Genomic DNA, 46,681 nt, shown 5'->3' on the forward strand with positions numbered 1-46,681 from the left:
AAAAGTTTAAGCACATCGTTGTTTAATTTACAAGGTACAATTTTCCTTTGCCTTCAGTAGGAAATTGCACCGCGTGTCGAAAATCTTCGTGATTTTCGACCAAGGTACTCAAATGCGTCAGCATTTGACCACTAAAGGTTTTGGATTCTGTTAAATCGAAGCAGTCTTAACTGCTCATCAACAGCTTATTTAGTATACCTCTCCCGATACGCTTTGTCAACACATTTTTTCATTTTTCCCAAAAGTTTTTGCGTATAGCTTGCTCTCCCCTTGTCCATACTGAGTCCCGAGGTGAATTTCCATGAAGTATTTCTGCAATCTTACAGCACTGCTGGCCATTGATCAAACGGCTAACGCCTGTTTTTGCGCACTTTCTCCGGAAATCCGGCAGCGCATTCTTCCGCACAGCGCACAGCTGCATACGCGCGAAGAACTGCTGCTCTGCGCCTTCCGTCTGCTGCAGCAATAGTAAAATCCCGAAGCCTATCGCCTCGGGATTTCTTCTTATTTCGCCGCCAGCAAGCACGCATACCGCAGTTTAAGGCGCATTTTCCAGCTTTTCTTCACATTTCTTCCCCAAAGTCGCTGCACGAACAGATCGAGCGCACGCTCCTCGAACGGCTCAAGCGCGATGCCGCCGTATATGGTTTTCTCAAGCAGACCGTTCACACGCTCGTACTCTCCGGGCTTAACCGACGGCAGCGTGTCCGCAAGCGCCTTATCGGTCGCTGCGGTCTCCCAGCCGAGCGCCGCGTCAATTCCCCAGAGGGAAATCAGCTTGAACATCAGCTTCTGCGACTGCCGCACACGCTCCTCGATCGACATTCTGCGCCGTCTGCGTTCCGCATGCCACAGCAGGAACGCGCGCGTCAGCTCCATCGCGCACAGCAGCAGCGTGAACAGCACAATAACTATACCGACAATACCGAATCCAACCGCAGCCATGTTTTTTACCACAGTTAGCGGCTTGGACTGCTCGGAACCACCGGTGCCGGACGGCTCGACCACCCGATCCGCACCTGACCGATCTTCGTCGATAGCCGCAGTTTTGCGCACCGTATCCGGCAGGCTGACCATCTGCTGCAGCGCAACCGCGTCAAAATAATAGCCCGGTGTCGCATCAACCGGCAGCCAGCCGATACCGTCAAAGAGGCATAAATCACTGCATTGCCCTTCCGCGAGTCTGTCAGGAAATATGCAATCGGGTCCGCATTATCCGGTGCGGCTTCGGCAGTCTCGCTGTAGCGCACCTGCGCTTTCAGCACCTCACGGATGCGGCTGAGCGCACTGTAAACGCCGTCATTTTCATCATCATAATCCTGCCAGAACAGATGGTTCAGCACAGGCAGCAAATCATCGTCCGCTGCAGTATATGCATCATACACAAAGCTGCGATAGACGGATTCCGCCTGCGCATAGGCTGTCTGCTCCTCAGTCTGCGGGCTGCTGACCCAGCTCTCCGCGACCATGAGCTCCGACGGCCGCGTACCCGAAACCTCGGTCACCGTATAATTGCGGATGCCGAACAGACCGCGCCCCTTGAGCAGCGCGTCCCTGCGTTCGCGCACGTCACCGTCCGTTACCTTTTCCATCGAAGCCGGTGCATACACCGCGTCGCGCGAAGCGTTCTTCACCGACACCTCGACCGTGTTGGTCTCCGGTGCATCGCCGGTCAGCCGATAGTATGCCGCCGACTGTGTAAACGGGTCAAAGCCCTGTGTCTGCAGCCAGTCCAGCATGCCGATGTTTTCTCCGCCGTAGACGGCATCCGGCAGCGGTTTCCATGTGCCGTTTTCATATTTTCCGCCGGTAAATCCGCGCAGATAGACCGACTTTTCCTGTTCCGTGTGTACATTCAGCATGGTTTCGCTATTTTCGTGCAGAAGGTTCGCCTGAGAAAGCTCGCCCTGCGGCAGCGTATCCCTGCCGTAGCGCAGATCGTGCACTGTCTGCTTGATATTCTGCCGCAGACGATCGACCGACGGCATTTCCGTGCCGGACAGTCCCACCGCACAGGCACACAGCACTGCCGATATGCCAAGGCACCATGCAACCGCTCTGCGGGTGATCGCGCGGCTGCCGCTCGTCATGTGCAGACCCAGCTGCCCCGCTGTCAGCAGCACAAGCGCCAACGGATAGAATCCCTCGCCGAACAGCGAAAGCAGCAGCCAGAATACGCCGATGAACGCCGCGAGCCGGCTGCTCTGTCGGCTGACCGCATACCACGACAGCAGCCCGATGAGCACCGCCGCCAACAGCGCAAACGTGAACGTCATCGGTACGGTTTCGCCTTCCCGCCCGCCGGATTTAACGCGCACAGAGGTGCGCAGCAGCCGCGCATCCCTGCGGGTGAGCAGCGCCATCAGCGCCGCCAATACCACCAGAACGATGAGCGTCGCCAGCAGAAACGGCTTGCTGAACAGGAGCAGCAGCACGAGCAGCGCCGCATACAGCAGCGCGAACGCCAGCCGGTTTTTCCACATAGCGCCTCACTCCTCTGTGTGCGCGGGCTTGATCTTCGCCATGATCTCCTCCAGCACCTGCTTTGCGGCAACGCCCTCCACGCGCGCCTGCGGGCGCAGCGCCAGACGGTGTGCACATACATCAACGAACACGTTCTGCACATCCTCGGGCACAACGTAGTTGCGCTCACGCAAAATCGCGCCTGCGCGCGCCATCCTGACCAGTGCGGACACGCCGCGCGGAGAGATGCCCAGCTCCACCAGCGGATGGCTGCGGGTCTGCTCGCACAGACGGATGGCATACGCCAGCACGCCGTCGGTCATGCGTACCGAGGTCAGGTAGTTCTGCACCTCAAGCAGATTCTGCGCGTTAGTCACCGCGCGGATCTCCTCCAGCGGATTGCTGTACCGCTGTGCGTTGATGATCTTCATCTGGTTTTCAAGGGTCGGGTAGCCGATGGACAGGCTGACCATGAAACGGTCGATCTGGCTCTGCGGCAGCGGCTGCGTACCGGCAGAACCCAGCGGGTTCTGGGTCGCAATGCAGATAAACGGCGCGGGCAGCGCGTGCGTTTCGCCGTCCACCGTGATGGTGTGCTCCTCCATGACCTCAAGCAGCGCGGACTGCGTTTTCGGTGAGGTACGGTTGATCTCGTCGGCCAGCAGCAGCTGACAGTTCGCCGCGCCCTCGCGGTACTCGAACCTGCCTGTCTCGCGGCTGTACATCGTAAAGCCGGTGATGTCGGACGGCAGCGTATCCGGCGTAAACTGAACGCGCTTGTTGCTCAGTCCCAGCGCACGGGAAAACGCCACAGCGAGCGTGGTCTTGCCCACACCGGGACAGTCCTCCAGCAGCACATGGCCTCCGGCATAAATGGTCATCAGGATCTTCTCGACAATATCTTTTCTGCCGATGAACGCCTTATTGACCTCGGCAATGATCTGCTTGGATTGTTCAACAATCATTCTGTTTCTCCTTCATCTTCTGCGGAAGTGCTGTTATCTTCTGTGGAAGTGCTGTCCGACGGTTCGGGCGGAATGACGATCTCGTGCCTGCCGTCCGGCATCGGCAGAACCGTCGCATCGTCCGCCGAGGTGTCGGCAGAGCCGGTGTCCTTGCCGGTGCTGTCACCGGCCGGCTCGTTTGCCGCATCGTCGTCGATGGTCGGCGGTTCGCTGGTATTGCCGTTTGAGGTGTCAGTGTCAGTGTCCGTGCCGGGATTCGGCTCCGGGACCGGCGTCAGGTCATCATCCTCCTCCGGATTCCTGTTCTGATCATCCGGCTCAACCATTTCCGGCTCCTGCTTTTTCGGCGCAAGCTCAAAGCTGAGCTTGTCCACTTCCGGATAGTGAGTATCTACAGTGGTGCCCTCTTCAAATTCCGATGCGCCCGGAATCCACTCACGATGCCACAGCATTCTGCGGATACGATTCTCGACCGGCAGCAGGATTTCCTCCATTTTGGCATAGATTTCCTCCTCGGCTGCATCCGGCATGCCTGCAGCGACAGCTGCATACATTTCCGCATAGTTTTCATATCCCGCCATCGGATAGATCCATTTTTCAATGAAACGGAGATAAGCCTCCTCATCTCCCCAGGCAAGAATGTAGATTTTGATCCTGCTTTCATCAATACCGAAGGAATATCCCTCACCCGGTGTAAAATTCAGCAGCTCCGGCGGATTGCCATCCATGAAGGTCATGGTCAGCGTATCGCTCTCCACCCCTCGGAACGCATCCTGCTCAATGCCGGCCAGACCGCTTTCCAGGACGAGATATTCCAGGTTTTTGGTATTGGAGAAGGCTCCCTCACCGATATAATCCAAACACCAGCCATCCAGCAGTCCCAGTGTTTCACTATCCAGATCAATCGTGGTCTTGTCGGACGGCGCACCGATCAGCGTAATATAATCTCCCCGTACACGATACGGATAGAACTCCGAGGGTTCCTCTACCTTCGTTTCTGCGCCAAGCATGGTGCGGATATCGTTCTCCACATCCACGAGTTTCTGTTTAACTGCCGCATCGGTTTCTGCATACAGATCCTCCCATGTTCCATTGAACATCAGGTCCATCATGGTGTTGTCCCACAGATTCATGTAGCCGGTCGCATTCGGTGTGTCCATGCTGCCGAGCAGCGAATAGCGCCATTTCTTTACATAAGACGGTGCAATATCGTCTCCGGTCTCCCAGTCGGATCTGATGTGAACCCGCTGCAGCGTATCCTGCCACGTCCATTCATAGTTAAAGGTAAACGCGGAGGATGCACTGAATGTCAAAAGCTGCGGCACATTGCCGAAATCAGCAATCGTGATATCCTCCAGCGCACTGCATGCACTGAACAGACCGGTGTATATGCTGCTGTTATTTTCAAAGCCCCGTGTAATGGAAACACCGGTCAGGCTCTTGCAATCCACGAACGAGTTCATATCCAGACGCTGTATATAGCCGTTCAGCTCCAGCTTCGTGATATTTGTGCTCTGGAATGCCGCCTCACCGACCTCGCTGACGGCTGTAACGACCTCACCCTCCAGACCGGAATCGGCAAACACATAAGCATCAATATACTGCAGGTCCGGCAGTTTATCCCAGTTGATGGTAAACGAGTCCTCGGCGCCGTAAAACGCCTTATCGAACAGCTCTACCGTCTCCTCCGGCAAGGCAAGCTCCCCTTCGGTGTGCCTGCCGGCACGCAGACCGAGCCAGTCCTTGCCATCGCTCGCGCCGTACAGCATTTTCGTGCTGCCGATATCTACAACATCGTAGCGCTGCACACCGGATTCCTCAACGAAATACGTCCAGTCCTCACCGTAGCCGATTCCCCCGGTCGGGGAATACATCACCGTTGCCTGTGCTCCCGTGCTGACCGCATACTCGCCCATATTGATGGACGGCGCGTTGGACGCGATAAAGTTCAGCGAGGTACAGTTATCAAACGCCGCATTGCCGACAGACGCCTCTCCGTTCGCATCAATCATGATGCCCTCCAGATTGGAGCAGCCGTAAAACGCCTGTGCACCGATATTTGTCAGCGTTCCCGGCAGAATCGCCCACTGCAGCTTCTGACTGCCTGCAAACGCACCGTCCGCCAGTGTGGTCACCGACAGCGTATTGCCGTCCGCATCCTGAATCGTGCCGTCAAACTCGGTCTTAGCCGGGTCACCGGCCATCAGCACAACCTCCGCGCTGCGCTCGTCTGTGTAGTAGGTCTCGCCCCGGCTGTTGGTCTGCAGGACGATTGCGCGGACATCCGTAATGCCTGCCGCGTCAAGCTGCGCCTGCACGTTCTCTGCCTGCGCCTTCCCGCCGCACAGGATGGTATCCACATTGCTGCTTCGGAAACTGTTCGGGTCGATTGCAATCCCGTCTTCGCCCTCGGGCAGAATGATAGTTTCAACCTTTTCCGCGTCCGCAAATGCGTTCGGACCGATGGCGCCGACGCCGCTCGGCAGAGTATAATATCTGGTCTGTGCCCGCACATGGGTGAGCGTTTTGTTCCCCTCGGCGTCCTTCTCCAGATAAGCACCATCGTGTGATTCCCAACTGCCGTCCGAGGATGCAACGTTCACACGCATGCCTTCCAGCGCAGTTTCGTTACTGCGCACGAAAGCATGAAATACGTCCGGCTCCACAATAATAACGCCGCTGTCCATACCGCCAAAGTCGATTTTCGGCAGGTCGCAGGCAGCTTTCGCCTGCAGGACCAGTCTGGTCACCTGTGTTGCGTTCGGCAGCGTCACCTTCTCTACATTTTTCGGAACGGTCAGCTCGGTCATATCATACGGAATGCCGAGGTATGCACTGCCGTCCGCATTGGTAAGAATACCGTCCGCGGTTGCGGCATACGCTGTGCTGCCCGCATCCACAATATAGCCCTTCTTGACCTTGATGCCCTTTACGGCTGTCTGTGTGCCTTCCGTCTGTTCGCTGTAGCTTTTCGTGTTGACATACCGCACCGTATCCGGAATTTTGATGTAATCAACCTCATGCAGGGTGTTTTCCGTGCCCATATCCACCGCCTGCACATACTTCGGTACCTCGAGCACACTGCCGGGATCGCCCTCATAGCCGGTAAGTGTCTGCATGTAGATGAATTTCTGGGTGATCGAAAACTGCGGTGCGCTGACCGGCAGATCCGGTTCGGTCTCGTCCCAAGAATCCGCTGCAGGACCGTCTGCGGCATCGCCCTGCGAACGGGTTACCGCGCCGGTATCCATGTCATACCAACGGATTTTGACCTGCACTATATAGTTATCCTCCAACGGGACCATATCCGCAGGCTCGATAACACGACGGCCCGCCGCCGGATGATACATCCACGGAATCAGCTTGCCGTCCTCCAGCCAGCCGGGGAACAACGCGGACAGACGTTCCTCGCCCAGCAGATCTCTCTGATAGCTGTACAGGTCGATCACCTTGCTCTCATCATCCGGATCAAAGCTGGTATCCTTATATGGATTGAGCAGGATATCACTGCTGAACTGACCGTTTTTATCGCTTTCCGTCAGCCTGCGGTTGAGGATGAAGATACGGTTTCGCTCCAGCGTATAGGTAACATCCGAGTAGTCCTTCCACGCACTTCCTGCACTGAAGCGGTAAGACGCACTGATTTTGATCTCGGTCGCATCGCTCGGAATCTCATCCAGAGTCTTATCATATTCTCCGGTTGCCTCATTAAAGAAGCTGAAGAAGGTATCGCCGATCCAGATACCGTTGATACGGACGAACACGCCGAAATGCAAATCGCTGTTGTCTGCACCCTTCAGGTTGCTCCAGTAGTAAATGTTGCCGTTGTGGTCATTTACATAGGTTTCCAATGCATTGTAGATCTTGCGGGCAGTGATGTTTTTCTGACCGGCGTACAGCGCAGACGGGTCTGCCTCTCCCGAACTATTCTGCGGCTGCCGAATAACAACCTCCTTTACGGTGTTGTCATTCACATTCCCTTCATAATACGGCTTACTGATCGGATCGTGCTCGCCGAAGATGCCTACGCTGGTCTTTCCGGAATCCGGCTCCCGCATGGTATCCGCAATGGAGCCGCCCTGTCCTGATGGCGGGGCAGCCGTGCCGCCGCCATTCGTATTGTCCGAATTGCCGCCGCCCGGCTTGCTCGGCTTATTATTGCCCGGCGCGGACGGCTCTCCCGGGGTATTCGGCGTATCAGGCTTTGCCGGATTTGCCGCGCCGCTATTGCCGCCCGGATTTTCTCCTGTGCCGGCGCCGCCGTTTCCGGGCACAACGGCAGTCGTGCCGCCCGGTCTGCCGCCGATGATGACATCCGCGCTGCCGCGGTCATTCGTCACGTTATATACGATATCGCCGGAGCTGCTCGCCGCCACGCTCGTATCTGCCGTGCCGCCGGCAACCGAGAGCGGGTCGGAGAAATTCTCCTGTATGCGCTCGCGCTGGAACATGAAATCCGCACTGCTGTCGTTCTGCGGGCCGCTGGTATCGTCCGCGCCGCTGTCCTGCTCCCAAAGCTCGCTGTCGTCCTTTTCTGCCGTGCTGTCGCTGCCCTTTACGTCCTGATCGTCATCAAAATGCACCTGATTGGCATTGAAGCCGCGCTCCGTGTCCGAGGGGTGAAAATGATTGCCCGAGCGGTACGACGAAACGCCCAGAACCGTGCCCGTTGTCAGCGCTGCGGCGGCTGCCGCACCGAGTACGGTTTTGGTCAGTATTGCCCGCGACAGCAGAATCTTATCCAGCTTTCCCATCAGTTCCTCCTTTCTCTTCTCTGTAGAAATTTGCCGATATTACGCTGCAGTGCCTGAAAATCGACCGGTTTTGCGTAATGACCGTTCATGCCGCTCTCGATGGACAAGCGCTCGTCCTCGACAAACGCATCTGCCGACAGCGCAAAAATCAGGATGCTCTTCGCATCCGGACGCTCCATCGCACGAATGGTGCGGGCCGCCGTGCGGCCGTCCATCACCGGCATCTGCACGTCCATCAGAATAAAATCGTAGTAGTTTTCCGGATGATCTGCGAACATATCCACCGCGATCTGTCCGTTTTCGGCCTTCTCGATCTCGGCGCCCATCTCCTGCAGCACCTCGACCATGATCATCGCGTTGATCTCGTTGTCCTCGACAAGCAGGATGCGTCTGCCGCGGAACGCATCCGCGTTCTCCTCCGTGGATGCGCGAGACGGCTCTGCCGCCGGTTCCGCAGGCTTTTCAGCAACCGGCAGATGCAGATACACCGAGAAATCCGAGCCTCTGCCCGGCTGGCTCTCCACCACTATCTCGCCGCCCATCAGCTTGACAAGCTGGTCGGTGATGGCCATGCCGAGACCGGTGCCGCCGTATTTCCGAGAGGTCCCCACGGTCTCCTGCTCGAACGGACGGAAAATACGGCTGATAAACGCCGGCTGCATACCAATGCCGGTATCGTGTACGCGGATCATCATATCCGCCACGCCGTTCCGCAGCATCATCTGCCGGAAGGTGACGATAATTTCACCCTCGCTCGTAAATTTGACCGCATTGGACAGAAAATTGATGATAATCTGGCTGATGCGCAGCTCATCGCCAAGGACGTAATCCACGGCCACACCGTCAAAGTTGACCTCGTAGCGGATGCCGCGGCTGTCGAGGTTTTTCGCAAACATATCGTACAGGCGGTCACCCAGCTCCCGCAGGCTGAACACCTTATTTTCCAGTTCGACCTTGCCCGCCTCTATACGCGACATATCCAGAATGTCGTTGATGAGCGCGAGCATGTGATCGGACAGCTCATCCACCTTGGTCAGATACTGCATCGCCGGTGCATTCGCCTCGAGGTGGTTCTCCGCGAGCGTCAGCATACCGATTATGCCGTTCATTGGGGTACGGATCTCGTGTGACATGCGCGACAGGAAGGTCGTCTTGGACCGGCTCTCCTCCTCGATCTTGGCAAGGCGCTCCTCGTACTGTTCCATCCGACCGCACAGCCCGGTCGTGCGGCTGAAGCAGAACAGATCATATCCATCGTCCTCACCGCGGGTCACATTCAGCTGCACCCACTCGCCGTTCTTTGTCCGAAGTACGGTCTCAAACGGCTGTGCTCCGTCCCACGCACGGTATTTCTTCCAGACAGAAACGCCGTTCTGCCCGTCCTCCAGCACGTCCACAAGCAGCATAACATCCTGCCGGAGCTGCTCGAACGTCACACCGAGCAGGCTCTGCATATCGCCTGCCGCACAGATCGGCAGCAGGTCGTGCTGACGCATGATAAGGCATACGTCATTGCTCTGTCGATCCATGTTGTATAGCAGAATCTCATCTGCCCGCCGGAGTGCGCTCCGTTTTTTATCCGCACACTGCCCGCGGTTCCGCAGCGCCGCACACAGCAGCGCAACTGCCAGCAGTGCCTCAACGCAGCCGATCACCACCAGTGGAAAGTGCTCACCCAGCATTTCCAGCCAATCCGTTATGTGCATTCCTTCACCTGTCAAATTCCATTTTTACTCTTTTCTATATTTTTCATCCAGTCGATACCTACATATCCATTTATACATAACAGCTCCTATATCTGTCGATTTACAACATTTTCCCCCAATGCAACCGCTCTCTCCGACAAATTTCTCCTCAAAAAAGCACAAAAAGGATACAGAACAGTACCGTTCTGTATCCTCTTGTGTCAATTCGGTTTTAAGCTGAATTACAGCTTTGCCAGCTCGGATGCGATCAGCTTGTTGATGATCTGCGGGTTGCCCTGACCCTTGGAAGCCTTCATGCACTGGCCTACGAGGAAGCCGGTAACATTCTTGCCTGCCTTGAAGTCGGCAACGGCCTTTTCGTTCTTGGCGATAACGTCCTGTACGATGGCGAGGATAGCACCCTCGTCGGATACCTGCTTGAGACCCATGCGGTCAACGATGGCCTCAACGGTCTCGTCGGTCTCGAACATGCTCGGCAGAACCTTCTTGCCGGCGTTGCCGGAGATGGTGCCCGCCTCGATCAGCTTGACCAGAGCAACCAGCTTGTCTGCGGTCATCTTGGTCTCGCGGAGGCTTACGCCCTTGTCGTTCAGGTACTTGGAGATATCGGACAGTATCCAGTTTGCGGCAGCCTTGGGCTTAACCTGCTTTGCAGCAGCGTCGAGCAGCTCGGCCTTCTCAAAGCTGTCGGACAGCAGACGCGCCTCCATGGCGGTCATGCCGTACTCGTTGAGGTAACGCTCGTAACGGGTGATCGGCAGCTCCGGAACCTCGCTCTCGATCTGGTGCAGCCACTCGTCGGAGATCTCGACGGCGATGAGGTCCGGGTCCGGGAAGTAACGGTAATCCTGCGCGTCTTCCTTGGTACGCATTACCGTGTTCTTCAGCTTAACGTCGTCCCAGCGGCGGGTCTCCTGCTGGATTTCGCCGCCGTTCTCTACAACCTCAATCTGGCGTGCAATTTCGTAATCAATCGCACGGACCGCACCGGAGAAGGTGTTGATGTTCTTCATCTCGACACGGGTGCCCAGCTCGGTGGAGCCTTCCGGACGGATGGAAACGTTTACGTCGCAGCGGATGGAGCCTTCCTCCATCTTGCAGTCGCAGATGTCAAGGTAAGACAGCGTGGTCTTGATCATTTCAAGGAATTCCTTCGCCTCGGCAGAGGAATGCAGGTCGGGACGGGTTACCATCTCAATCAGCGGTACGCCGCAGCGATTGAAGTCAACGATGGTGCCGTCGATCTCGTCATGCAGCAGCTTGCCCGCATCCTCCTCGAAGTGGATGCGCTCGAGACGGCAGGAGTGCTTCACGCCGTCCACATAGAAGAATACCTCGCCGTTCTCGCAGATCGGCACATCAAACTGGGAAATCTGATATGCCTTCGGCAGATCGGGGTAAAAATAGTTCTTACGGTCAGCCTTGCACAGCTGATTGATGGTGCAGCCGGTAGCCTTGCCCATCTTGGCGGCGTAGTGTACAACCTGCTTGTTGAGTACCGGCAGTGCGCCCGGCATACCGGTGCAGACCGGGCAGGTGTGGGTGTTGATCGGTGCGCCGAAGCCAGTGGAGCACGAGCAGTAAATCTTGCTCTTGGTGGACAGCTCCGCATGCACTTCCAGACCGATGACAGCTTCGTATTTCATGTTTGTCTTCCTCCCTTACAGTGCAGCGATGATGTTCTTGAGACCGGACGCCTGCTCAAAAGCCAGACCGGCGTTCAGCAGCGTCTGCTCGCCGAAGCGCGGACCGATGAGCTGCATGCCGACCGGCATGTGGTTCTCATCAAAACCGCACGGCTGAACCAGACCCGGCAGACCGGCGATATTGACGGAAACCGTGCAGATATCGCCTGCGTACATCTCGAGCGGATTGGTGGTCTTGGAGCCGATCTCGTAAGCCGTGGTCGGCGCAACCGGCGTCAGGATGACGTCGCACTTCTCAAATGCGTTTGCAAACTCCTCGCGGATCTTGCGCTGTGCGGCACGAGCCTTCTTATAGTATGCATCGTAGTAGCCGGAGGACAGAACGTAGGTGCCCAGCATGATGCGGCGCTGAACCTCGGCGCCGAAGCCCTCGGAACGGCTCTTGGTGTACAGCTCGATGATGTCATCGCCTGCATTCGGGGTGCGGTAGCCGTACTTTACGCCGTCGAAACGGGCAAGGTTGGAGGAAGCCTCTGCGGAAGAGAGGATGTAGTAGATCGGCAGTGCATACTCAACGAGCGGCAGAGAGATCTCGAATACCTCTGCGCCGAGTGCCTTGTATGCCTCTGCAGCCGCCATAACGTTCTTGCGGACAGCATCCGAAATACCCTCGCCGAAATACTCCTTCGGCAGACCGATCTTGAGACCCTTGACGTCAGCGTTCAGGTTAGCGCGCAGCGAGCCTTCAAACGGGGTCTTGACAGAGGTGGAATCGTGCAGCGGATCGTGACCGGTAACCGCATCGAGCAGCATGGCTGCGTCCTCGATGGAGCGGCCGAACGGGCCGATCTGGTCGAGAGAAGATGCGAATGCGATCAGACCGTAACGGGAAACCGCACCGTAGGTCGGCTTCATGCCGACAACGCCGCAGAAGGACGCCGGCTGACGGATAGAGCCGCCGGTATCCGAGCCGAGCGCCAGCGGAGCCTCGCCTGCTGCAACAACAGCAGCGGAGCCGCCGGACGAGCCGCCCGGTACGCGGTCGAGACCATGCGGGTTGTGGGTCGGGTGCATAGCCGAATTCTCGCAGGAGGAGCCCATTGCGAACTCGTCCATGTTGGCCTTGCCGGTGATGACCGCATCGGAAGCAATCAGCTTCTCCATAACGGTTGCATTGTACGGCGGCTTGAAATTGCCCAGCATCTTGGACGCGCAGGTGGTCAGCGTGCCCTTGGTGCAGATGTTGTCCTTAATGGCGATCGGAATACCGGCCAGCGCGGAAAGCGTATCGCCGCTTGCGCGCTTCTTGTCTACAGCCTCAGCCTGCGCGAGCGCTGCTTCCTCGGCTACGGTAACGTAGCCCTGAACCTTATCCTCTACCGCCTTGGTGCGGGCAAAAACGTCCTTTGCCAGCTCTACTGCGGAGATTTCCTTTTTGCCGAGCAGCTCGGACAGCTCGGACGCAGTTTTTTCGTAAAGTGCCATGATTCTGTCCCCTCCTTACTCGACAACACGCGGAACTGCTACGCCGCCGCACTGGAAGTCCGGTGCATTCGGCTCGATCAGCTCATCCGGCGTGAATTCCTGGATCACTTCGTCCTCGTGGAACGCATTCTTGCGCTCGGTGTTGATAACATCGGTGATGTCGCCCAGGTCAAGCTCAGCCAGCTTGTCCACCATTGCGACGATACCCTGCATGTCATCGGCCAGACGGTCGAAAATGCCGCCGGTCGAATCCAGACGTGCCAGGGACGCGATGTGCTCAATTTCTTTTCTGGAAATTGCCATGTCGTTTGCCTCCTAATTATTTATCTTAAATCTATGATACGAATTTTATGATCTATCGTAGGACGGGGTGCCCTACGGCATATCTTATTTAAGCGTTTCCGCTGCCTTCTTCAATCATCGTCTTAAACTCTTCCTCGGTCAAGACCGGGATTCCCAGTTCTGCCGCCTTCTGCAGCTTGCTGCCGGCATTCTCGCCTGCGACAACGTAGCTGGTCTTTTTCGAGACCGAACCGGCCGCTTTGCCGCCGAGGGACTCGATCAGATCGTTGATCTCCTTGCGGGTATAGAGCGTCAGGCTGCCGGTCGCCACGATGGTCTTTCCTGCGAGCAGGTCGCTCTTTGCGGTCTTTTCACCGATGAAGTTGACGCCGTGCGCGCGCAGCTTCTCGATGAGCGTATGCGACTGCGGCAGCTCCCGCCATGCGGCGATGCTCTCCGCCGTGGTCTGTCCGATGTCGCGGATCTCGGTCATCTCCTCGACCGGCGCGGCAAGCAGTGCATCAAGCGAGCCGAAGTGGTCGCTGAGAATGCGGCCCGCCTTCTGGCCGACATGCCGGATGCCGAACGCGAACAGCAGCCGCGACAGGTCGCGGGTCTTGCTCACTTCAATCGAGCGGACAAGATTGTTCGCCCAGACGTCCACCTTTTTGCCGAGCGGCAGCAGCTGCTCGACCGTCAGGTCATACAAATCAGCCGCCGACTTGACCAGTCCGGCGTCGATCAGCTTCTGCAGGTTGCCCTCGCCGCAGCCGTCGATGTCCATCGCATCGCGCGAGGCGAAATGCATCAGGTTTCGCAAAAGCTGCGCCGGACACGAGGCACTCGTGCAGCGAATCGCGGCTTCGTCCTCGTCATCGTACACCGGCGCGCCGCACACCGGACAGAACTTCGGGAACTCATACGGCACGGAATCCAGCGGGCGCCGGTCCTTTTCCACGCCGATGATCTCCGGAATGATTTCTCCGGCTTTTCGGACGGAAACAATGTCGCCCACGCGGGCATCGAGCTGACGGATAAAATCGCGGTTGTGCAGCGTTGCGCGGGACACCGAGGTGCCCGCAAGCCGTACCGGCTCGAGCACGGCATTCGGTGTCAGCACGCCGGTGCGTCCCACCGTGATGACGATATCCTTGAGAAGCGTCTGCTTGACCTCAGGCGGGTACTTGTACGCCGCCGCCCACCGAGGGAATTTCGCGGTCGAGCCGAGCGTTTCACGCTGCGCGAAGGAGTTGACCTTGACAACAGCACCGTCAATGTCGAAATCCAGCTCACCGCGGGTCTCGCCCATGTTCTCAATCTCGCGCTGCACGTCCTGCGGGTCGGTGTAGACCGGATAGCGCGGGCTTGTCGGGAAGCCAAGGCTCTTGAGGTAATCAAGCGCCTGCACATGACTTTCCATCGGCAGCTCGTCGCTGTTCTGGATGTTGAAGCAGAAGATGGACAGCTTTCTTTCCCGCGTAATTTTGCTGTCCTTCTGCCGCAGAGAACCCGCCGCCGCGTTGCGCGGATTGGCGAGGAGCGGCTTGTCGTGCAGCTCCAGTTCGGCGTTGAGCGCATCGAACACGGACTTTTTCATGTAGACCTCACCACGCACGATCAAATGCGGCGGCGCGTTCTCCAGCTTTTTCGGGATGTCCTTGATGGTTTTGAGGTTCTTGGTTACGTCCTCGCCCACCTGACCGTCACCGCGCGTCGCACCGCGGACGAACACGCCGTCCACATATTCGAGCGCGACCGAAAGGCCGTCGATCTTGTACTCGACAACGTACTCCGCCTGTCCGACGGCATTCTCCACACGGGAATAGAACTCGCCCAGCTCGTCAAACGAGAAAACATCCTGCAGACTTTCGAGCGGGTAGGCGTGCGTCACCTTGGCAAAGCGGCTGCTCGCCGTACCGCCGACCCGCTGGGTCGGAGAGTTCGCGTCTGCCATCTCCGGATGCTCGGCCTCGAGCGCGCGAAGCTGACGCTGCAGCATGTCGTACTCATAGTCGGTGATCTCGGGCGCGTCCTCGTTATAGTATTTTTCGTTGTGATACCGCAGCTGCTCCCGCAGAGCGGTAATCTGCTCACGCACGTCCATAATAAAACTCCTTTGGTGTGAGCAAATACTCACACAGATTAAGTATACCAAATAATCCGATATTTTTGAAGTATTATTTTTAGGAAATTGTCGCAAAACTACAGTTTTGCCGACAAGTGGAACGGACCGTAGGCCGTTCCAAAGTCGTCCGAAAGTTCCTATTCAGAAACTTTCTCCCTCCGGAAGTATAAAAAAGCGTGATGCATGCTCCTGTTTTTTATGGACTGCAAGCAGCCCTATTTAATGCGCGCTATCGCGCGATAAAAGCTTCTTTTCCAGTTATTATACCTATTTTTCGCTGTCATAGTCGCGGATTTCGCCGAGCAGATCAGAGCCGGAGCCGCTGATATAGGCGTACCGTTCGGGCACCGTGCCGACGATAACCGTGTCCGTGACCGGGTACGTCGAGACGATTTCCCTGTCTTCCCCGCCGAACGGCGTGAGAATGCGGAAGCCGGCGTGCACCTCGATGAGAATCCGGTGGCGCGTCTGGTTGATGCCCGCCGAGGTAAACGCGCTGACGAACCGCGCCTCCATCTGAGCAAGCCCCGCAAGACCGACCTTCACCCTCGGGCCCATTCCGGTAAACAAATTGGGCGCAAATACCGTGCCGAGCGGCACCTCGGTCTGCGTTTCCTCCAGATAATCCAGCCGGTCAAACAGACCGTTGACGATACGCGCCTTCACCTTTCCGACTGCGATAATATCCGTACGCAAGGCCGTGATGCGGTTGTCGCTGTCGCGCTCAAGCACCACAAGGTCGGCAAATTCGTCCGGATGGGAGAAAACCTCGTCCTCCATCAAGGTGTTGATCTCCTTGATGGCGCTGTCCTCGCAGACGTTGACGGCGTACTCCATGAAAATGCGCTGAAAGCGTATGGTCAGCAGACCAAGACAAACCGCTAATAGCAGTATCAGCATGGCAAGCGCCAGTCTCCTGCCATTTTTCCGTCTGCGCCGCATAATACCACCCCATTCAGCGTATGCGGCATACGTTTGCATAATCACCTTGTCGCACCCTGCGGTAAAGCGTTACAATATATTTCTCTATTAAAAAACTGTCCTAAACCGTCCTAAACTGTTTTACTATTATTATCTGCCAATATATATTCCCCTTTTAACAGATTAGGACACATTAGGACGGTTATTTTACATAACCGCTTAACCGTCACGTTAATTACTAACTACTAATTACCAATTCGCAATCACCAATTAACAAAAAAGAAGCACCCGATAAATCAGGTGCTTCTTTGCGCTTAACAGCTGAATGAGGAATTAGTCCTCGTAATCCTCGCCGTCCTCGAGCAGAGCACGGATGGACAGAGATACCTTCTTCTTCTCATCGTTGATGTCGATGATCTTAGCCTCGACAACCTGGCCAACCTCCAGCTCGTCCTCCGGCTTTGCGATGCGGTGATCAGCGATCTGAGAAATGTGGATCAGGCCGTCAACGCCCGGTACGATCTCAGCGAATGCGCCGAACGGCATGAACTTGAGGATCTTAACCTCAGCAACAGAGCCGATGTCGTACTTGGACTTGAATACGTTCCACGGATTATCCTCCTCGCGCTTGTAGCCGAGGGAGATCTTCTTGTTTTCCTTATCCAGACCGATAACGAATACCTTTACCTTGTCGCCAACAGAAACGACCTCGGACGGGTGCTTGATGCGGCCCCAGGACAGCTCGGAGATGTGAACCATGCCGTCCACGCCGCCGATGTCTACGAATGCGCCGTAGGAAGTCAGGGACTTAACGGTGCCATCGTACTCGTTGCCGATCTCGATGGTGTTCCAGATCTGCTCAGCAGCAGCCTTGCGAGCCTCCTGCTGGATCTGACGGATAGAACCAACAACGCGCTTGCGCTGACGGTTGATCTCGGTGATATAGAAGGACTGCTTGGTCTTAACCAGCTGGCTCATCGGCTGATCCTTCGGTACGCCGGTCTGGGATGCCGGGATGAATACGCGTACGCCGAATGCAGTTGCTACAACGCCGCCGCGGTTCTCCTCAACGATGGTGCCCTCAACCGGGGTGTGCTCCTCGTAAGCCTTCTCAACGGTCTCCCAGCCCTTCAGCTGATCAACGCGCTTCTTGGACAGAGTGATGGTGCCCTCGCCGTCGTTTACGCGAACAACAACAGCCTCGATCTCGTCGCCAACGTGGATGTTGGCAGCTACGTCGTAGTTCGGGTCGTCAGACAGCTCACCCAGCGGGATATACGCAGTGTGCTTAACGCCCAGATCTACCTGTACGTCGTTATTGGAAATACCTACAACGGTGCCGGTTACCTTTTCTCCATTATTTAAAGTCTTGAAGGACTCCTCCAGCATTGCTGCAAAGTCCTCACCAGTTTCAATCTTGGTTTCTTCGCTCATCATGTTACTGACCTCCTTAATTATCCATGCCGGTGTGGATGCTCCCGCCGTGATCCCGATGTGCTGGTGCTGCCCGAGCTCCTGCGTAGTAAGCTCTGCCGCGTCTTCGATGTAGCGCACATCCGAGCACAGCGACCGGCTGATCTCATACAGCCGTTTGGTGTTGGAGCTTTTCTTATCTCCGATCACGATCATTTGATCCGATACACCGGCAAGCAGACGAGCCTCCGACTGGCGCTCATCCGTCGCTTTACATATTGTATCAAAAATTTTGAGGTTTGTACACCTTTTTTTTATAAGTCCTACGGAAATATTCCAAATTGACCGGTTGACGGTGGTCTGTGCGACCAGAGAAATGGGTTTATCTTCCATTTCAGGCCGTTCCGAGAAGGCTCTCGCCTGCTCCTCACCCTCAAGCACGATCGACTCGCCGCACCAGCCCTGAATGCCCACAACCTCCGGATGTCCGGCGCTTCCGAGAATGACAATCAGTCGTCCGTCCGCGCTCTCTTTGTCCACTATTTTGTGTATTTTCCGCACAAAAGGGCAGGTTGCATCAAAGATTTCGCACTTTTTTGATTGAAGCAGCGTGTAAACATTCCGCGGTACACCGTGCGCCCGAATGAGCACGCCGGCACCGTCCGGAATGTCCTCCAGCGCATGCGCGGTGTGCACACCGAGCTTCTCCAGCCGTTCGATTTCGTGCATGTTGTGAATGATTTCACCATAGGCATAAATTTTTCCGTTTTTTTTCGCCTGCTGCTCGGCGAGGTCCACGGCACGGCGCACGCCGAAGCAGAATCCGGCGGTTTTGGCTACCGTTACGCTCATACCTGCTCCTTCAGCGCGTAGATGCGGCGCAGGATATCATCCGCGATCAGGCCGTAGTCCTTCTGCTTCGGATCCGGCGTGAACGGCTTGCCGATCACGACTGTGGCTCTGCAGCGGAAACGCTTGCCCTCGGTGATATACATCGGCAGGATCGGCGCCCGGGTCTTGACCGCCAGCATGGCCGCACCTTTCTTGGTTTCGCCCTCGGCAGCATGGCGCGTGCCCTGCGGGAAAATGATCAGCTTCTGACCGGCACGGACACAGCCGAGTGCGGTCTTGATGGCAGTGATATCCGCGCCCTCACGGTCGATCGGAAAAGCGCCGAGCGCCGCGATCAGCCACGCGAATATCCTCTTCCGGAACAGCTCCTTTTTCGCCATTAGGCGCAGCGGCGTCTTGCCGCCGAGTGCGACCGCCGCAAACGGCGGGTCGGACAGCTGCACATGGTTCGGACAGACAACGCAGCCGCCCTCCGGGATGTTTTCGCGTCCGATCACGCGGTAGCCAAAGAAAATATGGAATGCCAGCGCTACAAGCGGCACAACCAGAGCCTGGAACCAGCGGTGGTATTTGAATTTCATGCCTTTTCCTCCGTTTTTTCACGAATAATACGCAGAACGGCTGCTATGCTCTCCTCGAGCGTCAGGCTGCTCGTATCCAGCAGAACCGCATCGTCCGCCTGTTTGAGCGGCGCAACGGCTCTCGTCATGTCCTGCCTGTCGCGCTCGTTGATATCGTGCAGGATGCCGTCCATCGTCACCTGCTGGCCCTTCTCAATCAGCTCTTTATAGCGGCGCTCCGCGCGGGACTGCGCAGACGCGGTCAGGAAAATCTTGACCGGCGCATCCGGCAGGATAACCGTGCCGATATCGCGGCCGTCCATCAGGATGCTGCTGTTTTTCGCCATGCTGCGCTGGGTCTCCAGCAGAAACTGCCGTACTTCCGGCACCGCGGACACCTTGGACGCGTAGTACGAAATCTCCGGTGTACGAATGGCTTCGGAGACATCCTCGCCGTTCAGGAGAACGCGCTGTGCGCCGTCCTGATAGGTCAGCTGAATGGTGATCTCCGGCAGGGTTGCGATAATGCCTGCCGTGTCCTCTCCGGCAATGCCCCTGCGGCACACTGCCAGACCGATGGAACGGTACATCGCACCCGTATCCACATATACATAGCCGAGTTTTGCCGCGGCAGCACGCGCCACGGTGGATTTTCCTGCCCCGGACGGGCCGTCGATGGCAACCGAAATGTACTTCATCATGATTCCTCCTCCGCAGCCGACAGACCCGCCAGACGGCCTGTGGACCACGCAATCTGCAGGTTGAAGCCACCCGTGTAGGCATCCACATCGAGCACCTCGCCTGCGAAATACAGGTGCGGCAGCTTTTTGGACTCCATGCTTTTCGGGCTGACCTCGCGGACGGATACGCCGCCCGTAGTGATAATCGCCTCAGCGATCGGACGCTTGCCGGAAATCTCGACCGGGAACGCCTTGAGTACGCGCAGCAGCGCGGCACGCTGTGCCTTGGTGATGGAATTGACCTTCTCGCGCGGGTCGATGCCGCTCTTTTCGATCACCACCGGGATTATCTTCTTAGGCAGCAGCTCACCGAGCGCGTTGATAAAATCGCTGTTCTTGTGCTTGTCAAAGTCCGCGAGCAGACGCTTGTCGAGCGTCTTTTCGTCCAGCGCAGGCTTGAGATCAATCTCCACACGGTACTTTTTGCTGCCGAAATGGCGCATATGCGCACTCGCGGACAGCACCAGCGGACCGGACAGACCGAAGTGCGTGAACAGCATTTCGCCGAAGTCCGAGTAGAGTTTTTTGTCATTTTCATATACGGTCAGCTGCACGTTGCGCAGGCTGAGCCCCATCAGCTGCTGACAGGTGTCGCCGTCCTCGACGAGCGGCACGAGCGACGGATTTGCGGGCACGACCGTGTGCCCTGCCTGCCTGGCAAAGCGGTAGCCGTCACCGGTCGAGCCGGTCTGCGGATAGGATGCACCACCGGTCGCTACGATCACGCGGTCCGCCTTGTACGTCTTGTGACCGGCACGAACGCCTGTGAGCACACCGTCCTCGATGAGCAGCTCGTCTGCAGTCGTATGTACGATGGTCACACCCGCCTTTTTCACCCACAGGAACAGCGCATCGATGATGTCGGCTGCCTTGTCCGACTGTGGGAACACGCGGTTGCCGCGCTCTGTTTTGAGCGCCACGCCGCGGCTCTCGAAAAAGTCCATCACGTCCGCCGGACCGAAGCCGCCGAGCGCGGAATACAGAAAGCGCGGATTGACCGGCACGTTGCGCAGAACCTCCTGCACATCGCAGTTATTGCACACGTTGCAGCGGCCCTTGCCCGTGATAAACAGCTTGCGGCCAACTTTTTCGTTGGTTTCCAGCAGCGTCACCTGCGCGCCCTGCTCTGCGGCAGTACCTGCCGCCATCAGACCGGCTGCGCCGCCGCCGATTACGATAATGTTCAATTTATATCGTCCTCCGGTTTTTCATATACGTCGTATTCTTCCCAGATGCGCTCCAGCTTATTAAATGTATGCTCAATCTCATCGCGGCGGCTCATGCCGACAGCCACGATCAGTGCGTTGATGACCGACAAGGGCGCCACGAGCGAATCGACAAAGCTCGCCATATCGCTGCGTGCGAGCAGCACATGATCAGCCACACGCGCCAGCGGCGACAGCTGCGAGTCGGTCAGTGCGATAACGCGGGCACCGCGGTCGCGGGCGTACTTCATCGCACTCAGCGTGCGCTTGGAGTAGCGCGGGAAGCTGATGCCGAACAGCACGTCACCCGGTCCGACACGGAGCACCTGCTCAAAAATCTCGCTGACGCTGTTCGTATGTACAAGCGTCACATTTTCAAACAAAAGGTTGAAGTAAAAACCCAGAAAGCTGGCTAACGCGCTCGAGGAGCGCACACCGAGGATGTAGATTCGCTTAGCGCCCATGAGCGCGTCCACCGCGCCCTGAAAGGCGTCGCGGTCGATCTCGTCGAGCGTTACGCGGATCATATCCGTATCCGCGTGCAGCACGGTCTGCAGTACATCGCGGCCGCCCATGCGGTCGCCCGCAACCTCCATGCGCTGCACCGAGGTCAGCTTGTTGCGGATCATCTCCTGCAGAGCGCGCTGCAGGTGCGGATAGCCGTCATAGCCAAGCTCGGTCGCAAAGCGCACGACCGTACTTTCACTCACACCGACAGTCACACCCAGACGGCTCGCGGTCATGAACGCGGCCTTGTCGTAGTGCTCTAAGATAAAACGCGCGATCTGCTTCTGACCCTTGGAAAAGCCGGGCAGCTCGCTTTGAATTTTTGTGATCAGGTCATTCATTATATTCTCTCCTGCATTGCATTCTCTGCATACATTCCTGCATTTGCACGATACTATTTTAAGTGAACCTGCAAAAAAATGCAAGAGCATATGGGTGCAAATTGCAAAAAGGCAGGGATTCCCTGAAAAAATCAGAGGTTCTCCTGCACGTCGGCAGCGATGTCCTGCAAATAGCCGATCTCCTCGTCAGTCAGCTCGCGCCATGCACCGCTCTTGAGATGCGGGTCGAGCGGCATCGTGCCCATTGCCACGCGCTTGAGGCGGCGGACCTCCAGACCGCACTTCTCGCACATTTTGCGAATCTGGCGGTTGCGGCCCTCGTGGATGGTCAGGCGCAGCTTGGCACTCAGCTCATCGCGGTCGATCGTAACGACCGTTGCCGGACGGATGCTGTAGCCGTCAATCTCCATCGGCTCTGCGAGCTTCGGGATGTTTTCCAGATTGCCGCGCACGCGCACCTCGTAATGCTTCTCCACCTCGTGGCGCGGATGGGTCAGCGCGTTGAGCAGATCGCCGTCGTTGGTCAGCAGCAGCAGACCCTCGGAGTTGTAGTCCAGACGGCCGACCGGCACAACACGCGCACCGCAGCCGCGCACCAGATCGGCAACCGTCTTGCGGCCGTGCTCGTCCTTCATCGTCGTGACATAGCCGCGCGGCTTGTACAGCATTAAGTACACCTTTTCCTCGGCACCGCCGATAGGCTTGCCGTCCACGAAAATTTTGTCACGGCGCGGATCGGCCTTGTCACCGACCGAAGCCTTTTTGCCGTTTACCGTTACGCGGCCGTCGTCGATCCAACGCTCCGCCTCACGGCGGGAGCACAAACCTGCTTGCGCCAGTAATTTCTGCAGTCTTTCTTCCATTTATGTTACCTCTTTCGTGTTGTTCTATTATTTTAATGGAAAATGGAGAATGGAAATGAATGTGTCGCCTTACAGGCAGCATACAATTGCGCCGCTCTTCGTCGATTCCGACGCAACGCGGATGGAACTCGCGCAAGGATAGCGTCATTCTCCCTTCTCCATTCTCAATTTCTAAACCGTTCCATAATGCGTTCTACGATACTTTTTTCTTCGGCTGGCAATAAAGATTCTCCGCCATAGACCAGTGTATCCCGAGCCAGCACGCAATCCCCGAGCCGATATTCGACCGAACCTGCCTGTGCCGTCTTCACGACCGGTGCATAGCAGATTTTTTCGCCGTAGCGCACGCGCTGCAGCTTCTCTTTCTCGCCGGGCAGCAGATATGCCGTCACGGTATTTTTCGCTGCGAGCGGCACGGACGCAGTATCGCCGCCGAACACGCGCGCGTTTGCGATCGTGTCTCCTGCCTTATGCAGCGTGACCTCGCTGTACTGCGCGAAACCGGCGTCGAGCATCTCCATGTGGTCGTTCCAGTCGTTCGGGTCATCCAGCGTCACCGCGATGATGGTGCGCCCGTTTCGCTCGGCCGCCGAGACCAGACACCGCCCTGCCGCCCGCGTAAAGCCGGTTTTCACGCCGATCGCACCGTCGTACATGCTCAGCAGACGGTTGTGATTGCTCAGCGCGTGCCCGCTGACCGTGCAGCTTTTTGTCGAGACGATCTGCCGGAACACCGGGTCCTTGAGCGCCGCCGCCGTGATTTTCGCCAGCTCATGCGCGGTGGTGTAGTGCGTGTCGGACGGCAGACCGTTCGGATTGTCGAAATGTGTGTCCGTCAGACCGAGTTCTGCCGCTTTGGCATTCATTTTGCTCACAAAGGCGTTCATGCCGCCGCACTCTCCCGCGATGGCGACCGCCGCGTCGTTGCCGGACGCGAGCATGAGTCCGTACAGCGTATCCCGCAGCGAGAGTGTCTCACCCGCTTTCAGGTACATGGATGAGCCTTCCACGGCGGCGTACTCCGGCTTTACGGTATACACGCGGTCAAGGTCACCCGCGCCGAGCGCGACGAGCGCGGTCATGATCTTGGTGGTGGACGCCATCGGCAGGCGGCTGTCCGCGTTCTGCTCGAACAGCGTTTCACCTGTGTCCGCATCGATCACGACGGCCGCCCGTGCGCTCACCGCGCCTGCCCTCGGCAGCACGAGCAAAAGCGCGAGCACGCAAAACAGCTTTTTCACATTGCACCACTCCCCGCATAACAAAACCTACTCAGCATTCACGCGAGTAGGTTTTGCGGGAAAACGCGGTTTTATTCGTCGCCGGACAGGGTTTCCGCCACTTCGACTGCGTCCTCGGTCTTGCCCTTGAAGCCGCTGACGAAATTGGACACCTTGTTGATCGCACCCGGGATCATCTCGACCAGACGATCCACCGTGTCGGACGCCTGTGCGTTGATGCCGAGGATGTTGGCGCTGCCGTCCTTGCCGATGACAAGGAAGCACACCGGCGAAACCGTCACACCGGCGCCGCTGCCGCCGCCGAACGCGAGCGGAGACCCGCTTGCCGCGTGCTTGGACGCGAACTCGCTGCCGCCTGCGCCGAAGCCGAACGACACCTTGGAGACCGGGATAACGGTCGTACCGTCCGCCGCCACGATCGGGTTGCCGATAATGGTATTAACATCCACCATTTCCTTGATTTTGGACATGGTTTCGGTCATCAAATCGCTGATAGGATGATGTTCACTCATAATTTTCGCCTTCCTTTTATACGTTTTAACTGATTATTTGAAATATTTCTTGTACAGCTTATACATCGGCTTGCCATGCCGCAGCAGCACTCTGACGAGCGATATCGGCCGTATCGAGCAGTTTACGGTAAATGCCCACTCGGTATGGTCAGCGTTGAAGTCCGCGTCCGCGCTGACATGGTAATCCTGCATATCGAAAGTATTCTCCAGGAACGGAACAATGATTCCGCAGAGCGCCGCAGTCTGCCCGAGCAGAATGCCGGTCTGCGCCGCATCGTCCGTGCCGATAACTACGCGCGCCCGCAGTCTGCTGATGCGCAGGCGGTCGGTCAGGTCGCTGAGGAAATCGCGCACCGTGCCTGCGATCTCACCGACATCCAGTCCGTCCTTCGGCAGCGAGAGACCGGACTTGCCGCTCTTTTTCTTCTCACTTTCCTCGGATTTCTTCTGCTCCGCTTCCGTTTCCTCTTTTTTCTTTTTCAGGTGGCGCGGTCTCGGGTACAGCGGAATGCGAACCGGCCCATACCGCGCCTCCACGCTCACCTCGCCGGTCACGCCGACGGCTTCAATGCCTGCCCGAATGTTCAGCAGCACCAGCACAATCACCAATGCCAGCAGTACAATTCCAAGAAGAATGCCTAAAATCCAGAGTAAAACCGTTCCCATAGGCGGTCACTCCGTTTCCGGCGGCACAGGCTCGCCGTTCAAGAAGCGCAGCTGCTCGCCGGGCGGTGTCTCGTGCAGCGTGCCGTCCATGTTCAGCTCCATCTGCTCGTTTTCCTCGAGCGCGGGCAGCGCCGGAAGGTCCTCGATGCTTGCCAGTGAAAAGCTGCGCAAGAACTGGTCGGTCGTGCGGAACAGCATGGGCTTTCCGGGCACGTCCAGCCGCCCGGCCTCCTCGATGAGCCCCTTTTCCGCCAGACTGCTCACCGTGTTCGATGAATCGACACCTCTCAGCTGGTCGATGAACGCGCGCGTTACCGGCTGGCGGTATGCGATGATGGTCAGCACCTCAAGCGCCGCAGGCGACAGCGCAGGCGGTCTGCGCGATTCGGTCACGCGGCGCACATACGGCCCGTACATCGGCCGGGATGCCAGCTGCAGCTTGTCCTCGATACGCAGCAGCATGATGCCGCGGTTCTCGAAGTCGTAGCGGTTCTCAAGTGCAGCCGCCGCGTCCAGCAGCTCCGCCGGTGCGGCCTCGAGCGCCGCGGACAGCCGTTCAAGGGTAACCGCATCGCCTGCCGCGAACAGCACAGCCTCCAGTCCGGCCTCGAGCGCCGTCATGCTGCCGTTATTTTGTGTTGTCATTTGTCAGCATCAGCTCCATCTCCTCGCCGTCCCCTTCCAAACGGATTCGGCGGGTCTTGGATAATTCCAGCACTGCCAGAAAGGTAGCCACGATCTCCGAACGGTTTCTCGCATCGTCGAACAGCCGCATAAACGGCACGCGCATCCGGTACAGAAAGCGTTTGAGAATCGCGGTGACGCGTCCCTCTACCGGTACAGGCTCACGCCCGACAATGCCCTGAAACGAGGTCACCGGCGGCGGCAGGCGGCGCTTGGTGCGGCGCAGCATTTTGTTTGCCGCGCGGATGAGATCGTTTACCGTGTGGTGATACTCCACCGGCACATCATCCTGCCGTTCGGGCGGTTTGACGTAGATATCACGGCCGTTTTCGTTCTTTTCCGCAAAAAACGCGGTCGCGCTCTTGAGTCTCTGGTACTCGAGCAGCATTTCGACCAGACCCGCTCTCGGGTCCTCCTCGGCCTCGTCCTCCTCGTGCTTCGGCAGCAGCATCCTGGACTTGATGTACACCAGCTGCGCCGCCATTGCGATGAAGTCACCGGCAACGTCCAAATCCATGTGCTCGGCCTCATGCAGAACCGCCATATACTGCTCAAGGATTTCCGCGATGGGGATATCGTAAATGCTCACCTTGTTTTTGGAAATCAGGTGCAGCAGCAGGTCAAGCGGCCCGTCAAAGTTGTCTAAATGAAAATCCATAGCTTACAGAAACAGGCTGACGAAGTTTACCGCCAGCATGAGAACGCCGTTGCCGACCCAATCCATAATGCCGTCCAGCCAACCGAACCAGAGCGCCACGATAAACACGAAAAAGATGATATTCTGGTACTTCTGCAGCTTGAGCGACCACGAAAACGGCATAAATGCGTCAACGACGCGCGAGCCGTCCAGCGGGTGCACCGGAACAAGATTGAACACACCCAGACCGACCGACATGCTCGCAACGATGAGCAGGAACTGCGACAGCGACCACAGGAACGTATTCGCCATGTTCATGCGCACCACAAAATACAGGCAGTACGCGATAAAGGCGGTGATAAAGTTGGATACCGGACCGGCAAGCGCAGTCAGCGCCATGCCCCAGCGTCTGTTCCTGAAATTAGCGATATTGACCGGCACCGGACGCGCCCAGCCGAAGCCGAACAGCAGCAGGCACAGGAAACCGATCGGGTCGATATGCGCCATCGGCGACAGCGTTACGCGGCCGGAATCACGCGCGGTACGGTCACCGAGCAGATAGGCAGCACCGCCGTGCGCGGTCTCGTGGACGGACAGGCACAGCACGATCGCGGGCAGCGAAAGCGCCAGTGTGATAAATGCGGAGCGGATATCGCCGCTCATCAAAGCTCTCCAAAGCAAGCTGTTTCCTCCATTATTGCAGTGATTCTGATTCTATATTACCCTATAATGGATTATTATAACACGGATAGAGGTTGTTGTCACCCGAATATTTGTTCTGTACAACATTCGGCGGGATTTTGTCGTTTCATTGCAGGGCGGGGCGCTCCGAAGTGCCCTGCCCTGCATGATAACTTACCGAATGGATAATATCTTTGCTACATAATTCTCCACTCAGTAAGTTTTAGCAGCACATTAACGGATTATCTGCTATAATTAACTTGTACATTTATGCACTTGGAGGCTTCGACATGAAACGACAGGACGGGAAACCGCGTTTATTTTCGTTTACGCTGCGGGATTTTCTTATTTTCGCGGCGATATTTATCTGTGCACTGGTACTCTGCACCTTGCTGCGCCGCTCTGACATCAGCGACGGCTTCGCCTCTCCGGTATTTGTTCTCGCGGTGCTGCTCATCTCGCGCTTCACAAACGGATACCTGTTCGGCACGCTTGCCGCATTCCTGAGCGTTATCGGCATCAACTACATCTTCACCTTCCCCTACTGGGAATTTAACTTCACGATGACCGGCTATCCGCTGACGTTTTTCGTCATGCTGTGCGTATCGCTCATCACCTGCACGATGACCACCAAGATCAAGCAGCAGGAGCAGTTTCGCATGGAGAGTGAGCGCGAGAAAATGCGTGCCAACCTGCTCCGCTCGGTCTCGCACGACATCCGCACGCCGCTGACCTCCATCATCGGTTCAACCTCGGCCATTCTGGAAACGCCCGACCTGTCTCTCGAACAGCAGCATCAGCTGCTCGAGGATGTGCGCGATGACGCGCAGTGGCTGGTCCGCGTGGTGGAAAACCTGCTGTCCATCACCCGCATGGGCGAGGACACCCGGATCACCAAGCAGTCCGAGGCCGCCGAGGAGGTGCTCGGCGAGGTCGCCCGCAAATTCCGCAAGCACTATCCCGACGTCAAGATATCGGTGGCTGTGCCGGATGAGCTGCTCATCGTGCCGATGGATGCGATCCTCATTGAGCAGGTCATGACCAATCTGCTTGAAAACGCCGTTCGACACGGCAAAAACACCACCCATATTGCGCTCTCTGTGCATCAGGATGGCGAAAACGCCGTCTTTGCCGTGCAGGACAACGGCGGCGGCATCCCGCCCAAGCTGCTGCCTGTGCTGTTCAGCGGAACGCTGCGCCACAGCGACACGCCCACCGGAGACGGCAAGCGCAATATGGGGCTGGGACTTTCTGTATGCAACGCCATTGTCCGCGCACACGGCGGCACGATGCACGCACAAAATAAGGACGGCGGTGCGGAATTTATCTTCTGCCTGCCGATGATAGAAAAGGAGCCGGAACTGCAATGAACATTCGAGAAAAAATACTCATCGTGGAGGACGAAAAGAGCATTGCGCACTTTATCTCCACTATTTTGAACTCCAACGACTACGAAACGCTGCTGGCCCGCTCGGGCAGCGAGGCGAAGACCATGATCTCCTCGCACTGTCCGGATCTGGTCATCCTCGATCTCGGTCTGCCGGATATGGACGGCATTGACGTCCTGCGCGAGCTGCGCTCGTGGTCGAGCCTGCCGGTGGTGGTGGTTTCCGCCCGCTCGCACGAGCACGACAAGGTGCAGGCGCTCGATCTCGGCGCGGACGACTACCTGACCAAGCCGTTCGGCACCGCCGAGCTGCTCGCACGCGTGCGCACCGCCATCCGCCACACGAGAACCACCTCGGCGAACAGCGAAATCGCCCGCGAGGGCACCTACACGGTCGGTGAAATGACCATCGACTATAACAAGCATCAGGTGCTCGTCCGCGGCGAGAATGTCCATCTCACGCTCAGCGAGTTCCGTATCGTTGCGCTGCTCGGCAAGTTTGCCGGCAAGGTGCTTACCTACGATTACATCATCAAGGAGCTTTGGGGACCGCGAGCCGGCGGTGACAACCAGATCCTGCGCGTCAATATGGCAAATATCCGCCGCAAGATCGAAAAAAATCCTGCCGAACCGGAGTACCTGTTTACCGAGGTCGGCGTGGGATATCGTATGGCAGAGAATACGGATAATTGAGAATGGAGAATGTCGCTATCCTTGCGCGAGTTCCGTCCGCGCTGCGACGTGGTACCGCGCTACGCGCGATGATTAAATAACGGCGCTATGCGCCGAACCATAATTCTCAATCCTACATTATCAATTCTCCATTCCTAAACAAGAAATCCCGAACCGTTTGGTTCGGGATTTCTTTGTTTAGGTAAACTCCGTCGGTGAATAGCTGCCGTCCGCGATCTGCTGCGCGACTTCGTCGCTCAGTGCGTTATACACAACGCCCGGCTCCAGCGTGATGCCGTGAATTGCGGCAAGCTGAGAAACCGTTACAAATGCGTAGGTCTTATCCGTGCGGCTCTGCAGCTCGTCGATCGCTGCCAGTGCACCCCGAACCGAAGTCTCATACAGATCGTGCATCAGGACAACATCGCCGTCCTGCGCCTGCTCCACGATGACCTTCTTCACATGATCGGCATCGCGGTACTTCCAGTCCTCGGTGTCCACGCTCCAGTTGATGATCGGGTAGTTCAGCTCAGCGGCTACCGCCTTGACATCCGAGTTGACGCCGCCGCCTACCGGACGCAGCACCTGCGGTGCCTGCCCCGCAATATCCTTGATCGCATTGGTCGCATCGTCAATCTGTGTGCGGATATCATCCACGCCCAGACCGGTCAGGTGGCACATCGGATGATTCATGGTGTGGTTGCCCAGCTCATGGCCTTCGTTTACCATGCGCGGCAGCACATCCGATACCTCGGAGACACGCTCGCCGACCATCAAAAACGTAGCAACTGCGCCGCGCTGCTTGAGGCCGTCCAGCAGATAGTTGGTCAGGCCGTTCGGATAGCCGTCCTTCTTGCCGGTCGGACCGTCGTCAAACGTCAGCGCGATATAAACATCGGCCTCCGGAATATCGCCGTCCACGGCATCGCCCAGCTTATCCTTCATGTTCTTGAGGTAGGCCTTCTGGCTGTCAAAGCCGTCAAGCGTTACGCCGGTGAACGAGAATACGCCGTCACCGAGATCGGTATACGTTTTGCCAAGGATCGCCGCAAGCACCTGCGGAGAAACGTAAAAACGGTTCTTGTCCTGATCCGTGTAGGTGGAGAAGCCATTGCCGGAGGCACGCTTGCCGTCCACCTTGGTCTTGCCGTCATCCGCATCCACGGTCGCGGTGGATTCACCGCAGGTGACATTCCATGCGCCCTTGCCGTCGTCCTCGGCCTTGCCGCCGAGCGCGGTCATCGCAGCCTTGAGCGGGATATACGCCGTACCGTCCTGATCGAGCACACCTGCACCCAGCTTTTTGCCTTCTTCCACCATGTGCTTGGTGCTGCCTTCATAGAGCAGCTGATCCGAGCCGGTTCGCATAACGATGCTGCCGCTCATCACCTGTCCCTCGGCCGGGCCGAGCACCTTGAGCGCATCATCCGTAATTTCACCGATCTTCTTATCGGTCAGCGCCTTTTTCGCCTGACTGATGATGATCAGATCGCCGTTTTCGGCGGCAACCTCGCCGGTCTGCCACGAAAGTGCCTGACAGATATCCTTGACCGGCGCATAAACCACGCCGTTCTTCTCCACCGGTGCGGAGGCAAAGGTCTCGGTCGCGTCACCGACCTGCAGGTTTGTATCACTGAGCTTAATTGTCAGCACGGTCTTTTTGAGCGTGATCGTGCCGGATTTGGCATTCTCGTCCCAGTTCAGCTCCAATCCTAGGTTATCGCACAGCGAGCTGATGGACGCCATGCCGTTGCCCTGACTGTCACGGTAGGGCGCAGCGTCAACCTGTATCGTCTTGCCGTTCTTATATGCATTCGTGTTTCCCACCTGATACACCAGCACGTTGTTGCTGCTGACCACGTTTCCGACAATCGAGCGGACTGCCCGCACACCGAAGAAAATGACCGCAATGATCAGAATGATCAGAGCAAACAGCACACCGTAGTGACTGTTGCGCCGTCTGCGTCTGCGCCCTCTTCTATGCGGGCTGCGCGGCGCCTGCCGCGCCGATTCATATGCCATTTTTGTCATCCTTCCTATCCTTTTTATAATATATGCTGCTAAGATATAAGTATACCACCTTTCGACACAAAGCGAGGTTACAGTTCTGTTACTTTTTACAGCTTCCGTCCGCGCTTTTTTGTCCTTTTCTGACGGCAGACTTACGGCAACACCGCACAATGAAAGCCGCGGTTCCTTGCGCGAGTTCCGTCCGCGCTGCCGCGGCTTCTTGCGCAGGCTCCGGTCGCGCTGCCGCGGCGCTTTGCCTTACAAATCCTCGCCCGCACTCCAGTTGACAAGATGAGGCGACTTTTTCGGCTGCACAGATGCCGGGTCGGGCACCTTTACACCGAAGAAATCATACCACTGACCGCACTGCTCGCACTGCCAGGCCGTTGCTTCGGTTTCATCCATGATGAAAATCTCGTTTCCACATTCACAATTTAGAATTGTCATTATACTTCCTGCTTTCCTGCTGTTATATTTCTGCTATCAGTATAGCACAAGCCGCGCATAAAGTCGAATGTCGGCGCAAAGAAAAAGGGAGTGTTTCCACTCCCTTTCTGTTCGGTTACGGCAGCCTGAGCAGTCCCGCCTCGCGCAGACTGTTGAGCAGCTCGTTGAACCGTGCAACGATGTCGTCCGCACCGGTTGCGTCTGCTACCGATGCCGCCGGTTCCGGACTTGCACCGGCAGGTCCGGTCGGACCGGTCGGGCCGGTAGCGCCGACTGCACCCGCTTCACCTGTGGGGCCGGTCGGGCCGGTTAGGCCGACTGCGCCTGCTTCACCTGCGGGGCCGGTCGGACCGGTTGGGCCAACTGCGCCTGCTTCACCTGCAGGGCCGGTCGGGCCGGTAGCGCCAACTGCGCCTGCTTCTCCCGCGGGGCCGGTCGGGCCGGTTGGGCCAACTGCACCCGCTTCACCTGCGGGGCCGGTCGGGCCGGTAGCGCCGACTGTGCCCGCTTCACCTGTGGGGCCGGTCGGACCGGTCGCGCCGACTGCGCCCGCTTCACCTGCGGGGCCGATCGGGCCGGTTGGGCCGACTGCGCCCGCTTCACCTGCGGGACCGGTCGGGCCGGTTGGGCCAACTGCACCCGCTTCACCTGCAGGGCCGGTCGGGCCGATTGGGCCAACTGCGCCTGCTTCACCTGCGGGGCCGGTCGGGCCGGTTGGGCCGATGGGTCCCGGGAAGCCCGGCGGTCCCGGAGGCCCCGGAATGCCTCTCGGCCCCATTGGCCCCATCGGTCCCCTTTCTCCTCGCGGTCCGCGCGGACCCGGAGGACCGGGAGGACCGGGAGGTCCGGGAGGTCCCATCGCATCCGGTCGGCCGTTGCCCATCACCGCATCGCACACGCGCTCCTGCCAGCGTTCGCTCGGGCGTTCCCAGTTGCCGCAGCAGTCCTGTCGATCGTTCATGTCGTTCTTCCCTTCCTTCCGATTTGCCGGAAAGCTCCGGCAGTTCAATCTATGCCGAAGGCGGCTTTGCGGTGAGACCCTGCGCGGCAAAATACCGTCGGTTGTACGCCACCGCCGTCGACTGCGGACGCACAAGTGCTGCCCTTTCGTTCCAGGCACAGGCTTGCTTTGGGTCTCCTAATTTGTCCCAGCAGACGCACAGGCCGAGTGCCGGCGCATAAGCGCAGGCGTTCACATCAACAAAGCCGCGCAGCGCTGTGCTTGCGGCTCGAATGGCGGTTTCGTACCAGAACACCGCCTGTCTTGCGCGGTTATCCGCGTATTCGAGGGCTGCAAGCGCACAGCACACGGCACTGCGCGGCACCTCCAGTGCAAATGAGCGGGTCAGTGCCCGCTTTGCCTGCTCGCGCTCTCCGAGGGCGGTCAGCGCCTGCGACAGACCAAGGCACGCATCTATTTTGTTCTCTGCCCAGCCGTCCGGCATCGCAAGGAAGACTTCAAATGCTTCAACTGCCTGTGCGTACCGTTTATGCGCCAGCAGCTCTCGCGCGTAATAATAGCTGCCGCGTGCATCCAGCTTTTCCCCCTTAGCGAGCAGGTTTTCGTAGATTTTCAGGTTGCGGTCGGAGTACGCGCACGGCAGCTTGCGGTGTGTCACCGCCGCGTCTCCGTACCGAATATTCCCGCGCGGCACAATGCACTCGTGCACCGCACCCTGCCATCGGAAGTGCGCGGACGTTTTGAGCAGCCGCTCACGGTAACAGAAAAACGTCGGTCTGCCCTGCTCATCAAAACCGGTGTGGTACGGCAGCATGACGACATCGGCTGTGCCGTCCAGCTCCGCTTTGAGCGCAAGCAATTTCTGACGGTCAGACGGCAGAAGCACATCATCTGCATCCAGCCACAGCGTATAGTCCATGCGCGCCTGCGCAAACGAAAAATTGCGTGCAGCGGAGAAATCATCGCACCACGGAAACGCCTGCACAGTGCCGTATTTTCGGGCAATTTCCCGCGTTTTGTCGGTCGAGCCGGTGTCTGTGATGCAAATTTCATCCGCAATGCCGCGCACGCTGTCCAGACACCGCGCGAGCACCTTCTCCTCATTGCGTACGATCATGCAAAGGCTGACGGTCGTCATAGCATCCCTCCCAACCAGTCTATGCAAGGCGAATGAAGGTTGCTAATCTGCACGGATTCTGGTACAATAAGAAGAGTAAATCACGGAAACGGAGAGATTTTTCGATGGAGACCGAAGTAAAGCTGACCAAACTTGCTGGCTGCGCCGGCTGCGGCGCAAAAGTCGGCGCCGGAACGCTCGTACACCTGCTTGAAGGCTTTCGCACGCATACCGACCCGCGTTTGATCGTCGGCTATGACAAGAGCGATGACGCAAGCGTGTATGTGCTCGACGAGAACACCGCGCTCGTGCAGACGACCGACTTCTTCCCGCCCATCGTGGACGATCCGTTCCTGTACGGACAGATTGCGGCTGCCAACGCGCTCAGCGACGTGTACGCCATGGGCGGTGAGCCCAAGCTCGCGCTCAACATCATGTGTCTGGCGCAGAGCATGGACGATCATGCGGTGCAGGAAATCCTGCGCGGCGGCTACGACAAGGCCTACGAGGCCGGCGCGATCATCACGGGCGGCCACACCATTCAGGGTGCCGAGCCGATTTACGGACTGGCAGTTTCGGGCTTCGTGCATCCGAAAAAGGTGCTCACCAACAGCGGTGCAAAGCCGGGTGATGTGCTGATTTTGACCAAGCCGCTCGGCGTTGGCGTGCTGACCACAGCAGCAAAAGCGGATCTGGTTGAAAAGTCCGTGCTTGACCGCATCTACCGCCAGATGGCTGCGCTCAACAAGGTCGCGCGTGATGTTATGGTGAAATATCCGGTGCACAGCTGCACGGATGTCACCGGTTTTTCGTTGCTCGGCCACAGCTTTGAGATGGCACAGGGCAGCGGCGCTTCCGTGCACCTTCGCGCAGACGACGTACCCTATCATGCAGAAGCGTACCCGCTGGCAGAGATGGGACTGATTCCGGCAGGCGCGTACCGCAACCGGCAGTATGCGGAGGCCGGCGTATGTGTCAAGGGTAAGATTTCGCGAACCCTGCAGGATTTGTTTTACGACCCGCAGACCAGCGGCGGTCTGCTGTTTGCCCTGCCGGAGCAGGACGCGCAAGGCTGTCTGGATGAACTGCAGCAGAGCGTGCCGGAGGCGAAGATCGTCGGGTATGTTACCGAAAAACAGGAGTTTTCGATTTATTTGGAGTAAATATAAAATTGAGGATGGAGAATTGAGAATGGAAAATTAACATGGTGGTTGACCGTTTTCTTTTGAAATTGAACCCAATCAAAAAACACCCCGAACCACAGGTTCGGGGTGCAGTCTGTCAATAAAGTCCGTTTTCGCGATGCTGACGCTGCCGCGCGGCAGCGCGCATGAAATAGAATTTGCGCAGCAAATTCATAAAAACCGGGGGCGTGTACCTCGGTTTTTATACAAGGGAAGAAAAAATGTGTCCGGAGGACGCGGTTTTTCTTCAGCATTCGATCGAAAGCGTGGTTTCGATCGAGAGGCTGCTCGAAAAACGATAGTTTTTCGACAGCCTCAACCCCCCGAACCTATGTTCGGGGTGTTTTCTATTCGGAGCAGAAACTGAAATCTGACATTTCATTCTCCATCCCCCATTTTCAATTCTCCATTATTCTTTCCCGCCCTGCAGGATATAAATCCCATGCTCAATGGGTTCGAACACGGCCTGCAGATTTTCGCACGCGCCCTTGGGACTGCCCGGCAGATTGATGATCAAGCTCGTGCCGCGAATGCCCGCTGCCGCGCGCGACAGACACGCCTTCGGCGTAATCTGCATGGACGCTGCCCGCATGGCCTCCGGGATACCCGGCGCGAGCTTTTCGCAGACCTTGATAGTCGCCTCCGGCGTTACATCGCGCGGTGCAAAGCCGGTGCCGCCGGTGGTGACGATGAGTGCGAGCTTCTCCTCGTCGGCGGCACGGATGAGCGCGGACTCGATACGCGGCTGCTCGTCCGGCAGCACCTCGACCGCACCGACCGCGTAGCCTGCCCGCTCGAGCAGATTCTTGACGGCAGGGCCGCTCAAATCCTCGCGCTCACCGCGGAACGACCGGTCGCTGACGGTAATAACTTTAGCGGTCAGTGGGCGAACACTGTTCGCCCCTATGAGACATGACATATCACACACCTCCAAAGCCGCAGTGCGGATAAGTGCAGACCTCACAGCCGAGACACAGACCGCCTTCTCCGAGCGCAACAAAATCGCGCCTGGTCAGCCGCACGCCCGCCGCGATGCGCGGCAGCACCAGATCAAAAATGGTGGCCTTGGCGTACATGACGCATCCGGGCAGACCCATCACCGGACGGCCGTCCGCGTAGTAGCCCAGAAGGAACATGGCGCCCGGGAGCACCGGCGCGCCGTAGGTGACGATATCCGCGCCGCTCTGTTTGATCGCACCCGGTGTGGAATCGTCCGGATCGACGCTCATGCCGCCCGTGCACAGGATCATATCGACCGGCTTGTTTTTCATCTGCTCGATGGCCGCCGCAACGTTCTCCATGCCGTCCTCGACCAGAACGTGCTCGGTCATTTTGATGCCGAGTGCAGCCAGCTTTCGTTCTACAACCGGCGTGAAGCTGTCCGGAATGCGGCCTTTGGCTACCTCGCTGCCGGTGGTGACAACGGCTGCTGTTTTCAGCGTAAACGGGCGGACTTCCAGAATCGGCGTGCCGCCCGCCGCCTGCTCGGCCTGCCGCAGTTTCTCCTCCTCGATCACGAGTGGGATGACGCGCGTGCCGCACAGTTTGTCGCCCGGATGGACGATGCCGTTGCCGCGTCTGGTGGCGATCATGATTTCGTCAATACTGTTGACCGCATTCAGTCGCTCGGTATCGACCAGAAAAACGCCGTCAATGTCCGAAGAAAGCTCGATTTTGCCCTCTTTTGTCTCGCTTTTACGTATGTTGGCATTCTGACAGAGCGCACACAGCCGCTCTGCCGCGTCATTCTCGTGCAGAAAACCCGGCTGCAGCTCCCAGACGTAAAGCTGCTCCTTACCCATCGAAAGCAGCACCGGAATGTCCTCCGCGGTGACGATGTGGCCCTTGCGGAAGCGCGGCCCCTTGCTTACGCCCGGGATGATCTGCGTCATGTCGTGGCACAGAACATGGCCGACCGCGTCCTCGGTTTTGATACATTTCATGGCTTTTCCTCCTCGATCTCGTCACCGGCGGTGATCGTGCCGCCAGTCAGCACAACGGCGAAAATGCCGTCAGTCGGCATGACACACTTGCCCGTCATACGGCGGATTTCACAGTCATTATGGCATTCCTTGCCGATTTGCGTCACCTGCAGACGCGTTTTTCCCACGCGGAGCACCGTACCGACCGGTAAATGCTTAAGGTCAATCCCTTCGGTGAGGATGTTCTCCGCAAAGTCGCCCGCATGGAGCGTCAGACCGGTTCGGCGCATTTCGTCCACGCTCTCCTGCGCCAAAAGGCTGATCTGGCGGTGCCAGCTGCCCGCGTGCGCGTCACCGATGATACCGTGGTTTTCTTTCACTGTGATACGCTCCACCGGGTGCTTTTTTGTTCCTTTATGTTCACTAATACAAACTGCTTTTACTTTTGCCATGCTACTCTTTCTTCTTCCAATTCGTTAGTATACGGCGGGATGAGGTCATCCCGCCCTACAAATACCATAGTGTTATATCGTGCTATAATGAAAAAAATAAATGCACTAAATGCAGCCTTATCGGCTCATTTTTCATTCTCAATTTTCCATTATTTATCCCCCGATTTGGCTCATGCCTCTCCGGCTTTCACTCGGCTGCCCGGATTGCATATGGTGGCTGACCGGTTTTCCGAACATACCCTCGCGCAGTGCGCGTTCAAGGTTTTCACCGTGCAGACCGCGCAGCGGAATCTCCTGTGCCGAGTGCAGGCACGGTTTCAGCCTGCCGTCTGCGGTAACGCGGATACGGTCGCAGTCGGCGCAGAAACGGTGGCTCATCGGGCGAATCAGACCGATTTTCCCCTTCCAGCCGGGCATTCGATACCGTTCCGCAACGCCTTCATTCGGCAGACGCTGCAGCTCCGGCAGGGCGTGCAGCACCGCGTCCGCAGAGAGAAACCGCTCACGCGGCCAGTCCGCGCACTCACCAATCGGCATGAGTTCAATGAAACGTACCTCATATTTCCCGTCCTGCGCCAGCTGCGCCAGTGCCGGAATCTCGTCCGCGTTTACGCCGCCGAGCAGCACGGCATTCAGCTTTGTGCCGCGGAATCCGGCGTTCCACGCCGCGTCCAGACCGGCCAGCGTATCCGCGAGCGAGCCGCCGCGCGTCAGCGACGCGAATTTATCCTTGTTTAACGTATCCAGACTGATATTCAGCCGGTCAACCCCCGCTTGTTTCAGCTCTGCGGCGTACTGCGGCAGGAGTGCGCCGTTAGTCGTCATGGTGAGCTCCCGCACACCATTGATGGCACGCAGACTGCGGCACAAGTCCACGATGCCGCGCCGTACAAGCGGCTCTCCGCCGGTCAGCCGCACCTTGCTGACACCGAGCGAAACCGCCGCCCGCACGATCTCAGTCAGCTCCTCGAACGACAGCATTTCGCTGTGCTCCCGCTTGCACACGCCCTCAGCGGGCATACAGTACCGGCACCGGAAATTGCACCGGTCGGTCACCGACAGCCGCAGATAGCGAATATTTCTTCCTTGATTATCCAGCATTTTGCTCACTCCGTCAGCGGCATAACGTCCTCTGGGTGGACGTACAGCGTCAGCTTTTCCGTGCCGGAAAGCGTCTCCCAGACCGCCTTATCCAGCTCCCACCGCAGCCTGCCTGCGCCTGTCATCTGCAGCATGACCACGGTCGAAAACGGGTTTTCAACTACGCGCTCGACCGTGCACGGAATGGCGTTCTCCGTGCCCTCTGTGGTAAAGTAATGCGCACGAATCCCGACATAAGCGGTATCCTTCGGCACATGCAGTGCGGTTTTGAGCGTTACGTTCCAGTCCTTGCAAAACAGGGTTCCATCCTGTTTTACCTCGGCGGCAGAGACATTCTTGCAGCCGGAGATCAGCGCAGCCCCCATGGTTGCCGGTGCGCGGAACAGGTTCTTGACCGTCTCCTTCGGGTCGGATTTTCCCTTATTCAGCACGCACACCGTATCGCACAGGCGGTACACCTCGTCACGGTTGTGCGTGACGAACAGCGTACCGCACGAAAGATTTTTCAGGATGTCCGAAAGCTCCAGTTCCACCTGCCATTTCAGGTACGCATCCAGCGCGGAAAACGGCTCATCGAGCAGCACAAGCTCGGGCTGCCCGACCAGAATACGCGCAAGCGCACACCGCTGCTGCTGTCCGCCGGAAAGCTGACTCGGACGGTTGTTCTCCAGTCCTTCGAGTCGGAACGCGTGCAGGACCTCCCGCACCGCCTGCTCCCGCTCGTTTTTCGGGCGGGCGTGCGCGCCTGCGCGGATGTTCTGCTCGACCGTCATGTGCGGAAACAGCGCGTACTGCTGAAACAGACAGCCGACCTTTCGCTTCTGCGGCGGCAGGTCGATTTTCTTTTCGCTGTCGAACAGGACGTGCCCGTTCAACTCAATATGACCCTTATCCGGCCTCACGATGCCCGCGATGCACCCCAGCGTCATGCTCTTGCCGCAGCCGGAGGCACCGAGTAGCGCCATCACTTCCCGCTCAGCGGTGAAGTTCACTTTCAGGTGAAAATCTCCAAGCGTTTTCTCGATATCCACGATCAGTGCCATGCCTTACGCACTCCTCTCTCCCGCTTTTCGAGCAAATTGACCGCCAGCAGCACCACCGCCGAGATGGCAAGGTTGACCACGACCCACTTGAACGCCAGCGCGTCATCATTCGTGCGCCACAGCTGATAGACCGTCGTCGAAATGGTCGCTGTGCGTCCGGGCGTGTAGCCCGCCACCATGGATGTTGCGCCGTACTCACCGAGCGCACGCGCAAACGCGAGCACCGTTCCCGCAAGGATACCCTGCCTGCAGCAGGGCATGCGTACCCGCCAGAAAATCCAGGTGTTCGAGCGGCCGAGCGTGCGGCCTGCGTCGGCAAGCGTTTCGTCAAAGCTCTCGAACGCACCGCGCGCCGTGCGGTACATGAGCGGGAAAATGACAACGGCGGTTGCGAAAATCGCCGACCACCAGACCATGGTCAGCTTGAGATTAAAATGCGCGAGCACCCATGCGCCGACAGTTCTTTTCGGTCCGAGCACGCGCAGCAGCAGATAGCCGACCACCGTAGGCGGCAGCACGAGTGGCAGCGTGAACAGCACATCCAGCACACCTTTGAGCGCGCGCGGCAAACGTGCAACATAATAGGCTGCCGCAATCCCCGCGAAGAAGATGATCGCTGTGGAAATAAGCGCGATACGCAGTGAGTTATATAATGGATACCAGTCCATAATCGTCTCCTTTTGCAAATAAAGGCGAGAGATTGCTCCCTCGCCTTTCTATTGTATCAGATTATGCCAACGTGGTAAAGCCTACGCTCTCGAATACCTTGCCTGCTTCATCGGTGGTCAGATAGTCAAGGAACGCCTTTGCCTCGTCTGCGTGCGTACTGTTCTTGAGCACGGCTGCCGGATAGATGACCTGACCGCACATATCAGCAGTTGCCCCGTCAACCGTGTCGAGACCTGCCGAGAATGCGTCGGTTGCGTAGATAATGCCGCAGTCCACCGCGCCTTCGCTTACCTGCGTGGTAACTTCCTTAACGTTCGAGCCGTAGGTCAGTACGCCGGAGGAAGCCAGCGCAGCCTCGTCCAGACCGTAGTGCGCGAAGATCTTCTGGGTGTACTGGCCGACCGGTACGTCGCTGTTTCCGATGGCAAGCAGCACGTCACCGCTCTTCAGCTTTTCCGCGAGGTCGTCAAAGCTCTGCACACCCTTCGGGTTGCCCTCCGGCACAGCCAGCGTTACCTTGTTCTCGAGCAGGTCGATGCGGGTGCCGCCAAGCAGCTCATCCAGACCGTCCGGGTTCTTGTCGGTATCGTCCTTAAGAGAGCCGTCGAGTGCGTTCATCTGCTTGGGTGCTGCAGAGATGAACACGTCGCAGTCCGCGCCTTCCTTGATCTGGGTGAGCAGGTCGCCGGAGGAGGCAAAGTTGAACGTCAGGGTGACGTTCGGGTCAACGCTCTTGTAGTCCTTTGCAATCTGGTTCAGGGTCTCGGTCATGGAGGCCGCCGCAAATACGGTCAGCTCTGCGGAATCTGCAGAACCCGTGTCCACAGCTGCGCTGTCGCTGCTCTGGGATGCACCACAGCCCGCCAGCATTGCCAATGACAGAGCCGCTGCTGCAAATCTTGCAAAACAGTTCTTTTTCATTGGTTTTTCTCCTCTATTTTATGATTTCTTAATGAAAGACGTTGGAAAAGTGAAGCAATGCTTCCAGCACACCGCCGCCGACCGCAAGCGCCTTATCGGATGCGGTATTGCAGTTTTCACGCTTGCCGCGCGGATCGACGTCACCAGATTTCATGCCCTCATGTACGGGTACGCCAGCCTGCAGCAGACCGCGCAGACAGCCGGTGATGGTGGTTTTCATGGGTTTTCCCGCAACATATGCGATGGTGTCTCCCGTCTCGACCAGATCGCCGATTTCATGGCACGGCTCGAACAAGCCGTCTGCCGGGGCACGCAGAACGCGCTCTGCCGCATGGCCACCGATCACACCGGGAACGCCCGTATTCGGCAGCGGCGAACCTGTGTACAGCACCCGTCCGAGTGTATGCCCGCGCATGGTCTCAACCGCCGCGTGACAGTCCACGCCGGCCGTAAAGCCCGGACCGACCGCAATGACGATCGGCGCATCCGTGATGTGCGTACCGAGGTTTTTCTTCGCCAGAATCGCGTCCACCAGGGCATCAGGGTGCAGTTCCTGCACACAGCCTGCCGCCGGATCGGCCAGCACAGCAATGATGCCCTGTTCGGTCAGTGCTGCCGCTTCAGCTGCGCTATCGGCTCGGCGTGCATGCACGCCCTCAACGACTGTTTCGCCCAATCGAATCGCTTCCGAAAAGCATACCGTGCGGCGGATCGACGTTGGCTGCGGCAGGTCTGTCAGCACCAGACGAATGCCTGCACGGTACAGCCGCAAGGCAATCCCCGTGGCAATGTCTCCCGCACCGCGTATCACGACTAACATGGCGTTTTCCTCCGTTTATCTTCGTTGTATTTTGCAAACTATAACGATTGCTACCGATGATTATAGCGTATCGGTCGAGTGAAGTCAATATTTTTTCTGTGTGGCAGACATGATATAATACTATTATAAAAGCATGGCTGCAGGACGGGGTGACCTCCCGCCGCATATAACAACATGCAGATAATTTACAACGGCGGGATGAGGTCATCCCGCCCTACGGTAAACATGGCTGTATTAGGTGGATTTATGAAAATATGTGAACAATTACACATGATAAAAGGCATAACCGCCGTGATCGGCAGCGGCGGAAAAACAACTTTACTGCGTATACTGGCCGAAGAATTATCCGGAACGGTGATTTTGACGACTTCCACGCACATTTTGCCGTTTGCGGGCATTCCCCTGTTGGTGACGGATGACATCGAACAGGTCCGCCGCGCACTTGCGCTTCACCGCGTGATCTGCATGGGCACGCCTGCCGCTGAGGGCAAGCTGACCGCGCCGGCACTTCCCTTTTCCGTGCTCGCGGACGCCGCTGACTATGTGATTGTGGAGGCCGACGGCTCCAAGCGGCTGCCGCTCAAGGCACACGCCTCGCATGAGCCGGTCATACCTGAGAATACACGCAAAACCGTGTGCGTCGTGGGCGCATCCGGGTTTGGAAAGCCGGTCGAACAAACCGTACACCGACCGGAATTGTTCTGTGCACGCACCGGTGCACACATGAGCGGTATTGTCACGCCGGAGCTGGCCGCGCAAGGCATTATTGCAGAACACTCAGCGGATATCGTTGTGCTCAATCAGGTGGAAACGATATCTCCGGCAGCAGCGAAAAGTTTTGCAGATACACTTCAAAACGCCAATATAACGGCTATCTGCACCAGTTTAATGCAGGATAAACGCTGATTTGCATCTTTGCTCTTCACGCTCAACGCTAATAAGAAAGAACCGCACAATGTGCGGTTCTTTCTTCAGTCTGTCAAAAAAGTCAGATTGGCGTTTTGCGTTTCGTGCGGCAGCACGCATAAAATAGAATTTGCAAAGCAAATTCATAAATTCCGGGAGCATGTATCTCGGAATTTATACAAAGGAAGAAAAAATGTGCCCGTCAGGGCGCGGTTTTTCTTCGGTTTCGCTCGAAAGCGTGGTTTCGAGCGAGAGGCTGCTCGGAAAACGTTAGTTTTTCGACAGCCTCAAGAAAGAACCGCACAATGTGCGGTTCTTTCTTATTCCATTCCCACAGGTTTATCGCTGTTAAACTTGGTTTTGATTGCAATATCCGTATAAAGCAGTTCTTTTTCCGGTGCTTTTTTGTTCTGCAGGTAATCAAACAGCAGGAACGGCGGCCGGTAGCCCTGCTCGAATGCCTTCTGATCGAGCACAAAACTCAAGCTATCTGACTGGAGCAGCTTCATATTCATCGGGTTGAGGTCGAATGCAACGACCTTGACCTTGCCCTTTCGGCCTTCTTCTTCTACAGCTGCGCACGCACCGGCCTGTCCGTTGGACGCAACGTAAATGCCGGTCAGGTCAGGATTTGCACGCAATGCGTGCTGCGTAATCTCGTGAGCATAGTCATCCCGGTCGAAACATGGCTGAAATGCTAACAGTTCAATTTCGTTTCCTGTTTCGCCATTAATGGTATCCATAAATCCGTTTAATCGGTTATTATGTGCGGTATTATTCAAGTGTCCCGCCAGCGGAAGCACCTTGCCGCCCTCGGGCAGCATCAACCGAAGCAAGCCTGCGGCGGTCTGTCCGGCGCGGTAGTTGTCCATACCAATGAACGCAAGACGCCTGCTGCCCGGTGCATCCGAGTTGAGTGTGATGACCGGAATGCCCTGTTCGTACAGTTCATCGATGCACTGGCGAATCTCCGGCGAGTTGTTCGGCGCGATAGCCAGTCCCTGCACGCCCTGTGAAACCAGATCTTCAATGTGTTCGAGTACCATTTCGGTATCCAGACCACGGTTTTCGCGCATGATCAGTTCCACGCCCGAGGCGGCAAGCTCCTCTGCGGCACGCTGCACGCCTGCACGCACGATCTGTATCGTCGGCGTCTCGACGGATTGCAGGATCGCCCCCAGCTTGAACTCCCTGCGGGATTTGACCAGCGCCTGTCCGATCAGGTTGGGCTTATACCCTAATTCTGCTGCAATTTTATGGATTTTCGCTGCTACTTCTGGGTTTACGCGCCCTCGATTGTGCAGCGCACGGTCTACCGTACCGCGGGATACACCTGCCAGCTCCGCGATCTGCTGTGCGGTTACAGCCATGTTTTTTCCTCCTTATTCTATGATAGAAAGCACCGTAGCTTTCATTGTGCGGTGTTTCCTCACCACATTCTTTTTTCTTTATTTACAGTATAGCACAATGCACGCATCTTGCAACTATTTTTTGCGTGTATCCCTGTTTAAATTTACGCGTTTCCGCTTTTGTACGGCTTATTTACAAACAAATCGTCTATTTTTCGTGCAGTTTCACCAACATAATGCACACCTTTGCACGCATACTCACGAAAATAAATGTCTTTTCGCACAAAAAACCATCCGTGTTTTTGTTGCGTTCACCGAATCATTCAGAATATCATTCTTAAGACTTGAAACGCGCAGGATATCGTGATAACCTATAGACAACGAAATAAATCCCCTGAAAACGCAGTGAACATCACCCATGATTCAAGTGCATTTTCGACGGGGAATTATTTTTCAAAAAGTGCGTTCACGAGAACGCCACAGACTATATCTTACTTATAGGGGGTAACACAATGTCATTCTTCTCCTCACTCGCCTGGACAGGCATCTCCTTCCTGCTGTTCACGGTGCTTGTTGCGGTCATTTCCGCTTGGAAAACCCGCGATGAGCAGCTCGACACAGCTGAGGGCTACTTCCTCGCCGGTCGCGGATTGCCCGGTGTGGTAATCGCCGGTTCTCTGCTGCTGACCAACCTCTCCGCCGAGCAGCTCGTCGGTCTGAACGGTCAAAGCTGGAAAACCAATATGGGCCCGATCGCATGGGAGGTCGGCTCGATGTTTACGCTGCTGGTTCTGGCGTATTACTTCCTGCCAAAATACCTCAAAATGGGCGCCATGACTATTCCTTCTCTGATGGAAGCACGCTACGGCAAGGGCACCAAAACGATGTTCTCGCTCGTAATCGTCATCATGTACTCCATCCTCAACCTGCCGGTCATCCTGTACTCCGGTGCAGTCGTATTTGAGCAGATCTTCGACATTTCCGGCATCCTCGGCACCAGCAAGTTCATGGCTGTTGCCATCCTGTGCATCATTATCGGCATCATCGGCGGCTGCTACGCGATTTTCGGCGGCCTGAAAGCAGTTGCAGTATCTGATACCATCAACGGCGTCGGTCTGATTATCGGCGGTCTGATGATCCCCTTCCTCGGCTTCGCGGCACTGTCTGCAGCAACTGGCGGTCATGGCATTTTCGACGGCATCAAGTACATGGTAGAGGCAGATCCGGCCAAAATGAACGCAATCAACGCATGGAATGCACCGGAACCGGAAGTTCCGTGGCCGCTGATCATCACCGGTATGTTCTTCAACAACCTGTACTGGTGGTGCACCAACCAGTCCTTCGTACAGCGTTCCCTCGCAGCAAAGAGCTTGAAGGAAGGTCAGAAGGGCGCTATCTTCTGCGGCTTCCTCAAGTGCCTCGGCCCTCTGTACCTCGTTATTCCGGGCGTTATCGCATTCTACCTGCCGTCCATTCAGGACAAGCTGACCGCTGCCGGTTCCTCTGCAATCGACTTTGCTTATCCGGCACTGATCGCTGAGATCGTTCCGAAGCCGGTCATGGGCTTTTTCGCCGCGGTCATGTTCGGTGCGATCCTCTCCTCGTTCAACTCCGTGCTGAACTCCGCGTCCACCATGTTCACCCTTGACCTGTACCGTTCGTCCATCAACCCGCAGGCTTCTGACACCAAGTGCGTCAAGGTCGGCAAGATCTACGGCACCATCGCAGGCTGTGTAGCAATCGTCATCTCTCCGTTCGTTATGTACGCCGGCGGCATTACCACCTTCCTGAACTCTATGAGCCAGTTCGTATCCCTGCCGGTACTGTGCACCATCCTCGGCATCTTCATGTTCAAGCGCATCCCGAAGTATATGCCGAAGGTAATCACCGTGTTCCACGTTGTATGCTACGGCGCCTTCCTGCTGATCAAGCCGTGCTATCCCGGTTCGTCCAACCCGATCCACTATCTGTACGCAATGGCTGTTCTGTTCCCGATCGAGCTGCTCATCATGTGGTACCTGAACAAGTATCGTCCGGGTGAGGAATATGAGATTCACGACGTCGGCGCAGTTGATCTGACCCCGTGGAAGTACCGTCATGTAGTTTCCATCGTTGGTCTGATTATCGCTGTTGCGATCTATATCCTGTTCTCTCCTCTCGGCATCGCAGCTTAATTTGTCCCTTGTTGCACTCTTTGTGCATTGATCCCTCGCTTTCCGGCGGTGAATTATCCTCACCGCCGGAAAGCAAAATTTTTTTACGAAATTTGAAATTTCCTCTTGCGTTCTCGTGAACGCGGATGTATAATCACCTTGACCTCAGAAATGAGCAGTGCACGCAAAACTTCGAGCAAGCCGCGTGCAGCAAAACAAACCATAAATAACGCAGGCAACTGCACAACACGAATTTATCACTTTTTAGGAGGAATTCATCATGGAAAATCTGAACATTGCACTGATCGGCTGCGGCAT

General features: G+C 57.0%; 41 protein-coding genes. 6 read left to right on the plus strand and 35 right to left on the minus strand.

The genetic code is table 11. The features are described 5' to 3' along the window. The first annotated feature begins 301 nt into the window (after window positions 1-301). A complete protein-coding gene (locus PGY33_RS10755) occupies window positions 302-469 on the plus strand; it encodes a hypothetical protein (protein WP_270478575.1) in 168 nt (55 codons plus the stop codon). A gap of 35 nt (window positions 470-504) precedes the next feature. Here the strand turns inward: PGY33_RS10755 and PGY33_RS10760 are convergent, their stop codons facing one another. The 22 genes from PGY33_RS10760 to PGY33_RS10865 form a co-directional block, all read right to left on the minus strand. Continuing rightward, window positions 505-945, minus strand: coding sequence for a hypothetical protein (locus PGY33_RS10760; RefSeq protein ID WP_270478577.1), 441 nt, complete (start codon window positions 943-945; stop codon window positions 505-507). A 14-nt stretch (window positions 946-959) separates the two neighbouring features. Further along, window positions 960-2,483: a transglutaminaseTgpA domain-containing protein gene (locus tag PGY33_RS10765; protein WP_270478580.1), complete on the minus strand. Its 1,524-nt coding sequence runs from the start codon at window positions 2,481-2,483 to the stop codon at window positions 960-962. 6 nt (window positions 2,484-2,489) lie between these two features. After that, a complete protein-coding gene (locus tag PGY33_RS10770) occupies window positions 2,490-3,428 on the minus strand; it encodes an AAA family ATPase (protein WP_118481275.1) in 939 nt (312 codons plus the stop codon). Further along, a complete protein-coding gene (locus PGY33_RS10775) occupies window positions 3,425-8,182 on the minus strand; it encodes a leucine-rich repeat protein (RefSeq protein WP_270478581.1) in 4,758 nt (1,585 codons plus the stop codon). The genes PGY33_RS10770 and PGY33_RS10775 overlap by 4 nt, the downstream gene beginning before the upstream one ends. Beyond that, entirely contained in the window at window positions 8,182-9,888 is a 1,707-nt protein-coding gene (locus PGY33_RS10780) for an ATP-binding protein (RefSeq protein ID WP_118481273.1), read from the minus strand. Before PGY33_RS10780 ends, PGY33_RS10775 begins: the two co-directional genes overlap by 1 nt. 221 nt (window positions 9,889-10,109) lie before the next feature. Next, window positions 10,110-11,534 carry an Asp-tRNA(Asn)/Glu-tRNA(Gln) amidotransferase subunit GatB gene (gene gatB, locus PGY33_RS10785; RefSeq protein ID WP_110436651.1) on the minus strand — a complete coding sequence of 475 codons (1,425 nt, stop codon included), beginning with the start codon at window positions 11,532-11,534 and terminating at the stop codon, window positions 10,110-10,112. Between the two features lie 15 nt (window positions 11,535-11,549). Then, on the minus strand, window positions 11,550-13,019 hold the full coding sequence (gatA, locus tag PGY33_RS10790; RefSeq protein ID WP_118481272.1) for an Asp-tRNA(Asn)/Glu-tRNA(Gln) amidotransferase subunit GatA: 1,470 nt from the start codon (window positions 13,017-13,019) through the stop codon (window positions 11,550-11,552). A gap of 15 nt (window positions 13,020-13,034) precedes the next feature. Beyond that, window positions 13,035-13,322, minus strand: coding sequence for an Asp-tRNA(Asn)/Glu-tRNA(Gln) amidotransferase subunit GatC (gene gatC, locus PGY33_RS10795; RefSeq protein WP_110436649.1), 288 nt, complete (start codon window positions 13,320-13,322; stop codon window positions 13,035-13,037). Between the two features lie 88 nt (window positions 13,323-13,410). Then, entirely contained in the window at window positions 13,411-15,405 is a 1,995-nt protein-coding gene (gene ligA, locus PGY33_RS10800; protein ID WP_118481271.1) for an NAD-dependent DNA ligase LigA, read from the minus strand. Window positions 15,406-15,693: 288 nt separating this feature from the next. Then, window positions 15,694-16,368: a sporulation protein YunB gene (yunB, locus tag PGY33_RS10805; protein ID WP_158575280.1), complete on the minus strand. Its 675-nt coding sequence runs from the start codon at window positions 16,366-16,368 to the stop codon at window positions 15,694-15,696. A gap of 312 nt (window positions 16,369-16,680) precedes the next feature. Then, a complete protein-coding gene (locus PGY33_RS10810) occupies window positions 16,681-18,612 on the minus strand; it encodes a bifunctional 4-hydroxy-3-methylbut-2-enyl diphosphate reductase/30S ribosomal protein S1 (RefSeq protein ID WP_118481269.1) in 1,932 nt (643 codons plus the stop codon). Further along, window positions 18,609-19,193, minus strand: a complete 585-nt coding sequence (locus PGY33_RS10815) for a lysophospholipid acyltransferase family protein (protein ID WP_118481268.1) — start codon at window positions 19,191-19,193, stop codon at window positions 18,609-18,611. Before PGY33_RS10815 ends, PGY33_RS10810 begins: the two co-directional genes overlap by 4 nt. Further along, window positions 19,190-19,873 carry a (d)CMP kinase gene (cmk, locus tag PGY33_RS10820; protein WP_330423324.1) on the minus strand — a complete coding sequence of 228 codons (684 nt, stop codon included), beginning with the start codon at window positions 19,871-19,873 and terminating at the stop codon, window positions 19,190-19,192. Before cmk ends, PGY33_RS10815 begins: the two co-directional genes overlap by 4 nt. Then, the gene (locus PGY33_RS10825) at window positions 19,870-21,099 is read right to left on the minus strand and encodes an NAD(P)/FAD-dependent oxidoreductase (protein WP_118481266.1); all 1,230 of its coding nucleotides are present in this window, start codon (window positions 21,097-21,099) and stop codon (window positions 19,870-19,872) included. Before PGY33_RS10825 ends, cmk begins: the two co-directional genes overlap by 4 nt. Beyond that, entirely contained in the window at window positions 21,096-21,965 is an 870-nt protein-coding gene (locus PGY33_RS10830; protein WP_118361748.1) for a MurR/RpiR family transcriptional regulator, read from the minus strand. Before PGY33_RS10830 ends, PGY33_RS10825 begins: the two co-directional genes overlap by 4 nt. A 131-nt stretch (window positions 21,966-22,096) precedes the next feature. Beyond that, the gene (locus PGY33_RS10835) at window positions 22,097-22,828 is read right to left on the minus strand and encodes a pseudouridine synthase (RefSeq protein ID WP_118481265.1); all 732 of its coding nucleotides are present in this window, start codon (window positions 22,826-22,828) and stop codon (window positions 22,097-22,099) included. Between the two features lie 164 nt (window positions 22,829-22,992). Beyond that, entirely contained in the window at window positions 22,993-24,069 is a 1,077-nt protein-coding gene (locus PGY33_RS10840) for a D-alanyl-D-alanine carboxypeptidase family protein (RefSeq protein ID WP_270478589.1), read from the minus strand. A gap of 71 nt (window positions 24,070-24,140) precedes the next feature. Then, window positions 24,141-24,581 carry a GerW family sporulation protein gene (gene ytfJ / locus PGY33_RS10845; RefSeq protein ID WP_270478591.1) on the minus strand — a complete coding sequence of 147 codons (441 nt, stop codon included), beginning with the start codon at window positions 24,579-24,581 and terminating at the stop codon, window positions 24,141-24,143. A gap of 33 nt (window positions 24,582-24,614) precedes the next feature. Continuing rightward, the gene (locus tag PGY33_RS10850; RefSeq protein ID WP_117492313.1) at window positions 24,615-25,247 is read right to left on the minus strand and encodes a DUF2953 domain-containing protein; all 633 of its coding nucleotides are present in this window, start codon (window positions 25,245-25,247) and stop codon (window positions 24,615-24,617) included. Window positions 25,248-25,253: 6 nt separating this feature from the next. After that, window positions 25,254-25,892 carry an SMC-Scp complex subunit ScpB gene (scpB, locus tag PGY33_RS10855; RefSeq protein ID WP_243022957.1) on the minus strand — a complete coding sequence of 213 codons (639 nt, stop codon included), beginning with the start codon at window positions 25,890-25,892 and terminating at the stop codon, window positions 25,254-25,256. Continuing rightward, window positions 25,876-26,589, minus strand: coding sequence for a segregation and condensation protein A (locus PGY33_RS10860; protein WP_270478594.1), 714 nt, complete (start codon window positions 26,587-26,589; stop codon window positions 25,876-25,878). The genes scpB and PGY33_RS10860 overlap by 17 nt, the downstream gene beginning before the upstream one ends. 3 nt (window positions 26,590-26,592) lie before the next feature. After that, window positions 26,593-27,249: a site-2 protease family protein gene (locus PGY33_RS10865; RefSeq protein ID WP_270478596.1), complete on the minus strand. Its 657-nt coding sequence runs from the start codon at window positions 27,247-27,249 to the stop codon at window positions 26,593-26,595. Between the two features lie 290 nt (window positions 27,250-27,539). On the opposite strand from PGY33_RS10865, the gene PGY33_RS10870 reads away from it, so the two are divergent. After that, window positions 27,540-28,619 (plus strand): sensor histidine kinase, encoded by a 1,080-nt coding sequence (locus PGY33_RS10870; protein WP_118481259.1) that lies wholly within the window; start codon window positions 27,540-27,542, stop codon window positions 28,617-28,619. Then, a complete protein-coding gene (locus tag PGY33_RS10875; RefSeq protein WP_110436634.1) occupies window positions 28,616-29,329 on the plus strand; it encodes a response regulator in 714 nt (237 codons plus the stop codon). The genes PGY33_RS10870 and PGY33_RS10875 overlap by 4 nt, the downstream gene beginning before the upstream one ends. A gap of 177 nt (window positions 29,330-29,506) precedes the next feature. On the opposite strand, the gene PGY33_RS10880 is transcribed toward PGY33_RS10875, so the two are convergent. The 4 genes from PGY33_RS10880 to PGY33_RS10895 form a co-directional block, all read right to left on the minus strand. Continuing rightward, the gene (locus PGY33_RS10880; protein WP_270478598.1) at window positions 29,507-31,330 is read right to left on the minus strand and encodes a polysaccharide deacetylase family protein; all 1,824 of its coding nucleotides are present in this window, start codon (window positions 31,328-31,330) and stop codon (window positions 29,507-29,509) included. Window positions 31,331-31,576: 246 nt separating this feature from the next. After that, window positions 31,577-31,765 carry a hypothetical protein gene (locus PGY33_RS10885; RefSeq protein ID WP_110436632.1) on the minus strand — a complete coding sequence of 63 codons (189 nt, stop codon included), beginning with the start codon at window positions 31,763-31,765 and terminating at the stop codon, window positions 31,577-31,579. Between the two features lie 115 nt (window positions 31,766-31,880). Beyond that, window positions 31,881-32,726 carry a hypothetical protein gene (locus tag PGY33_RS10890; protein WP_270478600.1) on the minus strand — a complete coding sequence of 282 codons (846 nt, stop codon included), beginning with the start codon at window positions 32,724-32,726 and terminating at the stop codon, window positions 31,881-31,883. A 49-nt stretch (window positions 32,727-32,775) separates the two neighbouring features. Continuing rightward, window positions 32,776-33,864, minus strand: a complete 1,089-nt coding sequence (locus tag PGY33_RS10895) for a tetratricopeptide repeat-containing glycosyltransferase family 2 protein (protein WP_270478602.1) — start codon at window positions 33,862-33,864, stop codon at window positions 32,776-32,778. Window positions 33,865-33,968: 104 nt separating this feature from the next. On the opposite strand from PGY33_RS10895, the gene selD reads away from it, so the two are divergent. Continuing rightward, complete coding sequence (selD, locus tag PGY33_RS10900) at window positions 33,969-35,006, plus strand: selenide, water dikinase SelD (RefSeq protein ID WP_270478604.1); 1,038 nt, start codon at window positions 33,969-33,971, stop codon at window positions 35,004-35,006. A 430-nt stretch (window positions 35,007-35,436) separates the two neighbouring features. On the opposite strand, the gene PGY33_RS10905 is transcribed toward selD, so the two are convergent. The 8 genes from PGY33_RS10905 to yqeB form a co-directional block, all read right to left on the minus strand. Then, window positions 35,437-35,946, minus strand: a complete 510-nt coding sequence (locus PGY33_RS10905) for a MogA/MoaB family molybdenum cofactor biosynthesis protein (RefSeq protein WP_270478605.1) — start codon at window positions 35,944-35,946, stop codon at window positions 35,437-35,439. A 1-nt stretch (window position 35,947) separates the two neighbouring features. Then, window positions 35,948-36,970 (minus strand): molybdopterin-binding protein, encoded by a 1,023-nt coding sequence (locus tag PGY33_RS10910; protein ID WP_270478606.1) that lies wholly within the window; start codon window positions 36,968-36,970, stop codon window positions 35,948-35,950. Further along, a complete protein-coding gene (locus tag PGY33_RS10915; RefSeq protein ID WP_270478607.1) occupies window positions 36,967-37,401 on the minus strand; it encodes an MOSC domain-containing protein in 435 nt (144 codons plus the stop codon). The genes PGY33_RS10910 and PGY33_RS10915 overlap by 4 nt, the downstream gene beginning before the upstream one ends. 153 nt (window positions 37,402-37,554) lie before the next feature. Beyond that, on the minus strand, window positions 37,555-38,502 hold the full coding sequence (gene moaA, locus PGY33_RS10920; RefSeq protein WP_270478609.1) for a GTP 3',8-cyclase MoaA: 948 nt from the start codon (window positions 38,500-38,502) through the stop codon (window positions 37,555-37,557). A 5-nt stretch (window positions 38,503-38,507) separates the two neighbouring features. After that, on the minus strand, window positions 38,508-39,545 hold the full coding sequence (locus PGY33_RS10925) for a sulfate/molybdate ABC transporter ATP-binding protein (protein ID WP_270478612.1): 1,038 nt from the start codon (window positions 39,543-39,545) through the stop codon (window positions 38,508-38,510). After that, window positions 39,536-40,213 carry a molybdate ABC transporter permease subunit gene (modB, locus tag PGY33_RS10930; RefSeq protein ID WP_270478614.1) on the minus strand — a complete coding sequence of 226 codons (678 nt, stop codon included), beginning with the start codon at window positions 40,211-40,213 and terminating at the stop codon, window positions 39,536-39,538. Before modB ends, PGY33_RS10925 begins: the two co-directional genes overlap by 10 nt. A 61-nt stretch (window positions 40,214-40,274) precedes the next feature. Further along, window positions 40,275-41,135, minus strand: a complete 861-nt coding sequence (modA, locus tag PGY33_RS10935) for a molybdate ABC transporter substrate-binding protein (RefSeq protein ID WP_270478617.1) — start codon at window positions 41,133-41,135, stop codon at window positions 40,275-40,277. Window positions 41,136-41,163: 28 nt separating this feature from the next. Continuing rightward, window positions 41,164-41,955, minus strand: coding sequence for a selenium-dependent molybdenum cofactor biosynthesis protein YqeB (yqeB, locus tag PGY33_RS10940; protein WP_270478621.1), 792 nt, complete (start codon window positions 41,953-41,955; stop codon window positions 41,164-41,166). A 270-nt stretch (window positions 41,956-42,225) separates the two neighbouring features. Here yqeB and yqeC point away from each other — a divergent pair, with 270 nt between their 5' ends. Next, window positions 42,226-42,861: a selenium cofactor biosynthesis protein YqeC gene (gene yqeC / locus PGY33_RS10945; RefSeq protein WP_199667508.1), complete on the plus strand. Its 636-nt coding sequence runs from the start codon at window positions 42,226-42,228 to the stop codon at window positions 42,859-42,861. A 320-nt stretch (window positions 42,862-43,181) separates the two neighbouring features. Here yqeC and PGY33_RS10950 read toward each other — a convergent pair whose 3' ends face one another. Next, entirely contained in the window at window positions 43,182-44,231 is a 1,050-nt protein-coding gene (locus PGY33_RS10950) for a LacI family DNA-binding transcriptional regulator (RefSeq protein ID WP_270478623.1), read from the minus strand. 491 nt (window positions 44,232-44,722) lie between these two features. Here PGY33_RS10950 and PGY33_RS10955 point away from each other — a divergent pair, with 491 nt between their 5' ends. After that, a complete protein-coding gene (locus PGY33_RS10955; RefSeq protein ID WP_118481245.1) occupies window positions 44,723-46,384 on the plus strand; it encodes a solute:sodium symporter family transporter in 1,662 nt (553 codons plus the stop codon). Window positions 46,385-46,681: the final 297 nt, after the last annotated feature.

It is taken from the genome of Butyricicoccus sp. AF18-9LB (assembly GCF_027684505.1).
Taxonomy (GTDB): Bacteria; Bacillota; Clostridia; order Oscillospirales; family Butyricicoccaceae; genus Agathobaculum; species Agathobaculum butyriciproducens.

What these genes read in the sequence shown, in the direction of transcription:
- PGY33_RS10755 (WP_270478575.1), top strand. Translation starts at nt 302, where the DNA reads ATGAAGTATTTCTGCAATCTTACAGCACTGCTGGCCATTGATCAAACG.
- PGY33_RS10760 (WP_270478577.1), bottom strand. Translation starts at nt 945, where the DNA reads ATGGCTGCGGTTGGATTCGGTATTGTCGGTATAGTTATTGTGCTGTTC.
- PGY33_RS10765 (WP_270478580.1), bottom strand. Translation starts at nt 2,483, where the DNA reads ATGTGGAAAAACCGGCTGGCGTTCGCGCTGCTGTATGCGGCGCTGCTC.
- PGY33_RS10770 (WP_118481275.1), bottom strand. Translation starts at nt 3,428, where the DNA reads ATGATTGTTGAACAATCCAAGCAGATCATTGCCGAGGTCAATAAGGCG.
- PGY33_RS10775 (WP_270478581.1), bottom strand. Translation starts at nt 8,182, where the DNA reads ATGGGAAAGCTGGATAAGATTCTGCTGTCGCGGGCAATACTGACCAAA.
- PGY33_RS10780 (WP_118481273.1), bottom strand. Translation starts at nt 9,888, where the DNA reads ATGCACATAACGGATTGGCTGGAAATGCTGGGTGAGCACTTTCCACTG.
- gatB (WP_110436651.1), bottom strand. Translation starts at nt 11,534, where the DNA reads ATGAAATACGAAGCTGTCATCGGTCTGGAAGTGCATGCGGAGCTGTCC.
- gatA (WP_118481272.1), bottom strand. Translation starts at nt 13,019, where the DNA reads ATGGCACTTTACGAAAAAACTGCGTCCGAGCTGTCCGAGCTGCTCGGC.
- gatC (WP_110436649.1), bottom strand. Translation starts at nt 13,322, where the DNA reads ATGGCAATTTCCAGAAAAGAAATTGAGCACATCGCGTCCCTGGCACGT.
- ligA (WP_118481271.1), bottom strand. Translation starts at nt 15,405, where the DNA reads ATGGACGTGCGTGAGCAGATTACCGCTCTGCGGGAGCAGCTGCGGTAT.
- yunB (WP_158575280.1), bottom strand. Translation starts at nt 16,368, where the DNA reads ATGCGGCGCAGACGGAAAAATGGCAGGAGACTGGCGCTTGCCATGCTG.
- PGY33_RS10810 (WP_118481269.1), bottom strand. Translation starts at nt 18,612, where the DNA reads ATGAGCGTAACGGTAGCCAAAACCGCCGGATTCTGCTTCGGCGTGCGC.
- PGY33_RS10815 (WP_118481268.1), bottom strand. Translation starts at nt 19,193, where the DNA reads ATGAAATTCAAATACCACCGCTGGTTCCAGGCTCTGGTTGTGCCGCTT.
- cmk (WP_330423324.1), bottom strand. Translation starts at nt 19,873, where the DNA reads ATGATGAAGTACATTTCGGTTGCCATCGACGGCCCGTCCGGGGCAGGA.
- PGY33_RS10830 (WP_118361748.1), bottom strand. Translation starts at nt 21,965, where the DNA reads ATGAATGACCTGATCACAAAAATTCAAAGCGAGCTGCCCGGCTTTTCC.
- PGY33_RS10835 (WP_118481265.1), bottom strand. Translation starts at nt 22,828, where the DNA reads ATGGAAGAAAGACTGCAGAAATTACTGGCGCAAGCAGGTTTGTGCTCC.
- ytfJ (WP_270478591.1), bottom strand. Translation starts at nt 24,581, where the DNA reads ATGAGTGAACATCATCCTATCAGCGATTTGATGACCGAAACCATGTCC.
- PGY33_RS10850 (WP_117492313.1), bottom strand. Translation starts at nt 25,247, where the DNA reads ATGGGAACGGTTTTACTCTGGATTTTAGGCATTCTTCTTGGAATTGTA.
- scpB (WP_243022957.1), bottom strand. Translation starts at nt 25,892, where the DNA reads ATGACAACACAAAATAACGGCAGCATGACGGCGCTCGAGGCCGGACTG.
- PGY33_RS10860 (WP_270478594.1), bottom strand. Translation starts at nt 26,589, where the DNA reads ATGGATTTTCATTTAGACAACTTTGACGGGCCGCTTGACCTGCTGCTG.
- PGY33_RS10870 (WP_118481259.1), top strand. Translation starts at nt 27,540, where the DNA reads ATGAAACGACAGGACGGGAAACCGCGTTTATTTTCGTTTACGCTGCGG.
- PGY33_RS10875 (WP_110436634.1), top strand. Translation starts at nt 28,616, where the DNA reads ATGAACATTCGAGAAAAAATACTCATCGTGGAGGACGAAAAGAGCATT.
- PGY33_RS10880 (WP_270478598.1), bottom strand. Translation starts at nt 31,330, where the DNA reads ATGGCATATGAATCGGCGCGGCAGGCGCCGCGCAGCCCGCATAGAAGA.
- PGY33_RS10885 (WP_110436632.1), bottom strand. Translation starts at nt 31,765, where the DNA reads ATGACAATTCTAAATTGTGAATGTGGAAACGAGATTTTCATCATGGAT.
- PGY33_RS10890 (WP_270478600.1), bottom strand. Translation starts at nt 32,726, where the DNA reads ATGAACGATCGACAGGACTGCTGCGGCAACTGGGAACGCCCGAGCGAA.
- PGY33_RS10895 (WP_270478602.1), bottom strand. Translation starts at nt 33,864, where the DNA reads ATGACGACCGTCAGCCTTTGCATGATCGTACGCAATGAGGAGAAGGTG.
- selD (WP_270478604.1), top strand. Translation starts at nt 33,969, where the DNA reads ATGGAGACCGAAGTAAAGCTGACCAAACTTGCTGGCTGCGCCGGCTGC.
- PGY33_RS10905 (WP_270478605.1), bottom strand. Translation starts at nt 35,946, where the DNA reads ATGTCATGTCTCATAGGGGCGAACAGTGTTCGCCCACTGACCGCTAAA.
- PGY33_RS10910 (WP_270478606.1), bottom strand. Translation starts at nt 36,970, where the DNA reads ATGAAATGTATCAAAACCGAGGACGCGGTCGGCCATGTTCTGTGCCAC.
- PGY33_RS10915 (WP_270478607.1), bottom strand. Translation starts at nt 37,401, where the DNA reads ATGGCAAAAGTAAAAGCAGTTTGTATTAGTGAACATAAAGGAACAAAA.
- moaA (WP_270478609.1), bottom strand. Translation starts at nt 38,502, where the DNA reads ATGCTGGATAATCAAGGAAGAAATATTCGCTATCTGCGGCTGTCGGTG.
- PGY33_RS10925 (WP_270478612.1), bottom strand. Translation starts at nt 39,545, where the DNA reads ATGGCACTGATCGTGGATATCGAGAAAACGCTTGGAGATTTTCACCTG.
- modB (WP_270478614.1), bottom strand. Translation starts at nt 40,213, where the DNA reads ATGGACTGGTATCCATTATATAACTCACTGCGTATCGCGCTTATTTCC.
- modA (WP_270478617.1), bottom strand. Translation starts at nt 41,135, where the DNA reads ATGAAAAAGAACTGTTTTGCAAGATTTGCAGCAGCGGCTCTGTCATTG.
- yqeB (WP_270478621.1), bottom strand. Translation starts at nt 41,955, where the DNA reads ATGTTAGTCGTGATACGCGGTGCGGGAGACATTGCCACGGGGATTGCC.
- yqeC (WP_199667508.1), top strand. Translation starts at nt 42,226, where the DNA reads ATGATAAAAGGCATAACCGCCGTGATCGGCAGCGGCGGAAAAACAACT.
- PGY33_RS10950 (WP_270478623.1), bottom strand. Translation starts at nt 44,231, where the DNA reads ATGGCTGTAACCGCACAGCAGATCGCGGAGCTGGCAGGTGTATCCCGC.
- PGY33_RS10955 (WP_118481245.1), top strand. Translation starts at nt 44,723, where the DNA reads ATGTCATTCTTCTCCTCACTCGCCTGGACAGGCATCTCCTTCCTGCTG.